Source organism: Paenarthrobacter sp. NCHU4564 (assembly GCF_052156435.1).
In the GTDB taxonomy this organism is placed as follows: Bacteria; Actinomycetota; Actinomycetes; order Actinomycetales; family Micrococcaceae; genus Arthrobacter.
In genome coordinates, this window is record NZ_JBQLIS010000022.1 from 1 (window position 1) to 54,838 (window position 54,838).

Sequence of the window (54,838 nt, forward strand, 5' to 3'; positions counted from 1 at the left end):
GAACCCGGAAGCTAAGACCCACAGCGCCGATGGTACTGCACCCGGGAGGGTGTGGGAGAGTAGGACACCGCCGGACACACTTCAACGGAGGAGCCCCGACCACGACGGTCGGGGCTCCACCCATTTAAGCCCGGCAAACATCACCACAGGTAGAGTTGTTGCTCATGGACAGTCTTTTCAGCCATCCCGAGCCGGACCCGGCCGCACCTTCCCCGGAGGCCTTCGACCTGGAGCCGCTTGTGGTCACGGTGGTGGTTCCCGCCGATGTACCCCACGCTTTCATGGGCTTCACAGACCACCCGCATCTGTGGTGGCCGCTTGAAGACGAGAGTGTCTTTGGCGCCGGCTCCCACGTCGAGTTCGAAGAGAACATGATCCTGGAAACAGCCGAAGACGGCCGCACATCTTTGTGGGGGACCATTGATGACTGGCAGCCTCCGCTGTCTTTCCACGCCAGTTGGCATCCCGCAAGCACGCCCCTGTGGTCCACCGAGCTGCGGGTGTCTTTCCGTGCCGTCGACGGCGGAACCGAGGTGCGCCTGGTCCACGACGGCTGGGAAGGTGCCGAGGACCCGGCCGCCAGCCGGGAGTCATATGCCGAAGGGTGGCCCCGCGTCCTGGATCGATACGTGAGGTTCATGGGTGGGGCGGTTGCTTAGGGTCCGCAGGCTCAGGGCTGAAGACTGGCCCCTGCTGAAAAAGGTCCGCCTCGAGATGCTTGCCGATACTCCCATGGCCTATGTGGAGAGCCTGGAATCGGCGCGGCGACAAACCGATACCCAATGGCAGGAACGCGCGGCCGCGATGGCAGGAGACAGCAGTGTCACCCTGGTGGCGGATACCGGCTCGGACGGCGGGCCGCTGTCCGGGTTGATGAGGGTGGTGGTCAAAGACCCTCAACAACCGGACAGGCCGCTTCAGGCTGTCCTGATCAGCGTGTACGTAGCGCCGCAACACCGTGGCCTTGGTCTTGCCGACGAGCTCCTTGACCAGGCTTGCGCGGCGGCCCGCGAGGAATTGGATGCCGCCATCCTGGAGCTTGGAGTGCACCAAGACAACGCACGGGCACTGGCTTTCTATGCGCGGCACGGGTTTACTCCGACAGGGGCGAGCAAACCCTACCCACAGGACACCAGCAAAAGGGAGCTCATCATGGAGCGGCAGTTGCGCTAGCTGCGTCCGTGGAAAGGCTTTCTCCCTTGTGAGGTCGCGGTGGCTAGACTGTGATGACTGAAAACACTGCGAAGACTGCCGGTTTGGCGTGTCCGCGGTGCTCATGTGGAGGAACCACCTTGTCAGACGAAACGGTCATGGCCGGAACAACAGAGGAAAACATCAAGGAGCGGACGCTCGTCAACGTGGACGGCGGCAGCCCCACTGCTGCGGAGCGTGCCTTCCTGGACGAACTTGTCCAGGGACTGGGGCGGGGTCAGGTGGACGAAGGTCATGCCACCCGCACCACCTACTCGGCAGACCAAGGGCCGTTGCCCGAGCGGCACCTGCCCCTCGCCGTCGTATGGGCGGAATCGGTAGGCGACGTACAGCTGATCGTCCGCACGTGCGCTGCCCATGATGTGCCGATTGTCCCCCGCGGGGCGGGTACCGGTGTATCCGGAGGTGCGCACGCAACCGCCGGCTGTATCGTGCTCAGCCTGGAACGGATGACCCGCATCCTGGACCTCAACCCTGATGACGAAACTGCCGTGGTCGAACCTGGCGTCATTAATGCCGACCTTAATGCTGCCGCCGCTGTCCATGGCCTGATGTACGCGCCGGATCCTGCGAGCTACAAGATGTCGACGATCGGCGGCAACGTGGCAACCAATGCCGGCGGATTGCGGTGTGCCAAGTACGGCGTCACCAGGGATTCCGTGCTCGCATTGGATGTGGTCATGGCCGATGGATCGCTTCTGCACACGGGGCACCAGACGTTCAAGGGGGTGGCCGGCTACGACCTGACGGCGCTTTTGGTGGGTTCGGAAGGAACGCTCGGGATTGTGGTGGGAATCACCGTCCGGTTGAAGTACCTGCCCCGGGAGATCCACACCATCGCCGCGTTCTACCAGGACTTCCGCAGTGCCGCCGCAGGGGTGTTGGCCGTAGGCAAGGCACGGGTTCAACCCGCCATCATGGAGCTCCTGGACAACGGGACGCTGGAGCAGCTGGACGATATCAACGGCTCGGATCTCCAGAAGCGCGGCAGATCGTTGCTGCTGGTGCAGACGGACGGTTTTGGTGCCGCGGCCGAAGCTGACGTCGTCAGGCGGGTGCTTGCGGACACCGGCGCCACCGTGACCATGGAGCCCAGCGCCGAAGCGGAAATGCTGGTGGAACTACGCCGGAACAGCCGCGGCGTGGAAGTGGACGACGAGTTCCGGGTGGGTGAGGACATCGCCGTGCCCAGGTCCCGCCTGGTGGACTTCGTTGCCGAACTCGAGGCCATGGCGATCCGCTTCAACGTCAAACTCAAGGTGGTGGCGCACGCCGGGGACGGCAACCTGCACCCCACGTTCTGGCTGGACCGGGTGGACCCTGCAACGGACGCTGATGCCCTGATCCGGCTCAATGCTGCCTTGGATGAATCCATCCGCGTTGGCCTGGCAATGGGCGGGACCATCACTGGCGAACACGGCGTTGGGCAGTACAAGCTCAGGTGGCTGGGGCTTGAGCAGCCCGAGGCCGTGCGGGAGCTGCAGCGCCGCATCAAGGAGCTGTTCGATCCTGCAGGCATTTTGAACCCTGGCAAAGCCATCTAGGACAGTTCGCGTGGCCCCTCGCCAGTCAGGCACGGTCCGTGCCCTGTCGGGGCAGGGGCCACGCGGCGTATCCTCAGCGGTATGAACTCATCGGGCACCCATGAACAAGACACCCCTGCTACGGAGATCCTGCCGGCCAACGAGTGCTGGGAGCTTCTGCGCAGCGTTTCCGTAGGACGCCTGGCAGTCCTGGTGGATGACCACCCCGACATCTTTCCCGTGAACTACAAAGTGGACCACGGCAGCATGGTTTTCCGTACGGGCGAACGGACCAAGCTCCACGCAGCGTTGAGCGATGCCCCTGTGGCCATCGAGGCTGACGGCGTTAACGCTGAAACGGGCGTTGCCTGGAGCGTTGTGGCGAAGGGTCAGGCGTCGGCAGTGACGCTGACACAGGAGGTGCTGGATACCATTGGCCTCCTTTTGTTTCCCTGGGAAGCGGGGCAGAAGGACCAATTCATCCGCATCACCCCTGACACCGTGACGGGCAGGCGCTTCAAGGTCACCCCGCCGGTGACGTGGTGGACACCCCTGGATGATGCTCCGACAGCCCGGGGCGAATAGTCCCTAGACCAGTTCCAGCCGGTCGGCCACCACCTTGCCGGCATGAATCACCGTGCGATCCTGGCCGCGGTCCATCACGGTGGAAGCCACCGTCTCACCGTCCACCAGCAGGAGCTCGGCCGGGTCGCCGACCTCGACGCCGGGACGGTGCCTTACGCCCTGAAGCCGCCTTGCGTCCGGATCCAGGATGCTGGCCCCGCCGATGGTGGCGATAGCCAGGCAGTGCTCAATGAGTTCGTCCTGACGGAAGCCGTGGGTGAAGGCCAACTGCCACGTCCGGTCCAGCATGTCGGTGTTGCCGTAGGGGGACCAGTAATCCCGCTGGCCGTCCTCGCCCAGGCCCAGACGGACGCCGGCTTCCGTGAGCAGGGGGATGGGCAGCTGGCCGGACGCAGCCGGGGCAACCGAGGCAAGGGACACATCGAGGTCGGCGAAGGCCTCGATGAGCCGCCGTGTGGTGGCCTCACTGACGCTGCCCAGTTGGTAGGCGTGGGACATGGTCACCTTACCCTGCATGCCCAGGGCGCGTGTCCGTTCCAGCACCAGGTCCGTGCTGAAGACCCCGAGCTCACCGGGTTCGTGCAGATGGATGTCGATCGGTACCTGGTACTTCTCAGCCAGCCCGAAGACGATGTCCAGATGCCGTGCAGGATCACGGTCCAATGAGCACGGATCGATGCCGCCCACGACGTCGGCGCCCGCTTTCAGGGCCTCTTCCATGAGTTCCACGGTGCCTTCTTCCCTCAACAAACCTGCCTGTGGAAACGCGATGATGTCCACCCCGGCCTTGTCGGAGAACTTCTCCTTGGCCCCGGCCACGGCTTCGAAGCGCTGAAGCCTGCAGTCGACGTCCACTTGCGCGTACGAGCGCACGCGTGTGGTGCCGCGGGCAATCATGCGGCCCAGGGTGGTGTTGACCCGTTCCTGCAGCGGGACCTCGGCGTTGCGCCAGTTCATGCGGTCGTTCATCATCATGTTCCACACCCCCGGCCCTCCGGTGTGCTCCCTGAATGGCAGTCCGATCCGCGTGGAGTCCAGATGAACGTGGACGTCCGAGAAGGATGGAACCAATATCCGGTTGCGGCCTTGGACGATGTCGGTGCCTTCCGGGACTGCGCGTTGAGGATCGTGGGGCTCGATGGCAGTGATCTTCCCGCCTGCGTGGTCGGCAACAATACTGACGTCGCTGAGGGCCTGTCCCCAAGGGCGGACGGCGCGGATCAGGGTATTCAAACGTTGCTCCTTGTGTCCGTTGGGCTCTGCGGACCCGAAGCTGGGAGGGCGCCGCATTGAATACCAAAATAGCTTAATTCCCACAAATGGAAGGCAAGAGACCAAGAAGGATCCCCACTTGGAATACCAGCCGTATGCTACCGAGGCCTGCCCTGCAAGATCTCCCAGCACGTGTAAGCTCGGGAAGAAGCTGGCGTGTTGAGCCGGCTTCAGATCATGATGCCGGATTGAAGGGAAGTTGTGCTGTGGCCCAGGCGACGCCGGAACCTGCCAATGGCCGCGACGATGAGGCCCGCGCGGAACAGGTCTACCAACTGGTGCTCGAAGGCATCGTCACGGGTACTTTCGCCCGGGGTTCGCGTCTGCGCGAGAGGGAACTGTCCGATCTGTACAGTGTGTCCAGGATCCCGGTGCGTGAGGCCATCCAGCGCCTGGAACAAGACGGGTTCGTTGCAACGTTCCCGCGCCGTGGCGCCGTGGTGCGCCAGCTGACCCTGACCGACGTCAACGAGCTCTTTGATGTCCGCCTCTGCCTGGAAACCTTTGCCGCAAGGATGGCTGCCACCCGGGTTGCTCAAGGCGCATCGGGCGCCCGCCTGGAGGAGCTGATGGAGGCTTCCAACGCGGCGATCGACGACGGCCGCATGGACGACGTCACGCTGATCAGCGCACAACTGCATACGGAGATAGTGCGCCTCTCCGGCAACAGGCTCTTGATGGAGTCCGTGAAACCCCTGTTCGGACGCATGCGCTGGATTTTCGGCCTGGCCCACAACCGCAGCCATGAGCTTCAACGGGACGAGCACACCCAGCTCTGCAGCGCCATCCTCCAGGGACGCCCCGAACTGGCGTATTCGCTGGCCTACTCACACATTGAACTGGGCCGCGAACCCGTGCTCGCCGGACTTGCCGAGACCCTGGAACCCTGAGTCAGTCGTCGGCGTCCGGGTATTCGTCGACCTCGTCGTAGCGGCTCGATTCCTCCACTTCCACCTCGAGGATCTTCAGCAGTTCCGTATCAGGATTCAGCATGATGGCGGCTTCGTCACGGCGGTGCTGCAACACGGAGTCCAGGTAGGACTGCACGGTCTCGGCAAGGGGAACATACCTGTCCTGCTTCTGGCTCATGTACCACCGGTGTTCCAAAACTTCGTGGACAACCTCGGCCGGTTCCAGTTTCCCGGCGAGGTGGCGGGGGATGGAGCGGACGATGGGTTCGAAGATCTGGCTCACCCAGGCGTGGGCACTGATTTCCTCATCCAGTTCGGGATTGTTGTCGGCCCGGAACTGGTCCATGTCGTTCAGCAGCCTGCGGGCCTGGTTCTCCTGGGCATCCAGGCCGGTAAGGCGAAGCAAACGCCTCTGGTGGTGGCCGGCGTCGACGACTTTGGGCTGCAGTTGGATGGTGGATCCGTCCGCGGTGGTCTTGATGGCGTATTCCTCGACGTCGAAGCCGAGCTCATTCAAGCGGCGGATACGGGCACCTACGCGCCAACGCTCGCCGAGCTCAAAGGACTCTTTCCCGGTCAGCTCGGCCCACAGCCGCCGGTAGCTGTCCATGATCAGCTCACTGGTGGCCACCGGATCCACCTTCTCTTCGATGAGGCCTCCGTCCAGGAGGTCCATCAGCTCACCGGCGATGTTGACCCGGGCGATTTCAAGGTCGTACTCCCGCTGGCCCATGGAAAGGTCCGGGTACAGCTCGCCCGTTTCAGCGTCCACCAGGTAGGCGGCAAAGGCTCCGGCGTCACGGCGGAAAAGGGTGTTGGACAGGGAAACGTCGCCCCAATAGAAGCCGATGAGGTGCAGTCTGACCAGCAACAGGGCCTGGGCGTCGATGAGGCGGGTCAGGGTGTCCTTGCGCAGCATCTGCGAGAACAGTGCGCGGTACGGCATGGAGAACTTCAGGTGCCGGGTGACGAGGACCGGGTTCAGCGGCTTGCCATCGGCCGTGGTCCGGCCCGTGATGACCGCGACGGGCTCAACACAGGGGACGTCCAGCCGGGCGAGCTTCCGCAGCATGTGGTACTCATGGCGGGCTACGTGTTCGGAGGTTTCTTTGATGGCGATGACAGAGCCACCAAGGTGGGCGAAACGGACAATATGGCGTGAGATACCCCGGGGGAGCGCGGCCAGGTATTCCGCCGGCCAGTCCTCCAGGGCAATGTGCCACGGCAGGTCCAGCAGTTCCGGGTCAGCCGCGGCAGCGGTGATGTTGAGCGAACCGATGACACCGGCCGGGGGCGTGGAGTCCTGGGCGCTCGCTGCCTCGGTGCGCGGGAGCTTGCCGATCTGCCCGTAGTCCGTCGGTTCGTCGTGCCACTGGGCTTCGTTCGTCTCGCTCATGCCTCAATTGTTCCGTACTCGTCGCTGTTGGTTCCCATCGTGTCCGCGAAGGGGTCGGACGGCCGTGCCGACCACTGGACCCCGGGCGCCTCCTGGAACGGGACACCCTGCCTGCTGAGCCTTTCACCCAAGGTGCCCAACCGGCGTCGGAAACCATCAAGGTCCCGGGCCGGCCGGCTGGACCATGCGACTTCGGCGAGGGAAACCGCACGCGGGTACTGAAGCCAGTACGCCTGTCGGTTGCCACGTACCGTTTCCGTCCACAGCGGACCCTCGACGCCAAGCACCTGGTGCTCCGCCAGTCCGCCCTGCACCGGGTCCCAGTCGTAGTACTCGGCCCATGTAAACGGTCCGCCTTCCACCCAGGACAGACCGATGGGCGAGCCGGGATCGTACTTTTGGTCGAGGTAGGTGGTGGCTGCAGGTGACATGAGCACCGGTGAGCCGGCGCCGGCCTTCTCCACCACGGGGTCGAAGCCGCCGTGCCAGTACTGCACTACAGCGCCATCCGGCAGGTCAACCTCGGCGTATTCGTTCCAGCCCACCACCGTCTTGCCGGTTTCGGCCCCGATACGGGCGAATTCGCGGACCATGGTGACGTAGTTGTCGTGGCCGGTCACCAGGGCTTCGTCGCCTCCGATGTGGAGGTAAGGACCCGTGGTGATGGAAGCCAGTTGGCCGAGGACTTCACGGACAAACTCATAGGTAACGGGAAGACCGGCGTCCAAGGTCGAGTAGCCGACGTCGCCCGTGGTGTTCATGGGTTGGGGCCGGCCGTCAGGGTTCAGCTGCGGGATAGCGGCCAGGGCTGCATTGACGTGGCCGGGAAGATCGATCTCCGGAACCACCAGGACGTTCCTCGCCGCCGCATAGCGTTGGATGTCCTTGAAGTCTTCCTGCGTATAGAAACCGGTGCGGCCCGGTCCCAATCCGGTTCCGGGGTGGTTGACGGCGCCGCCCACGGCTGTGAGGTTCCCGTAGTCCAGGCCGGAAGGGTTGTCCGCCGGCGGCTGGATTTCGATGCGCCAGGCTTGGTCGTCCGTGAGGTGAAGGTGCAGGGCGTTGAGCTTGAACTGGCCCATGACATCAATCTGCTCCTTCACTTCTTCAACCGTGAAGAAGCTTCTGGCGACGTCCAGCATGAGCCCGCGGTACTGGAAGCGGGGGGCGTCATGAATAACGACGCCGGGAATCACCCACGTGCCCGCGTCCGGCGTGGCGTGTGGGGCACCGTGGGGCGTAAGGGGCTGCTCCACGGAGGCCGGGAAGAGTTGGCGCAGGGTCTGGACTGCGTTGAAGAACCCGGCCGGTGCTTGCGCTGTCAGCCTGATGGCGTCATCGGTGACGGTGAGCCCGTAAGCCTCGGGGCCGCCGTCGAGCGTTTCCACCAACTCCAGCGAAATGTCACCCGACGAGGAATGGGTGGCAATCGGCAGTTCGAAGCCGGTGCCGCGCTGCAGCAGGAGCTGCAGCTGCCCGGCAGCGGTCCGGGCAGCGCCCTCAGCGATGATCCGTGCCGTGGGCTGAAGCGTGAAAACCTGGCCGTCCAGGGGCGTGACGTGCCGGGGCAAGGGGATCAGGTTGTCCGTCGTGTTCATGCCGTTCTTTCGCCGGAGATGGGTTAACGAGAGAGCGGCCCGACCGTTGAGGGTCGGGCCGCTGTCAGCACTGCATAATGCGACTAGTCGCCCAGGCGGAGACCGGTCTTGGTGTCGAACAGGTGCACGTGGCCCTGCTGCGGACGGACAAAGATGGACTCGCCCTTCATCGGAGGACGGCGGCCGTCGACGCGGGCCACGATGTCGTGGCTCTTGCCGTCAAGGATGGTGTGGCCGTAGACGTAGGCGTCGGCGCCGAGTTCTTCAACGACATCGACCTCAACCTGGAGGCCTTCGCCGTTGCCGACGGTCTCCAGGTCTTCCGGACGGGTACCAACGGTGACGGTCTTGCCGGATGCGTCGTCCAGGACGTCGTGCTTGACCGGGTAAACGGTGCCGCCGAACTGGACGCCGCCGTCAACAACCGGCAGTTCCAGCAGGTTCATGGCGGGGGAGCCGATGAAGCCTGCCACGAACACGTTCTGCGGGCGGTCGTAGAGGTTGCGCGGGGTGTCGACCTGCTGGAGGAGGCCGTCCTTGAGGACTGCAACGCGGTCACCCATGGTCATGGCCTCAACCTGGTCGTGCGTCACGTAAACCGTGGTGACGCCCAGGCGGCGGGTCAGGGATGCGATCTGCGTACGGGTCTGGACACGGAGCTTGGCGTCGAGGTTGGACAGCGGCTCATCCATGAGGAAGACCTGCGGGTTACGAACGATTGCACGGCCCATGGCAACACGCTGGCGCTGACCACCGGAGAGCGCCTTCGGCTTGCGGTCCAGGTACTGCTCGAGGTCCAGGAGCTTGGCGGCTTCGCGGACACGCTCGGCGCGCTCTTCCTTGGAAACGCCGGCGATCTTCAGGGCGAAGCCCATGTTGTCGGCAACAGTCATGTGCGGGTAGAGAGCGTAGTTCTGGAAGACCATTGCGATGTCGCGGTCCTTCGGCGGAACATCCGTGACGTCACGGTCACCGATCAGGATGCGGCCGGCGTTCACGTCCTCAAGACCTGCGAGCATGCGCAGGGAGGTGGACTTACCGCAACCGGAGGGTCCAACGAGGACCAGGAATTCGCCATCGGCGATGTCGATGTTGAGCTTGTCGACAGCGGGCTTATCAGTGCCCGGGTACAGACGCGTAGCGTTGTCAAAAGTAACTGTTGCCACAGTTATCAATCCCTTCACCGGCAGGTACGTGCCGGACGATCCGTAGTGAATGGTTCTTGTTGTTCAGTTGAACTCCCCGGCCGAAGACCGGGGAGGAGCAGTGCGACGCCGCACGGTACTGTGCGTCACGTCACATCCAAGAGTATGTCAGACTTTTTGACTTCCTGTCGAAATGTTACGAACGTCACATGTTGCTTTGGTCACTGCCCGGTCTGGCCTGCTGCTTGCTGGACGGCGCGGCGGCGCTCCTTCAGCAGCGCTTCGAGGAGCTCGGCGACGTGGACCGGGGCCTCCACGCGGTACTGGGCCTGCGTGAAATCCAGGCCCACTTTGATCCCCACGTCATCTCCCATGAGCCTGCCCAGGGCGTCTTCATCCGTGACGTCGTCGCCGGCGAACAGGATCGCCGTGGCACCGGTGGCTTGGCGCAGGAACTCCACGGCTTCGCCTTTGGAGGCCTTGACCACGGAGGTTTCCAGCACCCGCTTGCCGGTTTTCAGGTACACGCCCGGCTGGTCCCGCAACTCGCGGAGGGCAGCCTCGACGGCGTCTTCCGCGACGTCGTCGTCAGCAAGCCTGGTGTGGAGGACAACTCCAGCCGGCTTGTCCTCCAACAAAGTGCCCGGCGCGACGTTGACGATTCCCGCGAGGACATCGCGGACTCCGGCCAGCCGGGCCCGTTGGGCTTCGTCCAGCTCAAGCCCCAGTGAACCTTCGCCGAGCCATACTTCGGCGCCGTGGCTGCCGATCAGGAGGGAGCCGGCAGGTGGCGAGGCGACCAGCCGCAAACTGTCCAGTGCGCGGCCCGAGATGAGTGCCGTCGTCGTGCGGGGGAGGGTGGCGAGGCTCTCCAAAGCCGCGGCCGAACGCGGCAGGGGGCGGGCGTCCTCGGCGTGGTCCACGATCGGGGCGAGCGTGCCGTCGAAGTCCAGGGCCACCAGGAGGTGCTCGGTTCCCGCGATCCGGCGCACCGCATCCAGAAGCTCGGGCGACAGGGTCAGGGCTGGCCGCTCAGCTGTCATCGCGGACCACTTTCTCGTCGAGGGCGGCGAGGAACTCCGCGGACCAGTGGTCGACGTCGTGGTCCAGGATCTGCTTGCGCATGAGTTTCATGCGCCGGCGGGCTTCCTTGGGCGACAGATTGACCGCGCCCAGGATCGCCGACTTCAGGCCGTCGATGTCGTGCGGGTTGATCAGGAAGGCCTGCTTCAGCTGGTCGGCTGCCCCGGCGAACTCGCTCAGGACCAACGCGCCGTCGTCATTTGAACGAGCCGTGACGTACTCCTTGGCCACCAGGTTCATGCCGTCCCGCAGGGCGGTCACCAGCATGACGTCCGCTGCAAGGTACAGGGCCACCATCTCCTCCACGGGATAGCTGTGGTGGAGGTAGCGGACCGCGGTGTTCTGGATGGTGTCGTAGGTGCCGTTGATGCGGCCCACGGTGCCCTCGATCTCCTCGCGGAGGAGGCGGTACTGCTCCACACGCTCGCGGCTGGGACTGGCGACCTGGATCAGCGTGGCGTCCTCGACCTTGATGTGGCCGTCGGCCAGGAGTTCTTCGAAAGCCTTGAGCCGGTGGCCGATGCCCTTGGTGTAATCCAGCCGGTCGACGCCCAGGAGGATGGTCTTGGGGTCGCCCAGGTCCTTGCGGATCTGCCGGGCGCGCTCGATGATGTCAGGCCGGGCTGCCAGTTCCCTGATCTGGTCCACATCAATCGAAATCGGGAAGGACTGCGCGCGGGCAATGTGGGTGATGCTGCCGTCCGGTCCCTTGACGTGGACCTGTTGCTGCTTGACGCTGGCGCCCAGGAACCGGCGGGCCGAGCGCATGAAGTTGCCGGCGTCGCTGGGCCGCTGGAAGCCCAGCAGGTCGGCGCCCAACAGGCCGTCGATAATCTCCCGGCGCCACGGAAGCTGCGCAAAGATTTCCGGTGGCGGGAAGGGAATGTGGTTGAAGAAGCCGATTTTCAGGTCCGGGCGTGCCTCCCGCAGCATGCGGGGGACCAGCTGGAGCTGGTAATCCTGCACCCACACGGTGGCCCCGTCCGACGCGTGGCGGATGACGGCGTCGGCGAACTTCTTGTTGACCTGGCGGTAGGAATCCCACCACGTACGGTGGAACTCCGGCGGCGCGATCACGTCATGGTAAAGCGGCCAGATGGTCGCGTTGGAGAAGCCCTCGTAGTACAGCTCCACGTCGTGGCTGCTGAGCTGGACAGGCACAAGGTCCATGCCCTCATGGCTGAACGGACGCACGGTTTCATCCGGTGCCCCGTGCCAGCCCACCCAGGCGCCGTCTGTCTTGGTCATCATCGGGGCGAGGGCGGTCACGAGGCCGCCCGGCGAGCGGCGCCAGCCGTTGTCTTCGCACCGGTCCACGGGCAGGCGGTTGGACACCACCATGAAGTCGAAGGTGCTCGCCGTCGGCTTCCCCGTGGGAGATGCCCTGACGCCCTCTTCCGTAGTGAGTTTTTCGCTTGCCAAATCCTGCATTACTGCTCCCTGGGGTTGCTGTGACTCACCTCCCAGCCTACCGGCGGAATCATGTACCACCGTTGATCGTTCAACAACCGGGTCACTGCACACGCGGCGAATCTTCAGGTTTGCTCCCGTAAACTGACCCCGTTGCCACTACGACCCCGAGTAACCACGAGGATTTGATGAGCCCCGCAAACGAACCGCGCCTGTCCAAGGCCGAGAAGACCGCCCAGGCCCGGGAACAAGCGCGCAGGATCCGCGAAGAACAGCTGAAGAAGGACAAGCGCAACAAGATGCTGGTCCTGTGGGGCATCGTGGTTGCCGTCGTAGCGATCCTCGTGATCATCGCCCTGGTGGTGGTGCAGAACATGCAGAACAGCGCGCCCGTCGCGGACAGCGGTCCCACGCCCGCCAACGGCAACGTGCACGGCGGCGTGACGCTGCTTGCCAACACCGAGGTCGCCAAATCGGAGCCGGCGACCGTCAACGTGGCGGACGTCCCGTCGCCTCCGGCCACCAAGCCCGCCAGCGTGACCGTACCCGGCGGCGAAGCCGAGGCCGGCAAGCCGGTCAAGGTCATCGCGTACATCGACTTCATCTGCCCCGTCTGCAAGCGCTTCGAGACCACCTACGGGGAGTCGCTGACCAACCTGCGCAACGAGGGCAAAATTTCCCTGGAGTACCGCCCGCTCGGGTTCCTGGACCGCCAGTCCACCACCAACTACTCCTCCCGTGCGGCCAATGCCGCTGCCTGCGTGGTGAACTCCTCGCCGGAGAAGTACGCGGAATTCTTCAACCTGCTCTTCGAGCGCCAGCCGGCCGAAGGCGGCGCGGGCATCTCCGATAACGACCTCAAGGCCATGGCCACTGAGGTGGGCGCAGCCAACATCGACTCCTGCATCGAGAACAAGCAGTTCCGCCCCTACGTCAAGGTCGCCACCCAGGAAGCCGCCGCAATCGGCGTCACCGGCACGCCTACGGTCTTCATCGACGGCAAGCAGTGGGACGGCACCACGGACCTGAGCGCTGAGATCCAGACCGCGATCGACGCAAAGGGCTAGGTTAGCGACACGGACGACGGCGGCAGGTCGCCGTCTGGGGCATGTTCCCCGGCGCGGCCGGCCGCCGTTGTCCTGTGCCGGCCGCCGTTGTCCTGCCCGGCTGATTTCCGTGCGGGGGATCGTCTGGGCTACCCTTATCTAGCGCTGAATTACGCTTGCTCCGGTTCGCCGGGGCTGGTCCCGGAACGCCGGGTCCGCCTCCTTAGCTCAGTTGGCCAGAGCACCTGTCTTGTAAACAGGGGGTCGCCGGTTCGAATCCGGCAGGGGGCTCCATCAAAATTATCCCGCTGCAGGCTTATTGCCGTGACTCTGCGTCGAGGTCTTCCAAGGCCCACGTGAGAACTTCAAGGTCGAAGGGCGAGGGTTCCCTGGCTTGGTAGAGGTAAGCCTCCAGCTCCAGCGGTTTGGCGCTGCCGCCGTTGGCCCAGTACCTGGCCCACAAGCTGTCCAGTGTGATGACGTGCTGTTCCAAGTACTTCCGGGCTGTCTGCCGTGGATCATCCATGACTGCTTTCCGTAACTGTCGACTGTCGTCGTGCACCTCGATACTCAGCCTCCTTAGTATTGGAATCTACACCTCGGCTTTCGTTGAGCCAAGACCATCAGGAGGGTGTCCCGCATACTGGGAGGATGCAGCCCACAACAGTGTTGGTCGAGGGTGAAAGTGACCGTGCCGCGGTCCGGGCGCTCGCCCTGCGCAGGGGCCACGATCTTGCTGCCCTGGGGGTGTCGATCGTTCCCATGGGCGGTGCCACCAGCATCATCCATTTCCTTGACCGTTATGGGCCCCGGGGAGAAGGCCGCCGGCTCCTGGGTTTGTGCGATGCACGGGAATCGCCGGGCATAGCCCGCGCGCTGGCCCGGGCGGGGATCGGTCCGGGTGACCTGGAGGAGCTTGGTTTCCACGTCTGCCACGTGGACCTGGAAGACGAGCTGATCCGCGCCCTGGGTGTGGATGGCGTCCTTGACGTCATTGACGAGCAAGGTGAGCTGGCCTCGTTCCGGTTGCTGCAGAACCAGCCCTCCTTGCGCGAAAAGACGGTCCCGGCGCAGCTGCGGCGGTTCTTCGGCGGACGCAGTGGAAACAAGATCCGGTACGCTCCGCTGCTGGTCAATGCCCTGCCGGAAGGCCAGGCGCCACCGCCGCTGGAACTGCTGGTAGCGTCCTTCGCGGCGGCCACCCAGGCCACCCGCGACGGCGGCGCGGGCCTTTGTGGCGAGTGCCGCCGTCGTGGATCAACCGCTAAGGCGTGGGGCTGCCGCCGTTGACGTTCAGCGTCTCACCCACTACGTAGCTGGACTCGGGGGAGGCCAGGAAGACGTAGGCCGGCGCCAGTTCCGCTGGCTGGCCGGCGCGGCCCAGGGGAGTGGACTGTCCGAATTCGGGCAATTCTTCCTTCGGCTGTCCGCTGCTGACCTGCAGCGGGGTCCAAATGGGGCCTGGCGCCACGGCGTTGACCCGGATCCCCTTGGGGGCCAGCTGCTGGGCGAGTCCCTTGGTGAAGTTGTTGATGCTGGCCTTGGTGGTGGCGTAATCCACCAGTGTTGGCGAGGGGTTGTAGGCCTGGATTGACGTGGTGTTGATGATCGTGGAGCCTGCCGGCATGTGCGGCAGGGCGGCCTTGGTCAACCAGAACATGGCGTAGACGTTGGTCTTCTGGGTGTGGTCGAACTGCTCGTCGCTGATCTGCCCCAGCTCTTCCTGGGCCACCTGCTTGCCGGCGTTGTTGACCAGGATGTCGATGCCGCCGAGCGTTTCCACCGCGGTATCGACCAGTTCGCGGCATACGGCAGAATCCTTGAGGTCGCCCGGTACTTTGACGGCCTTGCGGCCGGCGGCCTCAATGATCCCCGCTATCCGCGCAGCATCTTCTTCCTCTTCGGGCAGGTAGGAAAGGACGACGTCGGCGCCTTCCCGGGCGAAGGCGATGGCTGTGGCCGCCCCGATACCTGAATCCGCGCCCGTGACAATCGCCTTCCGGCCTTCCAGCCGGCCTGTACCCCGGTAGGTGTCCTCCCCGAGGTCGGCCTTGGGTGTCAGCTCGGAATCGAGGCCGGGCTCGGGCTGGTGCTGCTCAGGGGGAGAGATGTGCTCGTAAGCGGTGACGGGGTTTCGGAAGGTGTACTGGTCAGTCATGGAAGTCCTCCATCTGTTGCAGGCGGGCGGTTGCTTGCGCCGTCCCACCGTGGACATGCCGCACAGTTACTAAGCAGCCTTACCATTCCAGCCTAAGCATGGGGAGGGTGGGTTGCCAACCCGGCGGCCGGATCCACCGGCGTTGCCTTGCGCCCGTGCAGGGCCAAAAGCGGGAAGAGCAGCACCGACAGCATTCCCGCACCAATCATGGCAGCAGCGGTACCACTGGAAATCAGCCCTTCGTCCTTGCCGATACCGGTGACGGCGACGATGATGGGCAAGCCTGTGGCAGCAAAGAGCGCCACCGCGCGCTTATCCGCAAACGACGACCTGCGCGGTGCAGCCAGCAGCGACGGCACGCCCCTGGCGAGCAGCAGCAGGAGCAGGAACAGCGGAACCGTCGCCAGGGTCAGGGGGCTGGCAACAAGGGCCTTAAGGTCGAAATCAATGCCCGTATCGATGAAGAAGACCGGGACTAGGAAACCGAACGCCACGGCATCGATCTTGGTCTCAATCACTTGGCGGTCGGCCTCCGGGGCGCGGGCCATCACCACCTGCCACAGGACGCCCGCCGCAAAAGCGCCCAGCAGCATGTCGAGGCCCAGCACCATGCTGAGCACCACCAGGGCAGTCAGGATGAACATGATCGAACGCACGGCAAACTGGCCACTCGTGTGCAGCGTGCTGGTCACCTGGAAGTGAAGGAAGGTGTGCTGCGACCGTGAAGCCAGGAAGATTGCCAGCCCCGTCAGAAGCACGAAGCCCAGCAGCACCAGGGTCGCAGGGCCCACCTCCCGGCCGCTGAAAAACAGCGAGACCGCGATCAAGGGGCCGAATTCTCCCACCGCACCCAGGGCGGTGACCGCGGTGCCCAGCGGAGTCCTCGCTTCACCGGCGTCACGAAGAATCGGCATCAACGTCCCCAGGGCAGTTGAGGACAGTGCCACACCAATGATCACGGCGGCCTCGAAACCAGGCGCGAGCAGGAATCCGGCGCCAACTCCAAGGGCCAACGAGATCAGCCACCCAGCTGTTGCGCGGTAGGCGGGACGCCCGCGGATGGCCGCGAAGTCGATCTCGTTCCCGGCCACGAAAAACAGCATTGCCAGGCCGAAATCCGCCAGCGTATCCGTGAACGACGAGGACTGAATCCACCCCAGGAGGCTTGGGCCAAGCAGCATGCCCATCAGGATCTCGAACACAATGATGGGAATCCGTAGCCAGCGGTCCAGCGAGCGGGCAGCCAAGGGGGCGGCGATGGCCAGCGCGGCGATCAGGAGCAATGACGTAGACAGATCATTCATCAGCGGTGCCTCACCTGCCGGGAACGAGGAGTAGTCCAAAGCTACCGCCACCCTTCGGGCGGCGCCATGGACTGTGGCCCGCGACGGGAAAGAACAGTTGTCCACAGATGTTTCGGGCGATGGCGACGGCGGACGGCGCCGCGCGCTAGGCTGGTTACCTCGGCTGAAGCAAGCGGCCGCAACACCCACCGTGTGGAGCCGCATACCAATGTCCCTCGATCAAGAGCTGCGTGCCCTCGCGGCGTCGACCTTCGCTTTGCCTGATTTGCGCGACGGCCAGCTTGCCGCCATGAATGCGCTCGCCTCCGGTCGTGATGTCCTCGCAGTCATGCCCACCGGCTACGGGAAATCTGCCACTTACCAGGTGGCAGCCCGGTACCTCCACCTCCAAACGGGGCGGCCCGCCGTCGTTGTTTCACCGCTCATTGCCCTGCAGGAGGACCAGTTGGACGGGCTGGCCGGGCAGCTGGGTGAGTCGGCCGCCGTCGCCGTCAACTCTTCCCGCAGCGACGCCGAAGTGGAGGCTGCCTGGCATGCCGTGGAATCGGGCAAGGCGGCCTTCCTGTTCCTGGCACCTGAACAACTGGCCAAACAGGAAACCGTGGAACGGATCGCCCGGCTGGACATCACCATGTTGGTCGTGGATGAGGCCCACTGCGTTTCATCATGGGGCCACGACTTCCGGCCGGACTACCTGGAACTTGGAAACGTACGCCGTAACCTGGGCAACCCGCCGGTGGCCGCCCTCACAGCCACGGCTTCCCCGCCTGTCCGGGATGAAATCGTGGAGCGTTTGGGCATGGAAGACCCGCTGCTGCTGGTGCGTGGCTTCGACCGGCCCAACATCGGCCTGGACGTGATGCGGCACCAGACGGACAAGGACAAGCGCAAGGCCGTCCACCGGCAGGTGGCCGAACTGGCGCAGTCAGGCCATGGACTGCTGTACGCCGCAACGCGCAAGGACACGGAGAAATACGCGGCGGAACTCGTCGAGGACGGACTCAGGGCCGAGGCCTATCACGCCGGTCGCTCCGCCTCTGACAGGGAGCGCATCCATGAAGAGTTCCTGGACGACACTTTGGACGTCGTGGTTGCCACCACGGCATTCGGCATGGGCATTGATAAGCCCAACGTGCGGTTCGTGGTCCACGCGGACATCCCCGAGTCGCTGGATGCCTACTACCAGGAGATTGGCAGGGCCGGCCGTGACGGCGCCGATGCTGTGGCGGTACTCCACTACCGCGAGGAAGACCTGGGTCTCAGGAAGTTCTTTGGGACACATACCCCCGACCCCGATGCCCTGCATGCTGTCCTCAAGGTCCTGAAGTCTTCGGACTCAGCGGTTCCCAAAGGTGCCGTCTCGGAACTCACCGACTATCCCGCCCGCCGTGTGACGGCACTGGTCAATCAGCTGGAGGACGCAGGTGCTGTTGCTACCGTAAAGCGGGGCGTCCGGCTGGCATCGCAGGCCAAGCTTCCCACCCTTGTCTCGCGGGCCGTGGAGAAGGCCGAGGCCAGGCAGCGCATCGACCAGTCCCGCCTGACCATGATGCGCGCCTACGCCGAAACGGACGCGTGCAGGCGGCAATTCCTCCTGGGCTACTTCGGCGAGGACCTGCCGGAGCCATGTGGCAACTGTGACATCTGCGCCGAGGCTCCTGCCGAAGCCGCCGCAGTGTCCGACGACTCGGGAGTCCAGGAGCCTTTCCCGCTGCAGTCCACGGTTATCCACAAGGAATGGGGCCCCGGGCTGGTCATGCGGCACGAAGACGACGTCATCACGGTGCTGTTCGAGCAAGAGGGTTACAAGACGCTGTCCCGTAGCGCTGTGGAGGAACACGGCCTCCTGAAACCGGCATAAAGCGACACCCGGTTACAGCTGCGGCGAGCAGTGCCGCGGCACGTCAATTGGCGCCGAGCAGTGCCCGCAGCGTGTCCGCATTCCGCACGGCGTTCCCGCCGCCGTCGTTATTGAAGTACGCGTACACATCCCTGCCTGAGCCGCTCCACTCGCGGATCCGGTCCGCCCACCACTGCAGGTCCTCGTCCGGATAGGAGCCGCCGTAGAGGTGCTGCCGGTCCGGGCCGTGCAGCCTGACGTACACGAACGGAGCCGTTGCCCGCAGGATGCAGGGCAGGTTTGCTCCGCTCATGACGCAGTAGGCAGTCTGATGGCGCTCCAGGATCGAGTAGACATCGGGGTGGTCCCAGCTGTCATGCCTGAACTCCACCGAGACCCTGATCCACTGGGGAATGGCTCCCAGGAAGTAGTCGAGCCGGGCGTCGTCACGGGCAAAGTCCGGCGGGAGCTGGACCAGAAGGACCGCCCGCTTGTCGCCCAGTTCGTGCCAGCAGCGGCTGATCCGCTCCAACCAGACCTCCGGAGCGTAAAGCTTCTTGCCGTGCGACAGGCCGCGAGGCGCTTTGACGGACATGGCGAAGCCGGCGGGCAGGCGGTTGCGCCAGCCGGCGAAGGTGGTATCCCGTGGCCATCGGTAGAAGCTCGCGTTCAGCTCAACGGTGCTGAACCTGGCGACGTAGGCATCCAACCGCTTGGCCGTGGGGAGGCCCGGCGGGTAGAGCACGCCGTTCCAGTGGTCGTAACTCCAACCCGACGTGCCGATGTGGATGCCCATGGTGGGATGCTAGTGGCTGTTCGCGGTCCGTGCCATGAGCGCCTGGAGGTCTTCGGCGACCTTGCGCTGGCGGGCGCTGCGCGTCGGAACGGGCGTTCTGTGCTCCGTGCGCGGGGCCCTTGTGGTGGTGGGGCGTGGTTGCGTGCTGCGGGACTGCGCGTTCCGGCTGAACGCGGCGTCGCGTCCGATCCTGGGATCACGTACGGGGGCGTCGACGGTGACGGTGCCCTGCAGGGGGTCGTGGAAAAGCGGGAGATTCATTGGTCCATTCCGGTTAGTACGGATTGCCTCAGCAGACCCGTAAACGCTCGACAGGAGATGAACTTTGATCCTTGCATAACTCAAAAGCCTCTGATATGGACAGATGCATATCGATCGCGGGTTTGGTTGTGCAGATGTCCACGGCACCGAGGAGCTAACCCCAGAGCGCCTTTCGGAGGAGAACTTTGAGTTGCTCAGTCTCTTCGTCGCTCAGGTGGGCGAGCTGCTGCTGCTCGCAGGCCTGCAGCTCTGCCCGCAGTTTGGTGTGGATACGGCGCCCCTCGGCCGTGGAGACGATGGCCCGGGACCGTCTGTTCCGTTGCCCCGGAACGCGCTCCACCAGGCCGCGGTGTTCCAGGTCATCGATCAGCCCGGCCACCTGGTTCATATCAAGGCTCAGGAATTCGGCAAGCTCACGTTGCGTCGCTTCAAGTCCGCTGCAGGCGAGGGTCAGCACAGCGAAAGAGCGTTCCCTCAGCCTGAAATCGCTCAGGACACGCTTGTTGAGGGACAAAACGCCTGCATGGACCTTGCCGAGCAGGAGGCTCGCATCATTCCCGATCTCCGCAGCGGCCAGGCGTGGAATCTGTACTTCGGCGCTCAGCGGACCCATGACAACCCCAGATAGTAAGTAACGACCAACCTTTGCATTCTTTCAGAGATATCCCGCCGAACCGGCCACGATAAGGTTCCCATGACGCCGCTGAACGTCATCGCCCAGCCACGGGAAGACCGTGGGCTATGGTGCAGGGAAGACTCATTCCCACAAACCTGACAAGGGGCATCATCTGCATATGGGCGCGCCCGGATACCTCGCAGCTTCCGTTCCGCCACGAATGGCAAGCGCGGGAGCCGCAGTAGCCCTGCCCCTCGCGGCCGTCGAGCAGGTGGGGGATGTCGCCGTCGGGGGTCTCCTGGTAGCAGCATCGCTGGGACCAAGCGTTCTGGCGGCCCCTTTGGCGGGTACGGCGCTGGACCGCGCGGCCCGGCCGGGGGCGCTGATCGCTGGCGCCGGGCTGCTGACGGCTGGCTCGTTCGTTGCCGCGGCGTTCCTGGGACAGGTGCCCTTGCCGCTGGTCTTTGTGCTGCTGGTAGTGGCAGGCGCTGTGTCGCCGTTCTACCTGGGTGGCTTGTCCAGTTTTGTGGCAGGTGCCATCGCCGATGGGAGGCGGGCTTTCGCCTACGACGCCCTGTCCTACAACGTTTCGGCCGTAGCGGGGCCGGCCCTGGTTGCGGCGATCGCTGCTTTCCTTCCCGCCCGGGCGGCGCTGGCGGTGTTGGCGCTGGCCGCTGTGGCTGGAGCCCTGGCCGTGGGGATCTTGAAGCTGCGTCCGCACGGTCGCAGTGCCGGCTCACCCTGGCAGGCCATCACCTCGGGATTGCGCAGGATCTTCGGGCATCGCCCTTTGGCGGTGGTGACAGCATCGTCAACGTTCACCCAGTTGGGGCAGGGCGGACTGGCGGTGGCCGCGATCGCCTTGTCGATCGAACGGATCGGCTCCCCGGCCGAGGGCGCGGCGGTCGTGACGTCATTTGCTGTCGGCAGCCTTGCCGGCGCACTCTACGAGACGGCGCGCCCGACCCGCCGGCAGCCCCACTGGGTCATGCTGGCAGGATTCCTGGCCACTGGTGGACTGACGGTCATGGCTGCCATTGACCTGGGCATGGTGTGGGCGGTCATCCTGATCGGACTGTCAGGCGTCTTCACGGCGCCGACCGCCGCGGCCATGCTGTTCCTGCGCAACCAGCACAGCCCGGCGCCGTTGAAGTCGCAGATCTTCACGGTCAGCGCCGGGTTCCGGGCAAGTGCTTCGGCAGCCGGTGCAGCTCTGGCTGCCTCGGCGGCCGGACTGGGCGGTGCCGGGCTGGTCATCGCCATGGGAAGCATCTGGATCGTCTCCGGACTGATGATGGCCGCCTATCCCAAAAACGCAGGTTCGTGACCTTTTTCACGGCAGGAAACATTCCGTCAATCGGCTAAATCGCGGTTAATTTTGTCCATCGAACTGCCTAAATTGCCGCCGGGGCACTACGATGATCAACGACTCGTCACCGAGTACGCATCATTCACACTTTAAGTTCGGGGGATCTACCAATGAGCTATCCGCAGCAACCGCAGCAGACCCAGCCTTACGCAGCACAGGGCGGCGAGCCGCCGCTTTGGGCTCCTTACTACGGCGCGCCGATCGGTGCAGCCATCCAGCGTTTCTTCAAGAAGTACGCCACCTTTACCGGCCGTGCGAGCCGCAGCGAGTACTGGTGGGTTGCCCTTGCCCTGGGCGTCATCGGCTTCGTTCTCCAGCTCCTGACCGGCCTGCTTGGCAGCGCCGGCGCTACTGTTTCCGCCAACGGCACCGCGACTCCCGGCCCCGGTGCAACCGTTGGCCTCATCCTCCTGCTGGTGTTCTACTTGGCGGTGCTGGTTCCCTCCATCGCCCTGTTGGTCCGCCGCCTCCACGACGGCAACTTCAGCGGCTGGCTTGCGCTGCTGGGCCTCATCCCGTTCGTCGGCGGTCTTGCCATCCTCGTCTTCGCGCTCCTGCCGTCCAACCCGGCCGGCCAGCGCTTTGACGTTCCCACCGCCTAGGGAATCCGGTTCCTGACGCCATCAAGGGGCGGCACCTGGTGTGCCGCCCCTTTTGCGTACCCGCCAGGCCCGGGTTGCGTCCTGCACGGACGGAGCCATGGCATGCTGAAAGCTTCGGACACCTTCCCCGACCAGGAGTGACATGACCAGCACCATCAAGCGCTGCGCAGTTATTGGCGGGGGCATCATCGGGGTGGCCGTAGCGCGGGAACTGACCAGGAAGCTCCCTGAAGTCCAAGTGACGGTGTATGAAAAGGAAGACCGCCTTGCGGCCCACCAGACCGGCCACAACTCGGGAGTGGTGCACGCAGGCCTCTACTATGAGCCCGGCGGGCTGAAGGCAACACTGTGCCGCAGGGGTGTCCACTTGCTCCAGGAGTTCTGCGCCGACCGGGGCCTGCCCTATGAGGCGTGCGGCAAGCTCGTCATCGCCCAGACCCCGGAAGAATCAGCCCGGCTGGACAAGATCTTCATCCGGGCGCAGGCCAACGGGGTCCCCGGTGCACGGATGCTGACCGGCGGGCAGATACGCGAGGTGGAGCCGAACGCCGTCGGGCTGTCCGCACTGCACTCACCGGAAACCGCCATTGTGGACTACGCGGCCATCACCGCCGCGCTCGCCGATGATGTCCGCGCCGCCGGCGGGGATATCCGCTTGGGGCAGGAAGTGACCTCGCTGGAGCAGCACGCGCAGGGTGTGGTGGTGGGCACCCGCGACGGACGTGACCACTACGACCTGGTGGTGGCGTGCGCGGGCCTGCAGTCCGACCGCCTCGCCGCGGCCACAGGGGAACCTGCTGCACCACGCATCGTTCCGTTCTTCGGGCAATACTTCCTGCTGGGCCAGGAAGCACGCGAATCGGTCAAAGGGCTGATCTACCCTGTGCCGGACCCCAGGCACCCTTTCCTTGGCGTGCACCTGACCAAAAGGATCGATGGCGAAATGATGCTTGGTCCCAACGCATTCATCTCCTTTGGCCGTGAATCCTATTCATGGCAGGACATTAACCCGCGCGACGTCATGAATTACGCCGCCTTCCCTGGTTTCTGGAATTTCGCCCGCCAGAACATTCCCTCTGCGGTCCGCGAGTTCAGCACGGTGGTGAGCCGCAGGAAATTCGTCAGGGAAGCCGTGCGCTTTGTGCCGGCCCTGGAAGGGGCTACAGTGCGGCCCGGAACCCGGGGCGTCCGCGCCCAGGCAATGAATGCTGACGGCACGCTGGTGGATGATTTTGTCATTGCCCGACGCCGGAACATGGTTCTGGTTCGGAATGCGCCGTCTCCGGGGGCTACTTCGTCGATGGCGATCGCGGAGTACATCGTCCAGCAGGCATTGCAGGAGTAATTTACAAGACGGTGACGCACTGGAAATCCCCGGCGAATCACGGCCCGGTAGTTTCCCGTCATGACTACTTCATTAGCTGCCGGATGCAGAAGAATCGGCTCGGCCATCGCCCGATGGATCGAGGCCGCCTACGTACTGGAATGCGCTGGGCAGGATGGGCGCGGGGCGGGATCGGGGTGCAGTGATTTGGCGTGGTTGCCGGCACTGAGCGGGGTGACCGTAGCTGCCGCTCATTCCATTCAGTCGCACGCGGAAAACACGCGTCCTTCCTTGTAGGCACAAGGTAAAAGGTGGCCGGGTGTCGCGTTGGGCACACTATTAGTTGATAGCGGGAACTATGCCCTAAACTGCTGCACTGAGGTGCCGGATCGGCACTGTGCAGCAACGAAAGCGAACCCTCAATGGCTACTGATTACGACGCTCCGCGCAAGACAGAAGAAGAGTCTCCCGCTGAATCGCTTGAGGCCCTTCAGGCGTCGCGTGGTGCCGCTGCCCAGACCGCGGTCATCGACGTCGACGACAACGACACTGCCGAAGGCATTGACCTTCCGGGAGCCGATCTTTCCAATGAAGAACTGACCGTTGTTGTGGTCCCGGAGCAGTCCGACGAATTTACGTGTTCTTCCTGTTTCCTGGTCCGCCACCGCTCACAGGTTGCGCTGGAAAAGAATGGCCTGAAGTACTGCAAGGACTGCGAAGGCTGAACCGCCTGCAGCACAAACCTCGTGGACCCCGACAAGCGAAGAAACAGCTTGGCGGGGTTTTCGCATATCTGCGCCGGTTTTATAACGCCGCGGTGTCGTTATCTTCGGTTACGGCAGTATGCACGCAGCCCCGCTGAAAGTGTCCTGAAAGCCAGAAAATGGCGCCTTGCATAACCTGCCCGTGACCGGCGATAAGCCCCCCCTAACGGTTATGCGCCGAAGAGGACACGGACGGAACAAAGCGGCGGATCCGCTCCTAATCTGGAGGTATCCATCCCGCCTTGAAGGGGGCAAAAAATGAGGAAGTTAGGTGCGGGTCTGGCGGCACTGGCAGTGGCTGCCGTACCCGGACTGATGGGAGCGGGGCCGGCGGCTGCGTCACCCTATTGCGGAATTACGTGGGGTTCGCTGGCCAAGGCCGATCCCGACATGAGTTCCGCGCACGTCACCAATGTCCGTACGGGCCAGCAGCCCTGCTACGACCGCATGGTGGTCGATCTTGCCGGCAAAGTGGCCGGTTATTCAGTGCACTACGTTCCCGTAGTGACCCAGGACGGCTCCGGGTTCCAAATTCCCGTGGCGGGGGACGCGGACCTGCAGGTGGTGGTGACGGCTCCGTCCTACGACCAGTACGGAAACCTTAGCTATGCACCTGCGGCCAAGGCTGAGCTGTCCAACGTTTCCGGATACCAAACGTTCCGGCAAGTGGTCTACGCGGGAAGCTTCGAGGGACAGACCAGCATCGGGCTGGGGGTCCGTGCCCGCCTTCCGTTCCGGGTCTTCATCCTGGACGGACCCGGCGGCGGTTCGCGCCTGGTGGTGGACGTGGCACACCGCTGGTAGGCCTCCCTTATCGGTGACACCGCCAAACAACGGGAAAGCTGCCGGTTCGTACGGAATCTTCCGTACGAACCGGCAGCTTTCCAGCGAAACCGTGGTTCCAGGGGCTACTCCGGGACCACCAGCGCGGGGGTGTCCTTGCGGATGGTTTCGCCCCGGAAGAATCCGGGCCTGAGGCGTGACATGACCAGCATGACCACCACACCCAGTGCAAGGATGCCCACGCCGAGTACGAACACCAGACCCACGCCGAAGATCTCCGAACCGCTGCCGAACTCCGGCGCCCAACTGTCCACGGCGGTCTGGATGAACACCACGAAGAGGCCAACACCGCCCAGCAACGGGCACAGGAACCGCAGGACCACGTTGCGTACGCTGGAGAACAGGCTGTTGCGGAAATACCATACGCAGGCAATCGCGGTGAGTCCGTAGTAGAAGCAGATCATTAGGCCCAGGGCCAGGATGGTGTCGTTCAGGACGTTTTCGCTGATCACGTGCATCACCGCGTAGAAGCCCGCGGACAGGACGCCTGCCGCGATGGTGGCGTAGCCCGGCGTCGAGAATTTCCTGCTCATCCGGCTGTAGCGCTCCGGCAGGGCGCCGTAGTGCGACATCGCCAGGAGGCTCCGCGACGGTGACGTGAAAGTGGACTGCAGCGAAGCAGCCGAGCTGGACAGCACGGCAAGCGACATCAGGATGGCGAACGGGCCCATCACCGGCGAAGCGAGCGCAGTGAAGATGTTGGCATGGTTTTCCTCGTTGTTCAGGCCCACCCCGGAATCGCCGACGCCGGCAAACATCATCGTGGCGATGGTGACCAGCAGGTAGATGCCCAGGACGGCCACGGCAGTCAGTGTGCCGGCGAGGCCTGCGGTTTTCTTGCCGTTGGCAGTTTCCTCATTGACGGTGAGGCACACGTCCCAGCCCCAGTAGACGAAGATCGACAAGGAGATTCCCGCCGCGATCTGGCCGAATGTTTCCACCTTGGTGACATCGAACCAGTCCCAGCTGAAGGGAATGGCGGTGGGGGAGGAAGACCAGTTGGCGAAGGCCATGACCACGAACAGGCCAAGGGCCACCAGCTGGAAGCCAACCAGTCCGTACTGGACGATCTTGGTGGTGTGCAGGCCCCGGTAGCTGACCCACACGGCCAAGGCAACGAACACCAGGCACGTCACCACGTTGAGGAGTTTGTTGGAGGCGAGGTCGGCGATCTCCGGATTGCCCGCGAGCTGGGACAGGAACAGGTAGAAGAAGTCCACTGCCACGCCTGCCAGGTTGGACAGGACGATGATGTTGGCAGCGAGCAGGCCCCAGCCACCCATCCAGCCCACCCAGGGACCGAACGCTTTGGTGACCCAGGTGAACGTGGTGCCGCTGTCCGGGGAATCGGAGTTGAGTTCCCGGTAAGCCAAGGACACCAGGATCATCGGAATGAACCCGATGAGGAAGATTGCCGGAAGCTGTAGACCGACAGTGCTGATGGTGGGACCCAGGGCCCCGGTCAGCGTGTAGGCGGGTGCAATGGTGGAGATGCCAAGAACGACGACGGCGAGGAGCCCCAACTGCCCCGTCTTCAGTCCCTTGCCGCTGATGTCATGCGACGATGCGGCTTCACTGCCGCCGCGGTGGATTGTCTGGCTCATGAGGGCCCTTTCTAGATGGCCGTAGGCTGCTGCTGCGTGATGCAGTGGATGCCGCCGCCCCGCGCGAAGAGTTCGCGCGCGTCAACACTGACCACGCGTCGGCCGGGGTAGGCATCGGCGAGAATGCGGAGTGCTTTCTCGTCCATGGGGTCATTGAAGCTGCAGGCGATGACCCCGCCGTTGACCACGAGGTGGTTGATGTAGCTGTAATCCACATACCCCTCGTCGTCGGTCAGTGTTTCCGGGGCCGGAACTTCGATGATGTTCCATTCCCGGCCTGCTGCGTCGTGGGTGGTACGCAGGAAGTCGATGATTTCGCGGGAGACCTTGTGGTCCGGATGCTCGGGGTTCTGCTGGGAGTGGACCAACAGGGTGCCCGGGCTGGGGATCGCCGCAACAATGTCCACGTGGCCGCGCGTGCCGTACTTTTCCGAGTCACGGGTCAAACCGCGGGGGAGCCACACAACGTGGGTTGCTCCGATGGTGCGGGCCAGCTCCTGCTCAATGTCGGCCTTGGTCAGGCCCGGGTTGCGGCCCTGGTCCAGCTGCACTGTTTCCGTGACCAGGACGGTGCCTTCGCCGTCCACCTGGATGCCGCCGCCCTCGTTGACGATCCCCGAGGGGACGTGCTGTGCCTTGGCCTTGCCGCTCACGAACTCCGCGATGAGGGAGTCCTTGTCCCAAGCGGCCCAGTCCTGTCCTCCCCAGCCGTTGAAGATCCAGTCCACGGCGCCGAGCTGGTTGGTGGCGTCAAGCACGAACGACGGGCCGATGTCGCGCATCCAGGCGTCGTTGAGCTCCGCCGTCAGTACCTCGACGCGGGGGTCAAGGTAGCGCGCGGCTGTATCGACGTCGTCGGGGGATACCACCATGGTGACCGGCTCGAACTCGAGGATGGCGTTCGCGACGGCGGCCCAGGTGGTGCGGGCAGCGTGCGCTTCTTCCTCCGTGTCGCCCAAGGTGTAGCCGCCCGTGGGGAAGGCCATCCAGACGCGGTCCTGGGGCGCCGTCTCGGACGGCATGCGCCAGGCGCTCACGCCGAAACCGCCTGTGGCTGCTGGCTTGATGCGGGGCTGGCGCCCAATGGAGCGTCCGGGTTCACGGGCTCGGTGAGGCGGGCGTAGGTTTCCGGGCGGCGGGTGGCGAGGAACGGGAACAGGGTCAGCCAGTCCTTGCGCTGGTCGAGATCCAGGTCTGCCACCAGCACGGCGGACTCGTCGCGCGGAGCCTGGACCAGGACACGGCCGTAGGGGTCGGAGATGAACGAGGAGCCGTAGAAGTTCAGTGTTCCCTCACTGCCGTGGCGGTTGGGGGCGATCATGAAGAGACCGTTGGCGATGCCGTTGCCCACGATGACCTGCTGCCACAGCGGCTGCGTATCGAAGTCCGGGTGGTCCGGTTCGGAACCGATGGCCGTGGGGTAGACCAGGATTTCGGCGCCGCCCAGGGAGTACATGCGGGCGAGCTCGGGGAACCATTCATCCCAACAAGTGGGCATGCCCAGGCGTGCGCCACCGAGTTCGGCCGGCGCGTGGACGGCGTAAGCGTCGTCGGCGTCCGGGCCCTGGCGGAAGAACTTGTCCTCGTAGTAGCCGGCAGTGACGGGGATATGGAGCTTGTGCGTGCGGGCGACGAGTTCGCCGGCAGGGGAGACCAGGATGGCGGTGTTGAGGCCCAGGCCGTCATCGGTGCCGTCCGGGTTCTCTGCACGCTGGTACAGGGAAGCGTGGACTGAGACGCCGAACTTGCGGGCGGCCTCGGAGGCGAAGGTGAACGTGGGACCTGTGAGCAGGTCCTCGGCGATGTCCGAGGGGCGGACACCGGCGTCGGGCTTGTTCTCGGGCCGCGTGTCTGCGGGGTAGCGGGAGAGCGTCAATTCCGGCAGGAAGACAACCGTTGCGCCGAGCTTGGCCGCACGCTCGATGCCCTCGTTCAGTTCCGCGCGCAGGACGGCTTCGTCAGCGTGCCACTGGTGCTGGACGACGCCGACCCGCAAGGGGGTGCGGGTGGACGGTTCGGTGCGTGCCAGGGAAGTGGGGGCTTCGAGGCGGGTAATTTCAATCATGATGGCATGTACTCCGGTGAGACGACTGTCACTAAATGAATAGCGTTCATTTAGTATGGCGGCAGTCACGCCGGAGCGCAAGGGGTGAAATGAATGCCGTTCGTTTATGACCCGTCGCGAAGTGGCATTTGATGACAATGTGGGGCGGCGGGACTGTCATCAAATGCCATCTCGCGGGGGTGGGGGTGTGGGATCAGCGTTTGGGTCTGGCCCTTACGTGCATGCGCTCGCCCTGCTGGCCGAACAGGGTCAGGAGTTCCACCGGCTCCTTGCCGGCGCTGGCGAACCAGTGCGGGGTGCGGGTGTCGAACTCGGCGGCTTCGCCTGCTTTGAGGATGAAGTCGTTGTCCCCGAGGATCAGCCGCAGCTTGCCGTTGAGGATGTACATCCAGTCGTACCCCTCGTGGGATTGGGGATTGGGGATTTCTTTGCCGGTGGAGCCTGGAAGGACCATCTTGAAGGCCTGGATGCCGCCCGGCCGCTTGGTCAGGGGCAGTGCCGTTCCCCATTCGTGGACGTGCGGCTTCAAATGGATCCGTGGATCGCCTGTTTCCGGCGCGTCGATGAGTTCTTCGAGCGGCACCTGGTGGAGCCGGGCAATGGGCAGCAGCAGTTCAAGGGTGGGCTTCCGCTGGCCGGACTCAAGCCTGGAGAGCGTACTGACGGAGATGCCGGTGGCTTCCGAGGCTTCAGCGAGGGTCAGGTTCTTTTGGGTGCGGAGGGTTCGCAGGCGCGGGCCGACGGAATGGAGGAGCTTGTTGACATCGGAATCCATGCTCACATTTTGCCATAGCAGCAAACTATCTTGCCGGTATGCATGCTGCCGCGGAAGCATTGGATACGAAGGGAAGGAAGGGAAACATGGAAAAGCAGTACGACGTCGTAATAGTGGGTGGTGGCGCAGCTGGGTTAAGTGCAGCCGTCACGCTGGCCAGGGCCTTGCGCTCGGTGCTCGTTATTGATGCCGGTGAGCCGCGGAATGCGCCGGCGGAAGGGGTGCACGGATTCCTCTCGAGGGACGGCATGAGCCCCCGGGAACTGCTGGCTGTGGGACGGGACGAGGTCCGCAAGTATGGCGGCGAAGTGCTGGCCGGCACGGCCGTGGCGGCACGTTCGACGGCGGAGCCTGGCCTGGGCACGGACCCCGCCTTTGAGGTGGATCTCGACGGTGGGCAGGTGGTTGGAGCGCGGCGATTGTTGGTGGCCACCGGGCTGAGCGACGTCCTCCCCGGGATCGAAGGAATCCAGGAACGCTGGGGCAAAGACGTGATTCATTGCCCGTACTGCCACGGCTGGGAGGTAAGGAACGCCTCCATCGGGATCCTTGGAACAGGACCCCTTTCCATGCACCAGGCATTGCTCTTCCGGCAGTGGAGCCCCAGCATCACACTGTTCCTGAATGACCTGGTGGAGCCGACGGAAGAGGAATGGGAACAACTCGCGGCCCGTTCCATCGCCGTGGTGGAAGGAAAGGTGAAGTCCCTGGAGGTAACAGGTGACGCCTTGGCCGGTGTAGCCCTGGAATCCGGGACGGTCATTCCCGTGGAAGCTGCGGTAGTCGGTCCACGCATGGAGGCCCGTTCGCAGGTGCTCGAGTCGCTTGGCATCGAACCTGCGGAACATCCGATGGGCGTTGGCCATCATGTGGAAAGTACGGCCCTTGGCGGTGCAACTTCCGTTCCCGGGGTGTGGGTGGCCGGCAACGTCACGGATCTGACCGGTCAGGTGGTGGCCGCGGCCGCCGCAGGAAACATGGCCGGTGCGGTGATCAACGCGGACCTCATGATGGCAGAAACCCGGCGTGCCGTGGAGCAGGCCAGGATGGCGGTTCCCAGCAAATAACGGTCGACTTGTGACGCCGGGGCGAGGACGATTAAAGGGCAGCCAGTTAAGGAGGTTGGGTATGTGCTACTCGTACTATGAGGACTTCGAGAGGCGCACGAAGAAGGACTCCGCGCGCAAACCCGAAACGCACACCACAGAGGAAACTCCGGTTCAGCCCGCCGGGAAGCGTCCACCCACGGAAGGCACGCTGTGGACGTTCCTGGCCCGCCGGCGTCGGGAATTTGACGTCACCGAACCGACAACCGAACGCATCCGCGAGAAGGTCTGATCGGTATCCATCTGACTGGCATTAGCGGTTGTTCTGAAGCCTCAGAACAACCGCTAATGCCAGTCAGTTGCGAAAATCAGCTGGCGAGTTCCGCACGCAAGGGGTACAGGCCGCCGTCGAGAATGACCTGGAGGCACACCCCCGTGGCAGGGTTCAGCAGGAGCGGAGCCATCAGGTTCACCGTGGTCTTCTCCGGCGAGGGGTTCACCACCACCAAAAGGGTTCCTTCCCCGGTTGCAGGGAGTCCCACGGACTCCAGAGCGAATGCCGGGATGGTGGGAGCGTAATCCGGAACATACACGGAGGCATCGGCAAGGAACATGCGCACCTGCGGCTCCTCCGCTTCCAGGGCAAACAGGCCCACGGCCCCCGGGATACCGCGCAAGGAGAACCCGCCGGCAGCCTCCAGTCCGGGCATGGGCGCGGCAAAAGTCAACGACTCGAAGGCCAGTGCCGTGCTCATCGCAGGAAGTCCATGAGCGTCGGCTGCAGGACCTTGGCGGTCACTGCGAGGGCCACTTGGTAGTTGGTCTCCTGCACCTTCAAATCCATGACTGCCTTTCCCAAATCCAGGTCTTCCACCCGCGACCTCTGGGTTTCCAGCGTAGCCTTCATCCCTTCCAGGGAATCCTGTGCCTGCCCCAGGCGTGTCTGCCGCATCCCGACGCCGGCCCGCCCGTCGATGACCGACTGGATGCGCTCACCGATCGCGGCCAACCGCCCGTTGGGGTTGATGCCGGCCCGGATGTCCGCGACGACGTCGCCCACCACAGTGAAGACCGAGCTCGCGCCGCTGCCGAAGATCGCGCCGCCGTCGGAATCCACCCGCACGGTCCGCGAGGCGTCAACGCGGCGTTCCACCGAACTGTTGGCGGTGCCGTTGAATACCGGGGGAGAGCCGTTGGTGAAGGCGCCGTCCGTGTCCGCGCTGCCGGCGAAGACGTTCCGGCCCAGGTACCTGGTGTTGGCTTGGGTCAGGAGGTCCTTGCCCAGGCCTTCGATTTCGACGGCGATCGCCTCCTTCGCGGAATCGTTCAGGGTGCCGTTGGCCACCTGGACCACCAAGTCCCGCACCCGGTTGAGGATGTTGGTGGACTGTCCCAAGGCCGTGTCGGCAGCCGCAAGCCAGCCGTTTCCGTCGCTGATGTTGCTGCCGTATTGGTTGGCCGCATTCAGCTGGCCCCGCAGGGCGATGGCCTGCGCGGCGCCTGCCGGATCGTCGGAAGGGCGGTTGATGTTCTTGAGCGTGAGCGCACGGTCCTGCAGTTCGGCCAGCCGGGTTTGCGCCGACTGCAGGCTCCGCTGCGATGAAGCGGCCATCATGTGGGTGGTGACGCGGTTGAGCACGGCTTACCTTCCTACCAGTCCGGTGCGGTTGATCAGGACATCCAGGGCCTCATCGATGGCCGTCATCACCCTGGCAGCGGCCTGGAATGCGTGCTGGCCGGCGAGGAGGCTGATGTTTTCCTCGTCCAGGCTGACCCCGGCACCGGAGTTGCGCTGCCCGACGGCGGCAACTCCCGCCGCATCCGCAAGGTGCGCATGCTGTTGTGCTGAGCGCGAGGCCATGCCGATTCCGGACACTACTCCGCTCCAGAAAACGTCCGGCGATGCGGCCAAGGAGCCGATTTGGGACAGTCTGTCGGCCAGGCTTCCATCGAGTGCGCCCGCACCTGCCGCGCCCGTGGCAATCCCGGTCGGGCTGCTTGGGACCACCCTGAGTGACAGGGCCACGGGAACGCCGGGCGTGCTGGCGAAGAAGTCGAGGTTGCCCGCGCCGGTACTGGACTGGCCGGTCCTGTGGATGGCATTGACCTCGTTCAGGAGCTGGGTTGCGAAGGCGTTGTACGACGCCGCTGCCTGGGCGATCGCGCCTCCGGTTCCATCGCCTGCGGCCGGTGCCAGCAGCGAGAGAGCTCCGGCGAGCTTGCCGCCGTCGAGGTTTACTGCGGCACCCGGGCGGTCTGCCCACTCCAACTGGACCGGCGTGGTGGCCGCGTCCATGCCCGTGGGACCGGCCAAGCGGAGCTGGCGTACCGAGGTGCCGGACACCAAGGCGTTGCCGCCGATGAAAACGTCCGCGGTGCCGTCGGGGTTCTCGCGGACCGTGCCACCGGCCAAGGAGGCAATGGATTCGGTCAACTGGTTCCGGGCATCGATAAGCTCGTTCGCCGAACCTCCGGCAGCCACGGTCGAGCGGATCTGCGAGTTGAGGCTCGCCACCCGTCCTGCTGCTGCGTTGAGTTCCACCACCGTTGCAGCGGCTTCGCCCCGGATACGGCTCCACTGGGCGTCCAAAGCCTTGTAGCCTGCGGCGACGGTTTCCGTCACGGTAGCGGCGGCTTCAAGCAGGACCGACGCCGGCGCGGACTCGCCCGGGTGGTTCGCTACTCCCTGCCAGGATGCCCAGAAGGTGTGCAACGCCGTCGAGATGCCGTGCGCACCAGGCTCCTGCAGCGAGTCCTCAAGCCGCTGGAGTTCCGTTGACCGCAGGCCGGCGTATCCCGAGGCCGCAGCACTGTTGCGAACGCCGGCGTCGAGGAAGCTGTTGCCCAGGCGCGCGATGCCGTCCACCCGGACGCCCTGGCCCGCCTGGCCCACGCTGGAATGCAGGCCCACGGGCAGCGGAGTTCCGATCGCTGACTGTTCGATCCGCTGGCGGGTGTAGCCGGGGGTGGCGGAATTGGCGATGTTCTGGCCGGCCAGGTTGATGGCCTGTTGGGCCGCGGTGAGGCCCCGGTAGGCAGTGTTGAGTCCGCCGAATGTGCTCACTGTGCGTAGCCTCTCAGAGTTTCCGGTCGACGAGGTGGGCCGATGCGGAATCGCCCGTGCGGCCGTGGGAGTCATAGGTGCCGGCTGCGGGTTTCAGATCGGCGAGCGTTTCCTGGGTGGAACGGACCGCTGCGCGCAGGAACTGCTCGTTGGCGTCCCGGAGCTCCTTGATGGAGGCAGTTTGCTGCCGCATGGCGCCCAGGTGGGACATCAGCACCTCCGCCCAGGCAGGGTCGGGGGCAGCAGCGGCCAGTTCAGCCAATGAGCAGTCCGGGGACAGGCCCCATTGTTCCGCCACGGCTGCAATCTCCACGGCCCGGGCAAGACCGGCCTTTGAAACCCGGTCCAGGACCTGCTCCACTTCCCGGGTGCCATGCGGCAACCAACGGGATTTGCCGGCCGTCAGCAGCAGTTGCTCTTCTTCGAGCTTGAATGTCAGGAGATCCAGGAGCTCACGTTCGCGCCACAGGAGGGCTGACAGTTCATGGATGGCCACTGCGGTCGACTCCAGTTCTGAGTGGGGGACGGTTTGGGGGACGGGGTGCGTCCCCGGTAGCTCCCCCTTAGCTATCGGCCGCGGATGGCCAGGCGTTAGGCGGCCCCGTGGGCCAAAAGCTCTTGCGGATTTTGCTAACGGCGTTCTGCTGCCCGCCGACTGTGGTCTGTGACGGCCCACGGATGGGCCGCCACACAGTAAGTCCAGATCACGGAGGAAAAATCATGGGCATGCAGATCAACAACAACCTGATGGCAAACAATGCTTACCGCAGCTTGAACGCCACGCAGGACACCCTGTCCAAGTCGATGGAGAAGCTCTCCAGCGGCCTGCGCATCAACCGTGCGGCTGACGACGCGGCCGGCCTTGCCATCTCGGAGGGCCTCAAGTCCCAGGTGAGCGGTTCGGCAGTTGCCGCCCGCAACGCCCAGGACGGCATCAGCATCATCCAGACCACGGAAGGTGCCCTCACCGAAGTCCACTCCGTTCTGCAGCGCATGCGCGACCTCGCAGTCCAGGGTGCTTCCGACACGAACAACGCCGACGCACGTGCGGCCATCAAGAAGGAAGCCGACTCCCTCGGCAAGGAACTGAACCGCATCACCGAATCCACCAACTTCAACGGCATCGACCTCCTCAAGGGCGGCGCCAAGAACATCCAGGTGGGTACCGCAGGTTCGGCCAACGACGTCATCTCCGTCAACCTCGGTGATGTCGCCACCGCCGTTGGCGCACTGGCTTCGGCAACCGGCTCAACGGACTTCGTGGTGACGGACAACGCCACCGCCCAGACCACGATCACGGCGATCGACACAGCCATCAAGGCAGTGTCCACCCAACGCTCGGACCTCGGTGCAAGCCAGAACCGCCTGGACCACGCCATCAAGTCGCTGAACGTCGCCGGCGAAAACCTGCAGGCTGCCCAGTCCCGGATCGCCGACACGGACATGGCCGCGGAAATGGTCAAGTACACCAAGGCGAACATCCTGTCCCAGGCAGGTACCGCCATGCTGGCACAGGCCAACCAGTCCGGCCAGGGCGTCCTTTCGCTCCTGCGCTAAGGCTCGTCATGGACAGACGGCCGGCCAGGCCCCATCCTGGCCGGCCGTCGCTGGCAAGGGATTGACCGGACCGGGAAGGAGAACCTGTGACAACCGCTATCGACGGGCTCGCCAGTGGCCTGAACACCACCGCGATCATCAACTCGCTGATGTCGGTCGAGGCACTGCCGCAGACCCAGCTCAAGACCAAGCTGGCCTCCAACCAGACCGTCATTTCCACCCTGCAGTCCCTCAACACCAAGCTCACCGCGCTCAAGGACCTTGCCGTCGCAGGGTCCACCACCGGCGCGCTGAACCTGTTCACTGCCACCAGCAGTCAACCCTCCGTCACGGCAAAAACCACGACGGCGGCCACTGCGGGATCGATCGACCTGACCGTAACGCAGCTGGCCCGGACGCAGGTAAACGTCACTGCGGCCATGGCCTCCTGGCCCACCGATGGCGGCGCCCCGGCACGACTGACGATCGTTGATTCCACGGGCAAGACGACCGAGATAGCTCCCACGGGTACTTCTTTGGATGACGTGGTTTCGGCCATCAACGCGGCGTCCGGTGGCGCCCACGCGGTGAAGGTTCCGGCGGGCAACGGCACATACCGCCTGCAGCTGACGGCTACCACGTCCGGTGCCGCCGGAGCCTTTACCGCCTACCAGGGCACGGCCGCCCAAGTGGCGGGCGGCACTGCGGTGGACCTCATGGCTGACCCGGCTGCCGCCGTCGTGAAGTCCGCGCAGGATGCCAATGCGACGCTGTACGCGGGCACGGCCGCCGAACAGGTGCTGACCTCCGGGACGAACACCTTTGCCGATATCCTGCCCGGTGTTTCCGTGACGGCGTCGGCAGTGAGCACCGGTCCGGTGACCGTGACCGTCTCCAGTGACGTTCCCGGCATCACCAAGAAGGCCGGAGACCTGGTGACCTCCGTCAACGATGTCCTCAGCTTCGTTGCCATGTACAGCGCGGTGTCCAAGACCACCAACTCCAGCGGCGCGACCGTCCCCAAGGCAGGGATCCTGACCGGCAACAGCAGCGTGCGCGCCGTCAACGACCAGGTCCTCGCGGCACTGTCGCGGCCGGTTGACGGGAAGTCACCGGCCGAATACGGCATCAACATCACCAAGGACGGAAACTTCACGTTCGATTCCGCCAAGTTCTCCGCGGCGCTGGCCGCGGACCCGGCCGCCACGCAAGCCGCGGTGCAGGCTTTGGCCGGGCGCGTGGCTGAAGCCGCGACGGCCGCTGCCGACCCCTACAGCGGTTCCATCTCCAGCCTCATCAAAGGCCGGGAATCCGAAGCCCGGGACCTCGGCACCCGGATCGCCGACTGGGACCAGCGCCTGGCAACCCGCCGCGCCACGCTCCAGGCTGTCTATACCAACATGGAGGTCCTGCTCGGCGGCCTCCAGTCGCAGTCCACCTGGTTGTCCGGGCAGATTTCCAGCCTCCCGAAGCAGTCCACAGGAGAATAGCCATGACCTACAGTGCACTCCGAGCGCAGCAGCTCTCGCGCTACAACGACGACGCCGTCCTCTCCGCGCCGCCCGCCCGCCTGCTCACCATGCTCTACGACCGGTTGCTGCTGGACTTGAAGCGTGCCAGGTTGGCGCAGGAAAACACCAACTGGGACGTTGCCCGTGAGAACCTGCTGCACGCCCAGGCGATTGTGGCCGAGCTGCAGTCCAGCCTGCGGGTGGAGCTGTGGGACGGGGCGGCTTCGCTTGCCGGCATCTACGAGTACGCCATGCAGGCCCTCATCGGTGCCAACATCTACCGTGACGTGGAACGGACCAAGGAATGCATCGAGCTCCTGGAGCCGCTGCGGCAGGGCTGGCATGAGGCGTCGGCGCAGCTGACGGCGGGACCGGTTGCTTCCGGATCGGCGCTCGGTGTCGCCTGATTCCTGGCCTGACATCCTGGACAGGCTGGAAGCGGACATCGCCTTGGCAGTTTCCGGCGGTTTCCCTCCTCCATGGGAGCCGCCCGTTGATGCCGGACCGCTGCCTGCCGGGTTGCTGCCGCGCGCCCTGCAGGTCCTGGAGGCGCAGGCCGACGCCCTTGACATGGTGGCGGCGATGAAGCACGACGCCGGGACGCACCTCGCGGCCCTCGCTGCAGTATCGCCCGCCCCGGGTTCCTCCCGGCCGCTGCTGCTCGACGTGCGCGGCTAACCTCCCCCCGCGCCCACCCAACTGGGTCGCATTTGTGCGCGTTTTGAGCGCTCAAAACGCGCACAAAAGCGACCCAGTTGGGTGCTAGGCGGGGGTGGCGAGTAAGCCTGATGGCAGACTGGGTTGCATGGCTGTTTCCGAAGAGATCACCACGCAACGCTCCTCTGTGGAGGCTTGGACCAGGGCCCTGGCAGAGTCCAGCGGCTCACCCGGCGGTGGAGCCGGGACCGGCGTGATGCTCGGCATCGCAGCCTCCTTGACGTCCATGGTTGCGGGGTACTCCGATAATGCCGGGGAAGACCTGCTGGAACGGGCACGCACCTTGCGGGAGACTGCCCTTCGTTTGGCGGACGAGGACGCGGTGGCGTCCAAGGCTTTCGGGGCGGCGTTCCGCCTGGATCCAGGACCGGAGCGTGAGGAGGCCATCCGCCAGGCGTCCGTGGAAGCGGCCAAGGCTTCTGCAGTGCTGGGTGACCACGCCATCGCAGCTATTGGGGACCTGGGCTGGCTGGCAGAGCACGGGAATCCCGCGTTGATCGCCGATGTCGTCGTAGCCTTTGGTGCCCTTAGGGCCGCGATTGCCGGAGCCCGGACCAATGTCAGCTTCGACCTTGCTGCCCTGGCGAAGGGTGGGACCTCGCTGGAGGAAGTACGTGCGGAGCACCCTGGGCTGTGGGAGACGGTGGGCCGGTTGAGTGGGGCGATGGAACAGATCGACGAATTGACCGCCCACGTGGACACCAGAGCAGCCCCGACCGACGCGTTGTGAAGCCTGCGCCGGGTTTACAAAATTTATTGGGGATTCTCCTAACGTCCGATAGTGCGGTGTCGATAACTGTTGCTGAGCAGGGATCGCTCGATGCTTGGCCACGGATTGGCCTTACGAACACCACCAGGTGAGGACTTTGTGCTTGAATCCGTGACTTCCGTCGCCTTGGCCAGCGCCATGGATGCGCTGTCGTTGCGCCAGCGGACCATCGCGAACAACATCGCGAACATCAACACCCCCAATTACACGGCCAAGAGGGTCTCTTTCGAGGACCAGCTCGCGGCCTCCGTGCAGTCCGGGGACGGCAGCGTCAACGCCACGATTTCCCCGTCGGATGAGCCGACCCGCACTGATGGCAACAACGTCAACCTGGACACCGAGACCATGTCCAACATCGATACCGTGCTGCGCTACCAGTTCGCTGCGCGGGCAGTTGCCGGTGAGTTCACGTCCCTTCGCACGGCGTTGAGGACAAACTGATGACTTTTGACGCAATTGGCATTGCGGGCTCGGCGCTGACTGTCCACCGAAAGTGGCTCGATGCTGTGTCCGACAACCTGGCCAACATGAACAACGCTGCCAGTACGGACGGCGAGGTCTTCCGCGCCCGCTACATCGAGGCCGCCGAGGGCAACGACGGCCAGGGCGTTTATGTGAAGAGCACGCCGCTGGGTGACGCCACGGGAAGGATCGTCTACCAGCCGGACCACCCCCTGGCAGATGCGAACGGGAATGTGAAGTACCCGGAGATCGACCTCTCCGAACAAATGGGAACCCTGATCATCGCCCAGCGCGGCTACCAAGCCAACGCCCAGGTGGTTGATCGCGCCCGCGAAACGTACCTGGCAGCGCTCGAGATCGGAAAATCCTGATGTCCTTAGGGCCCATTGAGAGCGTCCAGGGTGTCAGCGGCACAGGGTACGCCGGGACCGCCAAGCCGACCAGCGCCGGGGGTGACTTCGGCACCGCCCTGACTGGCGCCGTCGACGATTTGCAGTCCCTGCAGTCGGCCTCGAAGGAACTGGCCGTGTCTGCTGTGACAGGCAACCTTGACGATATTCACAAAGCAACCCTCGCTGCCACGCGAGCCCAGGTGACGTTCGAACTGGTGGCGGCCGTACGGAACAAGGGTGTTGACGCATTCAACGAGATCATGAGGATGCAGGCCTGATGCCACCGGCCATTTCCCGGTTTTTCCGTAAACTCGGCAGCGGTGTGCAGGCGTTCAGCCCTGCCCAACGAACGCTGGCCATCCTGGGTGTTGCCGTGCTGGCCCTCGGCGGGGTGGCATTGGCTGCGTGGCTGGGGAAGCCCGCCTATTCTCCGCTGTTCTCCGGTTTGAAGGACACGGACGCCAACAGCATCGTGGAGCAGCTCCGCAAGGACAACGTCCCCTACGAGTTGAGCAACGGCGGTTCCACCATCCTCGTCCCCGAGGACAAGGTGTACGACGAGCGCTTGAAGGCCGCAGCTGCCGGCCTGCCGACCGCCGCGGCCACGGGTTATTCGTTGCTGGACAAACTGGGCGTGACGTCGTCGGAGTTCCAGCAGTCAGTGACGTACAAACGGGCCCTTGAAGGGGAGCTCAGCACCACGATCCAGGCCATGGACGGCGTGAAGTCCGCAGCCGTGCAGCTCGCTGTTCCGGAAAAGTCGGTGTTTGTTTCCACCACTCCGGAGGCCACGGCCTCGGTGTTCGTCGAGACCCAGCCGGGTACCACGCTGTCCTCGGACAAGGTCCAGGCGATTGTGCACCTGACCTCCGCCGCCATTGAAAACCTGAAGCCCACCAATGTGTCGGTGGTGGATTCACAGGGCAATGTCCTCTCCACGGTTGGCGGGGGAGCCACGGGGTCCTCGTCCAAGCAGGCAACGGACTATCAGCAGCGCACGTCGGAGGCGGTCCGCACGGTGCTCGACAGCGTGGTTGGCCCGGGCAACTCGACCGTGGCGGTGGCTGCCGATGTCACCGCCGAGTCGGCCCAGCAGCGCAGTGAAACTTTCACTCCTGCTGCCAATACGCCGGCACTGAGTGAGTCCACCAAGACCGAGAACTACACGGGCACAGGCGGCGGTGCTGCCGGTGTCCTGGGGCCGGACAACATCGCGGTCCCGGGAGGAACGGCTGCCAATGGTTCCTACGAATCCAGCGACACCACCAGGAACAACGCGGTCAACAAGGTCACCGAAGACCGGACCATCCCGCAGGGCGCAGTCAAGCGCCAGACCATTTCCGTGGCCATCAACCAGTCCGCCGCCGGGGGAGTCAACGTAGACTCGGTGCGCGCCCTGGTGACATCGGCCGCCGGAATCGACGCCGCACGCGGGGACGTGGTGACCGTGGAAGTCCTTCCGTTCAGCACCGCGGCGGCTGACAAAGCTGCCGAAGCGCTCGGAGCTGCCCAGGCGGACGCCGAAGCGGCCAAGGACGCAGCGCTCATGAACACGCTCATCACGGCCGGAAGCATCATGCTCGCAGCCATTGCCCTGATCGTGACCGTGTTGATCATGCTCAAGCGCCGCCAACGCCGGGAACCCGTGGACCTTGGTGAACGCCCCGACTTCGACGCCCTGCCCGAGGCCATCCCCGCTCCGGCGATCGCAGGTCCGCCCACGACGGCGATCGAACTCACCTCCATCCAACCCGTGGCTCCACTGGAACCCACCCCGGCCCTCCCGCCCCCGGCGGCCGAGGCCCTGGACGGCGACCTCAAGCGTGCCCAAATCGAGGCCATGGTGGCGGACAACCCGGCCCGGACGGCTGAGTACCTCCGAGGACTTATGGATGAAAGGCAGTCGGTGTGAGCCTCCCGGAAGCCTCAGCACTGAGCGGCGTGCAGAAGGTGGCCGTGGTGTTGATGCAGATGAGTCCGGCCAGTGCCGCTGCGGTCATGGCCCAGTTCTCCGAATCCGAGGCGGAGGACATTGCCGCCGAGATCGTCCGTCTTCGCCGCGTTTCCTCCGTGGTTGCGGACCATGTGATCAACGAGTTCCACGGACTGGCCGTCAGCGGCCGCCGCACGGCCCGCGGTGGCCAGGAATTCGCCGTCGGACTCCTGGAAGCGTCCTTCGGCGCCGACAAAGCCGCAGGTTTCATGGACCGCCTCGCCTCCACCATGGCCGGGAAATCCTTCGAGTTCCTGGAAATGATGGACCCCGGGCAAATCCTGGCCTTGATCGACGGCGAGCTGCCGCAGACCATTGCGCTGATCCTCGCCCACCTGCGTCCGGGCAAGGCCTCCGCGGTCATGTCGGGGCTGGGGGACGCCCAACGCATCGAGGTTGCCCGGAGCATCGCGACCATGGGTTCGGCCTCGCCGGAAGCCGTGGGAATCGTGGCCGAAACACTCAAGCTCCGTGCCGGCGCAGTGATGTCCCAGCGGAAGACCAACGAGGTTGTCGGCGGAATCCAGCCCCTGGTGGACATCATCAACCGCTCCGACGTCAACACCGAGCGGTCCGTGCTCGATGGCCTGGGCACGCTCGATCCGGACCTTGCCAGCGAAGTCCGGGCACGGATGCTCACGTTCGTGGACATCGTGAAACTGGAGCCGCGCGATATCCAGCAGATCCTCCGTGGCGTCAGTGCCAACATTCTTGCCGTCGCCATGAAGGGCGCCCCGCCGGTTGTCCTGGACACGATTCGCGCCAACATGTCCGGCCGGAACCTGGAAATCCTGGAATCGGAGATGAACGCTTCCGGTCCCGTCCGTGCCTCGCAGGTTGAGGAAGCCCGGGCTGACATCGTGCGGTCCATCCGCGAACTCGAGGCCGAGGGCGCAATCGTAGTCCGGCGCGGGGATGAGGACGACTTTGTCTACTGAGCCCTACACACGCGTCACGTTTCCGGTCCTGAGCGCCGGGCAACCCGCCGCGGACCGCGGCTTCACCCAGGGCCACGCGGCCGGATACGCCGCCGGAATGCAGGCCGCCGCGGCAGAACAGCGCCGGATGCGGGAACAGCTGCTGGCTGAGCATCGGGACATGCTCGACGCCGGCCGCTCGGCTGTGGCGCATGCCGTCGCCGTTTTGGGGGCCGCAGCTGAGGCGGCGCAGCGTCGGCAGGAGGTTTCCGTGGCCGCGGCAGAGGACGTGCTGGCCGCCGGTGCGCTGGATCTCGCGGAAGCAATCCTCGGCTACGAGCTTGCCGACGGCCACCGGACAGCCCGCGCCGCACTCAACCGTGCCCTCGGGCAGCCTGACGCAACCGTGACCGTGGTTCGCCTGCACCCGGGCGACGTGGCCGCGTTGGAGGCTGCCGGCGTCGTGCTTCCTCCCGGCGTCGAACTCAAAGCCGACGCCGCGCTGAACCCGGGCGACGCGATCGGCGACTATCAACAGGGGTGGATCGACGCACGGCTCGGCGCGGCGCTGGACCGTGCACGCCAGGCGCTGTTGGGAGACCGGGCATGAGGGGCCTGCCTGCGGCATTGGCTGCTGCCGCGCCGCAGAGGGTTGGCACCGTGACTTCTGTGCTGGGCCTGGGCCTGGAGGTTGCCGGGCTGGACTGCGCCGTGGGCGAGCTGGTCACGGTTGGCTCGGGAGCCGGAACGCTCGACGCCGAGGTGGTCGCCTCCGTGCGCGGGGGAGTGCGGTGCATGCCCCTGGGCCGGCTGAGAGGCGTCGCCGCGGGGGCTCCTGCACGGGCTGCCGGGAGCCCTGTGCTGGTTCCCACCGGCGAAGGGTTGTTGGGGCGGGTCCTTGATGCGCTGGGCCGGCCGATCGACGGGAAAGGGCCGCTGTCCGTTGCCAACCGGGTGCCGTCGGACCAGGAGGCACCCAATGCCATGCTCCGTGCCCGCATCGATACGCCCCTGCAGACCGGGGTCCGTGTGCTGGACACGCTCTGTACCCTGGGGCGCGGGCAGCGCATGGGCCTGTTCGCCGGCTCGGGCGTCGGCAAGTCCTCGTTGCTGTCCATGGTGGCCCGTGGAACCGATGCCCAAGTGTCCGTGATTGCGCTGGTGGGCGAGCGCGGACGCGAAGTGCGCGAGTTCCTGGAAGACGATCTGGGTGCGGAAGGGCTCGCCCGGTCCGTGGTGGTGGTTGCGACCTCCGACGAGCCTGCCCTCATGCGCCTTCGCGCCGCGGTCACCGCAACCCGGATCGCGGAGTCGTTCCGTGAAGCCGGGCAGGACGTGGTGCTCATGATGGATTCCCTGACCCGCGTGGCCATGGCCCAGCGGGAGATCGGACTCTCAGCAGGTGAGCCGCCCGCGACACGCGGCTACCCGCCGTCGACCTTTTCCGTCCTGGCGAGGCTCCTGGAACGGGCCGGAACCGCGGAAACCGGCTCCATCACCGGGATCTACACGGTGCTGGTGGACGGCGACGACCACAACGAGCCCATTGCCGACGCCGCCCGCTCGATCCTGGACGGACATGTGGTCCTGGACCGGAAACTCGCGGTCACAGGGCACTTCCCGTCCATCGACGTCCTGGGATCGGTGTCCCGCGTGGCGTCCAAAGTCAACGATCCCGCGCACACCGCGCTCGCCGTCGCGTTGCGCCGGGTCCTCGCCGCACGGCGTTCCGCCCAGGACCTGATCGACGTCGGAGCGTACCGGCACGGCAGCAACCCGCTGGTGGACGCGGCCCTGGACAACGAGGCTGCCATCAACCAGTTCCTGCGCCAGGGCATGGACACGTCCTCCCTGTTCGGCGAGTCGTGGGCCTGGCTTTCCCGACTCTCCACCCACTTTGCTTTGGAAGGAGCAGCGTGAACCGACAGTTCTCCCTGGCAGGGTTGTTGAGGCTTCGGCAGGCCGAGCAGAAGGCCGCGGAATCAGGGTTGGCTGCGGCGAACTCGCGGTCTTCCTCACTGCGCGAGCGCCGGGCGGAGGCGCGGTCAGCGATTGCAGATTCGGCCGGGACCGTGGTTGATTCCACCTCCCTTATAGGGGTTGCTGCAGCACGTGCCTCCGCGCAGAGCATGCTCGCGGAGCTTGACGCCCTGGCTGCTGCCGCGGAGCTCGAGGCTGCCGCTGCGCAGGCTGACTACACTGAGGCGCGCCGCCGGGCTGTTGGGCTCGAGAAACTGGAAACCCGGCACGACACGGCCCTGGTTGCCTCAGAGCTCCGGGCAGAACAGGGTGCCCTGGACGAGATCGCCTCCACAGCGTGGCACAGGAAGGCCGGCTCATGAGCATGGTTGAAGCACTGGGCCGGATCCAGAGCATCGAGGCCTCGCTGCAGCAGTTGGCGGAGCGGTCTTCGGCTGCTGCCTCATCAGCTGCGGCGGCTTCGGCGTCTTCAGCGTCCTCGTCGTCCCTGGCGGCATCGGCAGGCGCTGCTCCGTTCGCTGCGGCGCTCAGTTCGGCGATGGGGACGTCCGGCGCCGCCTCCGTCCTGTCCGCCGTGGGAAGTACGACGCCGGTTCAGGGCTCCGCTGCCACCGCCACCGGAGGCGGGGGAGCCACGGGCGACGCCGTGGTTGCTGCGGCCAGGAAGTACATCGGGGTGCCCTACGTGTGGGGTGGGACCAACCCGTCCGTGGGCATGGATTGCTCCGGCTTTGTACAGCGCGTGTTCAAGGACCTCGGCGTGGAGCTGCCCCGCGTGGTGAGCGACCAGATGCAGAAAGGCACACCGGTTGCGTCCCTTGCCGAGGCCAAGCCCGGGGATCTCCTGGTCAGCTACGGGGGCGAGCACATCTCCATCTACCTGGGCAACGGCAAGGCCATCGATGCTCCCGTGCCCGGGCAGACCATCCAGATCCGGGATGCCTGGGAGAAGTACTCCAACCTCACGTCCATTCGCAGGATCGTCCCGGCCGGGGGTGCTTGATGCAGGTGGCTTCCTTCTTTGCCGGTGGCGTTCAAGCCGGTTCCGGCGCTCCCGCGGGTCCCGGAGCGGCTGGAGCTTCCGGACCTTTGGATGCTGCGGCGTTCGATGCGATCCTCGGGGCCTTGCTCAGACCGCTACCTTCGGCGGGTGCACTACAGGCCGAGGCTGCACCTGTGTCCGCCGCGGCGACTCCGGCTGCACCCGTGTCCGCCGCCGCGCCTCCGGCTGCACCTGTGTTCGCCGCGGCCCCAGCGGACGCACCGGGCACAGGCTCACCTGCCACTGAAGCATCCGCCAAGGAAAACCCTGCCGCGGCTGGCTCAGCCGAGGCCATGGCCTATCTCGTGGCTTCGCTGCCAGGCATGCCATACGCGCTGCAGGATCTGCAGCGCGGCATTAAACCGGGGCAGGCCCTTGCGGCAGGGGAGGCCTTGGCAGGAGATGCCGGTGCCGGAGTTCTTAGCCGTTCAGATGAGTCCCCGCAGGTTGGACGACTCCTGGCGTCCAGCCCGCAGCAAGGCATCGAACCGGCGGGAGTCTCCGCAGACCTACCCTTGGCTTCAGTCGGGGCAACGCCCGGGGGAACGACCGGCGGAACGCCCGCTCGCACCGGCTCAGCCGAGGCTACGCAGGACCAATTCGTGGGGTCACTGCCGGGTGTGCCGCTCGCGCGGCATGACCTGCAGCCGGGCATCGAGTCGGGCCAGGGTATTGCGGCACGAGATCCCGGCGCCGCAGCAACGCCGGACGTGGACGACTCCCTTCCCGCACGACGTCTCCTGCCCGCCGGTGCGCAAGTGTCCGTCGAAGGGGGCAAGGCCGGTGCCACCGGAATGCCGGGGCCCGGAACAGCCAGTGCCATGCTTGACGGGGCCCAAGGGAGTGCCTTCCCGCAGGAAAGCACGCCTGCCGGCAGGGGAGCCGGATCGCCGCTCTCCGACTACGCACCCGCAGCCACGGACGGAATAGCCGCCGAAGCAACCGAACCGGAAAGCAAAACCCACAACGGGGTCCCGGTGTTCGGCGGGCAGCTCACCCGGAAGCCCGGCATTGAGCCGGCCGATGCTGCTTCAATCCAGCCAGCCCCCGGCGTCCCCCAGCCAGCCACACCGGGAGTCCCGGCACCCACGCAGGCAGCTCCCGCCGTCGTACTTCATGCCCAACCGCACCCAGGCATGCAGCCGCAACCACCGACCCCGCACCAGCCCCTGACCCACCAGCTCGCCCAACCCCTGTTTACGCTGGCATCGGGCAATCCGGGGGAGCACGTCATGACGGTGCAGGTTTCGCCGGAGGACCTGGGTCCGTTGACCGTGCGGGCCCATATTGACGGTGCGGGCGTGCGGATCGAGTTATTCGCTTCGGGGGAGGCCGGGCGGGAAGCCGTTCGCCACGTGCTGCTCGAGCTCAGGCGAGGGCTCGAGGACGCCGGAGCGAGCCTGAGCCTGTCATCGCACAACAATCCGCAGGATACCCCCAAGGACACCGGGGCCGGGAACAGGCACAACGGGCAAACCGGATACCAAAGCCACGTGCGTTCCGGGCCAACAGAGGCGCCGGAAACAGCACCAAGTCCGCAACATGCACAGAGCCCCAACCAACTGGACATCCTCGTCTGAGGTGAAGGAGAGAACAGCGTGACCATCGAAGCCATCCCGAGTGCCGTCCAGGCCAACAGCGGCCAAAGCGTGCGCACGCCCGTCCAGACGATGGACTCCGAGGTCTTCATGAAGCTCCTCGTGACGCAGTTGAGGTACCAGGATCCCAGCGCCCCCATGGACACCAACCAGATGATGAGCCAATCGGTACAGCTGTCCATGATGGAGAAAATGACCGAACTCACCGCAGGCTCGAAGGAGAGCTTCTCGCTGCAGATGCGCACGGCCGCCGCGCAAATTATCGGCACCACCGTGGACTACGCGCTCGCCGACGGAACCAAAGGATCGGGAAAAGCAACCTCCGTGTCCTTCGCCGACGGGGTTCCGTTGGTCAGCGTCGGCGACAAGAAGGTGCCCTTGGACAGCATTACCGGCATCACCGCCGCCTAAGCACAGACAACACCCAGACCCCCCGAAGAAAGGCAACACCATGCTTCGTTCGCTGTACTCCGGAATTTCCGGCCTCCGCGCCCACCAGACCATGCTCGACGTCACCGGCAACAACATTGCCAACGTCAACACCACGGGCTTCAAGTCCTCCTCAGCGCAGTTCCAGGACACCTTGTCCCAGCTGACCCAGGGTGCTGCAGCGCCGCAGCCCGAGGCCGGTGGCTCCAACCCCGCACAGGTGGGCCTGGGAGTCAGGGTGGCCGGTATCAGCACAAATTTTGGCCAGGGCTCATCGCAGAGCACGGGCCGTGGGACCGACCTGATGATTTCCGGTGAGGGCTTCTTCGTCACCGCGAAGGGAACCCAGCAGTTCTACACGCGTGCGGGCAACTTCCAGCTGGATGCCGCGGGCCGTCTGACCGCGCCCGACGGCGGCATCCTCCAGGGCTGGTCCGCCGCCAACGGCGCGTTGAACGTTGGCGGACTCACGGGGCCGATCACGTTGTCCCCGAACACGACGGCTCCGGCGGTGGCAACCACAACGGCAGCCCTGGGCGGGAACCTGCCGTCCGACGCAGCCGTGGGCACGTCGTTGGAGCGGCAGGTCAAGGTATTTGACGGCAACGGTGCAGAACGTGCCCTCACCCTCACCTTCAGCCGCACGAACACCGGATGGAGCGTGGCGGGCGCCGACGCCAACGGTGCGACGGGTTCGGGCAACCTCACTTTCGCCAACGGTGCACTGACCTCCGGTGGATCCTTGACCGTTGGCGGGATCACCGTGGATCTCGGCGCTGTCACCGGCTTCGCGCAGATGAGCACCCTCACGGTCACAGGCCACAACGGGGCGGAGGCCGGCAAACTTGAGTCGTTCACCCTTGCTGCCGACGGATCCTTGGTGGGTGCCTTCAGCAACGGCAGCACGCAGGTCCTGGCCCGCGTTGCCTTGGCCCGCTTCACCAACGCCGAGGGCCTGGAGAAGGCCGGCGGGTCGTCCTACGTTGCCACGGCCAATTCGGGTGCAGCCCAGCTTGGTGTTCCCGGCGACGCAGGCCTGGGTTCCCTCAGTTCGGGTTCCCTGGAGATGTCCAACGTGGACCTGTCCCAGGAGTTCACCAACCTGATCGTGGCCCAGCGTGGCTTCCAGGCCAACGCCCGCATCATCACCACCTCGGATGAAGTTCTCCAGGAACTGAGCAACCTCAAGCGCTAGGTCCTTGGATTCCTGCCCTTGTCCTCTCCGTCAGGGAGGGCAGGGGCAGGTTTCGTTAACAGGCCCTAACGCTGCGCCGCGACCGGCCGATGGTAGGAAGTACAGCCACCCCAAGCCAAAGCAGAACAGCACATGATCGTTGTCACCCGCCTCAACGGCACACGTTTCGCCGTCAATCCGGACATCCTGGAGCGCATCCATGAAAGCCCGGACACCCATTTGGTGACGCTCGACGGCGCCGCTTACGTGGTGCGCGAATCGCTGGTTGAGGTGGTGGAACTGATCGCGCAATACCGTGCGGGTGTGCTGCGGCGGGCGCAGGACCTGCCGCGGACCACCGGCTACCCGCTCAGCCTGGTGCCACCGGCGTCCACGGAACCGGAAAACCCGACCACTCCCCGAAACGGAAGGTAGCCCTGTGACAATCATCGGCCTGCTGCTCGCCTTTGCCTCCGTGGTGGTCATGGTCACCCTGGAACATGCCAACCTGATGTCCCTGCTCCTCCCTGCGCCCATGGTGTTGGTGTTCGGCGCAACCATTGCCGTGGGGCTGGCCGGGAACACCCTCCCCGATGTCATCCAGTCGTTCAAGCAGGTCCCCAAGGTCTTCGTGGGCAAGCCCGCCAAGGCCGGTGCGAGCATCGATGAGCTGGTCCGCCTCGCGGAAAAGGCCCGCAGCGATGGACTCCTGTCCCTGGAGGAGGAAGCCAACAGTGCCAAGGATCCGTTCCTGGCGCGCTCGCTCCAGAACATTGCGGACGGAACCGACGCCGAGGAACTCCGGCTCCTCATGGAGGACGAGATCGACACCCGCATGCGCGCGGACCATGTGGCCTCCAAGTTCTTCGCGGCCTTGGGCGGGTATGCACCAACCATCGGCATTATCGGAACCGTGGTCTCGCTGACGCATGTGCTCGAAAACCTCTCCTCGCCGGACCATCTTGGACCGATGATCGCGGCAGCCTTCGTTGCCACCCTGTGGGGCCTCCTGTCTGCCAACTTCATCTGGCTCCCGATCAGTTCCAAGCTCAAGCGCCTGTCCGAGCTTGAGGTGGAGCGGATGAACCTCCTCGTGGAAGGCCTCCTCGCGGTACAAAACGGCACCCAGCCGCTGCTGCTCGCCGAGCGCCTGCGCGCCATGGTTCCGGCCGACCCCAAGGGCAAGGCCAATGACGCGAACAACAAAACCAACGACAGCGGCAAGACCGGCAAGCTGACAGCGTCCAGGGCCGCATGAGGTCGCGCAGGAAACGTGGGGCGCAACCCGAAGAGCACCACGTCGACGAACGCTGGATGGCCTCCTACATGGACATGGTCACGGTGCTCATGTGCATGTTCATCGTGCTCTTTGCCATGTCGTCGGTGGACCAGATCAAGTTCGAGAAGCTCCGTAATTCCCTGGCCACGGGTTTCGGTACGGAGATCAGCCAGAAAGTGGATACCGCCAGTGGCGTGGTGGTTCCCGGCGAACTGACTACCGCCAACGGAGAGGGTTTCTCGCCGCTGGACCTTGCGACCCAGGAAGTCACCAAGCTCACGGCCCTCCAAGGGACCATGCAGGCCCAGCTTCAGTCGCAGGGGCTGGATAAGAACGTGGAGTTCGTAGTGGGGGAGCGCGGACTCACGGTCAAGCTCGTTGGCTCGCAGACGTTCTTCCAACCGGACATGCCGGACCTGACACCCAAAGCCCTCCAGATCCTGAAGGCCATTGCACCTACCGTGGTGGGTTCCGGCTTGGAAGTGATGATTGAGGGCCACGCAGCCAAGGGCTATACCGCCTATGCCTCCACCTGGGAACTTTCAGCGGCGAGGTCGGTGAATGTTCTGCGATATTTCGTGGACCAGTCCGGCATGCCACCGGGCAGGATAGGGGCGGTGGCTTTCGGTGCAGCCAGGCAGGTCACGGACGACTCCACGGAAGAGCTCATGGAGCTCAATCGTCGCGTTGACATTGTGCTCGTCTCCGACCGTCCGGAGGACATCCGTGCATTGATTCCCAACGCACTGGAAGAACAGACCAAGGATTCAGCCGCGGCGGCAAAGGCCAAGTAGCCGCCCGTCTAAAACCGGCAGAAAAATCGCCTTACGTCCGCAACTTAAGGGCCGATAGTGCCGTCCGTGGGAGAACAGGAAGATCGCGCGGCGGACCGGCAGCGCACTGTGGACGTCTATGACTTCCGCAGGCCCACCACCTTGCCACGCCAGCACAGCCGTGTCCTGGAAGTCGCGTTCGAGACGTTCGCCCGCCAGTGGGGAACCCAGCTCACGGCCAAGGTCCGGCTCAAGTCCACGGCGACCCTGGAACACCTCAGCATGCAGAGCTACGACGAGTACTCTGCTTCGTTGCCCTCGGTCACGTCCATGGTGTTGTGCCGGATCGAGGACACCGATTCCCGGCTCGTCATCCAGTTCCCGGCAACCGCGGCGTTGACCTGGCTCAGCCGGATGCTGGGTGGTTCCACGGACTCGGCCGTCCCGGAACGCAAGTTCACGCAGATCGAGTACGCCCTTCTCAGCCGCATGGTGGAGGAAGTCCTTGAGGACCTGAAGTACTCCCTCGGCAACCTCTTGACGCAGTCCGTGACCATGGATGGCATCCAGTACAACTCCCAGTTCGCCCAGGCTGCCGCGCCGTCCGAGCTGATGATCGTTGCCGGATTCAGCGTGAACGTGGGCGGGACCCAGTGCACGTCCACGCTGGCTGTTCCGGCAGATGTCCTCCTCTCCAGGCTGGGCGATGTCAATCCCACGGTCCACAGCCTCGACAACGAGGCCCTCGTCCGGGCCCAACTCGCCCAGGTGCCGGTGGATGTCGCCATCCAGTTGACCCCAGCGCAGGTGACTCCCGCGCAGATCCTGACCCTCGCCGTCGGCGATGTCCTGCCGCTGCCGCACCTGGAGAACCGGCCGTTCGACGTCGCCATCAACGGCACCCGCCTGGCCACCGCGGCCGCTGCCCGCCACGGGTCGCGGGCCGCCGCTGTCATTGTCACTACCGAGGAGCACCAGCGATGAGCATTACCTTGACCCTGCAGGAAGCGGCAGCGGAACGACTGGCGCAGCACTTGCCGGCTTCCTCGCTGCTGTCCGTGGCGGGCATCGTTCCTGCCGACGTTGCCTCTCCGTATGCGTCACCGGCGGTGATTGCAACATTCGTGGGAGCTTCCACGGCCGATTTTGCGCTCCTGCTCGTGGACAACTCCTTCCTCGCCGCTGCCGGGGGCGCCGTTGCGGGCGCGCAGATTTCTGCCGGCGACGTCCTGCGTCCCGCTCTGGAACAGGCCGCATCAGCGTTCGACGCCGGTGTGCTGGGGGAGTTGCGGGAGGAAGATGCCGCCGGGCTGCTGCAGGACCCGGCCACGGTGGTGTTTGAGCTCAGTGACGGGGGAACGGCATTCGGCTGGTTCGCTGTCCGCGTGCGGGATAACGACGGCGGTTCCTCCCGGGGCGGGCAGGATGACCTGGGTGCCCGCCTGGGCCTCATCAGCAACGTGGAAATGGCGCTGACCGTGGAGATCGGCCGGACCCGGATGTCGGTGCGGGACGCCCTTGCGCTGGAACCGGGCAAGGTGATCGAACTTGACCGATCCGCGGGGGCACCTGCCGATGTCCTGCTCAACGGACGCCTGATTGCCCATGGGGAAGTAGTTGTGGTGGACCAGGACTACGCTGTCCGGATCACCCGCATCCTGGACGGGGCAGAGGGAACGCTGTAGATGGATTCATTCATCCTCGGGCTGCGGGTGGTGGTGGCCCTCGGTGCCGTGCTGGCAGTGATCTGGCTCCTGCAGCGCAGGCTCGGTAAAGGCAAGGGACGGCGTCGTGCCGATTCCACGCTGTTCGTGGTGAGCCGCCAGGCTGTGGGCCAGAAGGCTTCCGTGGTGGTGGTCGATGCCGGGGACAAACGATTCCTGTTGGGCGTGACCGAGCACAATGTCACGGTGCTGCACAGTAGCGATGCTCCGGCAACGCCCGCGGACGACATCGAGCCCGTCCAGCCCAAGGTCATCGGGGAACAAAGCTTCGCCCAGCTCTTCCGGCAGGCGTCCGGGGACCAGGTGCCCCGGACTGAACTGGTGACCGGACAGATTCCCGTGGTCCGCCGGCGGGCCGAACTGCATCGCGGGGCGCCTGCACAGAGCCACCCGCTGCACGGCTCCATCCTTTCCGCCTCCACGTGGCGCCAGGCCTCAGATGCTTTCAGGGGACGCCGCAATTGAGCCTTTCCGCTTGCTCCGGTGCCTTGGTCGCAGCCCTGACAACAGCACCGCCGGAAGCAACAGCACGGCCACGCTCCAGGAACCGGGCGTGGCTTCCGGCGCTGTGGGCCCTCCTGCTCACGGCTGTGTTGTTGTGGCTCGGAACCGCAGCGCACGCAGCACCGATCGACCCCACGCAGCCCACGCCGCCCACCCCGCCAGCGGATCCGGGAACCGGTGGCAACGTCAGCATCGACATCAATGGCCTGGACGGAACGCCGTCGTCGGCGGTCGTCACGCTCATTGGCATCACGCTGTTGTCCGTGGCGCCGGCGCTGCTTTTGATGATGACGTCCTTCACCAAGATCTTCGTGGTCCTGGCCATGACCCGGAACGCTCTGTCCCTTCCTGCGATCCCGCCCAACCAGGTCCTTGCCGGCCTGGCCCTGTTCCTGTCCTTGTTTGTCATGTGGCCGGTTGTCGCCGACATCAACACGGTGGCGGTGCAGCCTTACTTGAATGGCGGCCTGGACTTCAACGGAGCCATGTCCGCGGGCTGGACGCCGCTGCAGCACTTCATGCTGGCCCATACCCGGGAAGAGGACATCGCCCTCATGACCCGCGCGGCGAACATGGAAAACCCGGACAACCCTGAGGCCGTCCCGCTGCAGACCCTGGTTCCGGCCTTCATGATCTCCGAGCTCCGGGCCGCATTCATTATCGGCTTCGTGATCTTCATTCCCTTCTTGGTCATTGACCTCGTGGTCTCGGCAGCCCTGATGTCCATGGGCATGATGATGCTTCCGCCGGTCATGATTTCCTTGCCGTTCAAGATCCTGTTGTTCGTCCTGGTGGACGGTTGGGGCCTGGTGATCACGTCCCTGATCCAGAGCTATTCGAGCAGCTGATGGATACCAACGCAGTCCTGGATATCTGCCTCCAGGCCATGATCGTCGCCGCCAAGCTGGCCGCTCCCACACTGGTCACCGCATTGGTGGTGGGTTTGGCGATTTCCCTCCTGCAGTCCATCACGCAGTTGCAGGAGGCAACGCTGTCCTTTGTGCCCAAGGCTGTCGCCGTGGCCATCGCCCTGGTGGTCTGCGGGCATTGGATGATCTCGGAAATGGTCACCTTCACCAACGAGCTCTTCACCCGCATCCCCGGCCTGATCGGCGGCGCGTGAGGTGGACATCCCCATCAACCAGTCGTGGATCCAGGTCCTGCTGCTGGCCTCGGTCCGCATGACGGCCTTCCTGGTGGTAGCGCCCCCTTTCGCCCATCACGCCATCCCTGCGCGCATCAAAGCCATGCTCGGCATCGGTCTCGGCCTGGCCGTCTCGCAGCGTCTTTCCGCCGATGCCATCCCCAAGGACACCGCGGGCTTCATCACAGCAGTCGTCCTGGAACTGGTCACTGGCCTGGTCCTTGGTTTCCTGGTGATGGCCGTGTTCGCCGCCATCCAGTCCGCTGGAAGCTTGATCGACCTTTTCAGCGGATTCCAGATGGCCCAGGCCTTCGATCCGCAAATGATGGTCAACGGGGCCCAGTTCACCCGTTTGCTGCAGATGGCTGCCCTTGCGCTGCTCTTCGCCTCCGACGGTTACCAGCTGGTCATAGGCGGCCTCACCGGCAGCTTCAACGCTTTGCCGCTCGCCGGCGGCATCGACCTCAGCAAACCCGTGGACGCCATGGTTGGGGCCGTCACCGGCATGTTCATCTCCGCAGTCCAGATCGCCGGTCCCTTGCTGGTGGTCCTGGTGCTGGCCGACGTCGGACTCGGTCTCCTCACGCGCGTGGCTCCGGCACTGAATGCCTTCGCTCTCGGCTTCCCGTTGAAGATCTTCATCACGCTGGCGCTGGCAGGGTTCCTCTTCCTGGCACTGCCGCGCCTGGTCGCATCGCTGGCTGAATTGGCCGCACGAACTGTCCTGGGGGTGGGCTAGTGACGGATTCGCAGGAGAAAACCGAGCAAGCCACGGACAAACGCATGCGCGAGGTCCGGGAGAAGGGCCAGCTCTCCAGGTCGCAGGACCTGCTGGCCTGGCTCGCCGTGGGTGGCGCCGCGGCAATGCTGCCGGCCACCATCGACCACGCGTCCAACGCCGCAGTGGACCAGCTCTTCACGGTCAAGAGCGTCATGAACGATCCCGAGCCCGGCAAGGCCGTGGCTGCCCTGGAAACGGGACTGGGCTCCCTCGCCGGGATCCTTGGCCCCTTGCTGCTGGCGGTCACTGTGGTGGTCCTGGCCGGTTCGGCACTGCAGGGCGGTATCCGCTTCAAGAAGTTCCGTGCGGAGTTCGAGCACTTCAACCTGCTGGCCGGCTTCAAGCGGATGTTCGGTGCCGAGGCGCTGTGGGGCGGGGTAAAGGCGTTGCTGAAGACCGCCGTCGTGGGTCTTGTCCTGTACACCGTGATCCAGGGCTTGATGCCCGTGCTCCTGACGGCCGGCGGCTTGCCGGTGGCGGGCGTGCTCGCCGCTGCCGCGG

At 64.9% G+C, this 54,838-nt stretch carries 62 protein-coding genes, 1 tRNA gene and 1 rRNA gene (1 of these 64 cut by a window edge); 44 read left to right on the forward strand and 20 right to left on the reverse strand.

Annotated features, from left to right (window positions below; all coding sequences use genetic code 11):
* From rrf to ACSVIE_RS17935, 5 genes are all read left to right on the forward strand, one after another.
* Positions 1-76: ribosomal RNA gene (rrf, locus tag ACSVIE_RS17915) — 5S ribosomal RNA — on the forward strand; the annotation flags it as partial.
* Between the two features lie 88 nt (positions 77-164).
* Positions 165-659 (forward strand): SRPBCC domain-containing protein, encoded by a 495-nt coding sequence (locus ACSVIE_RS17920; RefSeq protein WP_426006081.1) that lies wholly within the window; start codon positions 165-167, stop codon positions 657-659.
* Positions 643-1,173 carry a GNAT family N-acetyltransferase gene (locus tag ACSVIE_RS17925; protein ID WP_442424714.1) on the forward strand — a complete coding sequence of 177 codons (531 nt, stop codon included), beginning with the start codon at positions 643-645 and terminating at the stop codon, positions 1,171-1,173. The genes ACSVIE_RS17920 and ACSVIE_RS17925 overlap by 17 nt, the downstream gene beginning before the upstream one ends.
* 137 nt (positions 1,174-1,310) lie before the next feature.
* Complete coding sequence (locus tag ACSVIE_RS17930; RefSeq protein WP_442424763.1) at positions 1,311-2,756, forward strand: FAD-binding oxidoreductase; 1,446 nt, start codon at positions 1,311-1,313, stop codon at positions 2,754-2,756.
* 81 nt (positions 2,757-2,837) lie between these two features.
* Positions 2,838-3,320 (forward strand): pyridoxamine 5'-phosphate oxidase family protein, encoded by a 483-nt coding sequence (locus tag ACSVIE_RS17935; RefSeq protein ID WP_442424715.1) that lies wholly within the window; start codon positions 2,838-2,840, stop codon positions 3,318-3,320.
* Positions 3,321-3,323: 3 nt separating this feature from the next.
* Here ACSVIE_RS17935 and ACSVIE_RS17940 read toward each other — a convergent pair whose 3' ends face one another.
* Complete coding sequence (locus tag ACSVIE_RS17940) at positions 3,324-4,553, reverse strand: amidohydrolase family protein (RefSeq protein ID WP_442424716.1); 1,230 nt, start codon at positions 4,551-4,553, stop codon at positions 3,324-3,326.
* Positions 4,554-4,780: 227 nt separating this feature from the next.
* Here ACSVIE_RS17940 and ACSVIE_RS17945 point away from each other — a divergent pair, with 227 nt between their 5' ends.
* Positions 4,781-5,482 carry a GntR family transcriptional regulator gene (locus tag ACSVIE_RS17945; RefSeq protein WP_442424717.1) on the forward strand — a complete coding sequence of 234 codons (702 nt, stop codon included), beginning with the start codon at positions 4,781-4,783 and terminating at the stop codon, positions 5,480-5,482.
* Position 5,483: 1 nt separating this feature from the next.
* Here ACSVIE_RS17945 and ACSVIE_RS17950 read toward each other — a convergent pair whose 3' ends face one another.
* The 5 genes from ACSVIE_RS17950 to ACSVIE_RS17970 form a co-directional block, all read right to left on the reverse strand.
* Entirely contained in the window at positions 5,484-6,899 is a 1,416-nt protein-coding gene (locus ACSVIE_RS17950) for a DUF4032 domain-containing protein (RefSeq protein WP_426006086.1), read from the reverse strand.
* A complete protein-coding gene (locus ACSVIE_RS17955) occupies positions 6,896-8,497 on the reverse strand; it encodes a beta-N-acetylhexosaminidase (protein ID WP_442424718.1) in 1,602 nt (533 codons plus the stop codon). Before ACSVIE_RS17955 ends, ACSVIE_RS17950 begins: the two co-directional genes overlap by 4 nt.
* Before the next feature lie 83 nt (positions 8,498-8,580).
* Positions 8,581-9,663 (reverse strand): ABC transporter ATP-binding protein, encoded by a 1,083-nt coding sequence (locus tag ACSVIE_RS17960; RefSeq protein ID WP_426006088.1) that lies wholly within the window; start codon positions 9,661-9,663, stop codon positions 8,581-8,583.
* A 200-nt stretch (positions 9,664-9,863) separates the two neighbouring features.
* The gene (gene otsB, locus ACSVIE_RS17965) at positions 9,864-10,685 is read right to left on the reverse strand and encodes a trehalose-phosphatase (RefSeq protein ID WP_442424719.1); all 822 of its coding nucleotides are present in this window, start codon (positions 10,683-10,685) and stop codon (positions 9,864-9,866) included.
* Positions 10,675-12,156: an alpha,alpha-trehalose-phosphate synthase (UDP-forming) gene (locus ACSVIE_RS17970; protein ID WP_426006090.1), complete on the reverse strand. Its 1,482-nt coding sequence runs from the start codon at positions 12,154-12,156 to the stop codon at positions 10,675-10,677. Before ACSVIE_RS17970 ends, otsB begins: the two co-directional genes overlap by 11 nt.
* Positions 12,157-12,323: 167 nt before the next feature.
* On the opposite strand from ACSVIE_RS17970, the gene ACSVIE_RS17975 reads away from it, so the two are divergent.
* Together ACSVIE_RS17975 and ACSVIE_RS17980 are read left to right on the forward strand one after the other, a co-directional pair.
* Complete coding sequence (locus ACSVIE_RS17975) at positions 12,324-13,202, forward strand: DsbA family protein (RefSeq protein ID WP_442424720.1); 879 nt, start codon at positions 12,324-12,326, stop codon at positions 13,200-13,202.
* Positions 13,203-13,398: 196 nt separating this feature from the next.
* Positions 13,399-13,475 (forward strand) — tRNA-Thr (locus tag ACSVIE_RS17980).
* Between the two features lie 22 nt (positions 13,476-13,497).
* Here ACSVIE_RS17980 and ACSVIE_RS17985 read toward each other — a convergent pair.
* Positions 13,498-13,707 carry a hypothetical protein gene (locus ACSVIE_RS17985; RefSeq protein ID WP_426006092.1) on the reverse strand — a complete coding sequence of 70 codons (210 nt, stop codon included), beginning with the start codon at positions 13,705-13,707 and terminating at the stop codon, positions 13,498-13,500.
* 125 nt (positions 13,708-13,832) lie between these two features.
* Between ACSVIE_RS17985 and ACSVIE_RS17990 the strand changes: the two genes are divergently transcribed.
* Entirely contained in the window at positions 13,833-14,471 is a 639-nt protein-coding gene (locus ACSVIE_RS17990; protein WP_442424721.1) for a TOPRIM nucleotidyl transferase/hydrolase domain-containing protein, read from the forward strand.
* On the opposite strand, the gene ACSVIE_RS17995 is transcribed toward ACSVIE_RS17990, so the two are convergent.
* On the reverse strand, positions 14,446-15,339 hold the full coding sequence (locus tag ACSVIE_RS17995; protein ID WP_442424722.1) for a glucose 1-dehydrogenase: 894 nt from the start codon (positions 15,337-15,339) through the stop codon (positions 14,446-14,448). The genes ACSVIE_RS17990 and ACSVIE_RS17995 overlap by 26 nt on opposite strands.
* 92 nt (positions 15,340-15,431) lie before the next feature.
* Positions 15,432-16,643 carry a cation:proton antiporter gene (locus ACSVIE_RS18000; protein WP_442424723.1) on the reverse strand — a complete coding sequence of 404 codons (1,212 nt, stop codon included), beginning with the start codon at positions 16,641-16,643 and terminating at the stop codon, positions 15,432-15,434.
* Positions 16,644-16,851: 208 nt separating this feature from the next.
* On the opposite strand from ACSVIE_RS18000, the gene ACSVIE_RS18005 reads away from it, so the two are divergent.
* Positions 16,852-18,504 (forward strand): RecQ family ATP-dependent DNA helicase, encoded by a 1,653-nt coding sequence (locus ACSVIE_RS18005; protein ID WP_426006096.1) that lies wholly within the window; start codon positions 16,852-16,854, stop codon positions 18,502-18,504.
* A gap of 43 nt (positions 18,505-18,547) precedes the next feature.
* Here ACSVIE_RS18005 and ACSVIE_RS18010 read toward each other — a convergent pair whose 3' ends face one another.
* From ACSVIE_RS18010 to ACSVIE_RS18020, 3 genes are all read right to left on the reverse strand, one after another.
* Positions 18,548-19,279, reverse strand: a complete 732-nt coding sequence (locus ACSVIE_RS18010; RefSeq protein ID WP_426006097.1) for a DUF72 domain-containing protein — start codon at positions 19,277-19,279, stop codon at positions 18,548-18,550.
* A gap of 9 nt (positions 19,280-19,288) precedes the next feature.
* Positions 19,289-19,540 (reverse strand): hypothetical protein, encoded by a 252-nt coding sequence (locus tag ACSVIE_RS18015; protein ID WP_426006098.1) that lies wholly within the window; start codon positions 19,538-19,540, stop codon positions 19,289-19,291.
* 154 nt (positions 19,541-19,694) lie between these two features.
* Entirely contained in the window at positions 19,695-20,153 is a 459-nt protein-coding gene (locus ACSVIE_RS18020; protein WP_426006099.1) for a MarR family winged helix-turn-helix transcriptional regulator, read from the reverse strand.
* A gap of 181 nt (positions 20,154-20,334) precedes the next feature.
* On the opposite strand from ACSVIE_RS18020, the gene ACSVIE_RS18025 reads away from it, so the two are divergent.
* The 5 genes from ACSVIE_RS18025 to ACSVIE_RS18045 all read left to right on the forward strand — a co-directional run bounded on the left by ACSVIE_RS18025 (position 20,335) and on the right by ACSVIE_RS18045 (position 25,019).
* The gene (locus tag ACSVIE_RS18025; protein ID WP_442424724.1) at positions 20,335-21,483 is read left to right on the forward strand and encodes an MFS transporter; all 1,149 of its coding nucleotides are present in this window, start codon (positions 20,335-20,337) and stop codon (positions 21,481-21,483) included.
* Positions 21,484-21,635: 152 nt separating this feature from the next.
* Positions 21,636-22,127: a DUF805 domain-containing protein gene (locus ACSVIE_RS18030; RefSeq protein ID WP_426006101.1), complete on the forward strand. Its 492-nt coding sequence runs from the start codon at positions 21,636-21,638 to the stop codon at positions 22,125-22,127.
* A gap of 142 nt (positions 22,128-22,269) precedes the next feature.
* Positions 22,270-23,472, forward strand: coding sequence for an L-2-hydroxyglutarate oxidase (gene lhgO / locus ACSVIE_RS18035; protein ID WP_442424725.1), 1,203 nt, complete (start codon positions 22,270-22,272; stop codon positions 23,470-23,472).
* A 401-nt stretch (positions 23,473-23,873) separates the two neighbouring features.
* The gene (locus ACSVIE_RS18040) at positions 23,874-24,176 is read left to right on the forward strand and encodes a DUF4193 domain-containing protein (RefSeq protein WP_426006103.1); all 303 of its coding nucleotides are present in this window, start codon (positions 23,874-23,876) and stop codon (positions 24,174-24,176) included.
* A 297-nt stretch (positions 24,177-24,473) separates the two neighbouring features.
* Positions 24,474-25,019 carry an AMIN-like domain-containing (lipo)protein gene (locus ACSVIE_RS18045; protein WP_426006104.1) on the forward strand — a complete coding sequence of 182 codons (546 nt, stop codon included), beginning with the start codon at positions 24,474-24,476 and terminating at the stop codon, positions 25,017-25,019.
* A gap of 104 nt (positions 25,020-25,123) precedes the next feature.
* Here the strand turns inward: ACSVIE_RS18045 and ACSVIE_RS18050 are convergent, their stop codons facing one another.
* The 4 genes from ACSVIE_RS18050 to ACSVIE_RS18065 all read right to left on the reverse strand — a co-directional run bounded on the left by ACSVIE_RS18050 (position 25,124) and on the right by ACSVIE_RS18065 (position 29,502).
* Positions 25,124-26,662 carry an APC family permease gene (locus ACSVIE_RS18050; protein ID WP_442424726.1) on the reverse strand — a complete coding sequence of 513 codons (1,539 nt, stop codon included), beginning with the start codon at positions 26,660-26,662 and terminating at the stop codon, positions 25,124-25,126.
* An 11-nt stretch (positions 26,663-26,673) separates the two neighbouring features.
* On the reverse strand, positions 26,674-27,699 hold the full coding sequence (locus ACSVIE_RS18055; protein ID WP_442424727.1) for an agmatine deiminase family protein: 1,026 nt from the start codon (positions 27,697-27,699) through the stop codon (positions 26,674-26,676).
* Positions 27,696-28,727, reverse strand: coding sequence for a nitrilase-related carbon-nitrogen hydrolase (locus tag ACSVIE_RS18060; protein ID WP_442424728.1), 1,032 nt, complete (start codon positions 28,725-28,727; stop codon positions 27,696-27,698). The genes ACSVIE_RS18055 and ACSVIE_RS18060 overlap by 4 nt, the downstream gene beginning before the upstream one ends.
* Positions 28,728-28,920: 193 nt before the next feature.
* Entirely contained in the window at positions 28,921-29,502 is a 582-nt protein-coding gene (locus ACSVIE_RS18065) for a helix-turn-helix domain-containing protein (RefSeq protein WP_442424729.1), read from the reverse strand.
* 86 nt (positions 29,503-29,588) lie between these two features.
* Between ACSVIE_RS18065 and ACSVIE_RS18070 the strand changes: the two genes are divergently transcribed.
* The gene (locus tag ACSVIE_RS18070) at positions 29,589-30,569 is read left to right on the forward strand and encodes an NAD(P)/FAD-dependent oxidoreductase (RefSeq protein WP_442424730.1); all 981 of its coding nucleotides are present in this window, start codon (positions 29,589-29,591) and stop codon (positions 30,567-30,569) included.
* A 61-nt stretch (positions 30,570-30,630) separates the two neighbouring features.
* A complete protein-coding gene (locus tag ACSVIE_RS18075; protein ID WP_426006110.1) occupies positions 30,631-30,840 on the forward strand; it encodes a hypothetical protein in 210 nt (69 codons plus the stop codon).
* A 76-nt stretch (positions 30,841-30,916) separates the two neighbouring features.
* Here ACSVIE_RS18075 and ACSVIE_RS18080 read toward each other — a convergent pair whose 3' ends face one another.
* From ACSVIE_RS18080 to ACSVIE_RS18095, 4 genes are read right to left on the reverse strand one after another with little or no spacing between them, the layout of a single operon-like run.
* Positions 30,917-31,303, reverse strand: coding sequence for a flagellar assembly protein FliW (locus ACSVIE_RS18080; protein WP_442424731.1), 387 nt, complete (start codon positions 31,301-31,303; stop codon positions 30,917-30,919).
* On the reverse strand, positions 31,300-32,187 hold the full coding sequence (gene flgL, locus ACSVIE_RS18085) for a flagellar hook-associated protein FlgL (RefSeq protein ID WP_442424732.1): 888 nt from the start codon (positions 32,185-32,187) through the stop codon (positions 31,300-31,302). The genes ACSVIE_RS18080 and flgL overlap by 4 nt, the downstream gene beginning before the upstream one ends.
* 3 nt (positions 32,188-32,190) lie before the next feature.
* Entirely contained in the window at positions 32,191-33,612 is a 1,422-nt protein-coding gene (gene flgK, locus ACSVIE_RS18090; RefSeq protein ID WP_442424733.1) for a flagellar hook-associated protein FlgK, read from the reverse strand.
* A gap of 13 nt (positions 33,613-33,625) precedes the next feature.
* The gene (locus ACSVIE_RS18095) at positions 33,626-34,108 is read right to left on the reverse strand and encodes a flagellar protein FlgN (RefSeq protein ID WP_426006114.1); all 483 of its coding nucleotides are present in this window, start codon (positions 34,106-34,108) and stop codon (positions 33,626-33,628) included.
* Between the two features lie 224 nt (positions 34,109-34,332).
* Between ACSVIE_RS18095 and ACSVIE_RS18100 the strand changes: the two genes are divergently transcribed.
* The 27 genes from ACSVIE_RS18100 to ACSVIE_RS18230 form a co-directional block, all read left to right on the forward strand.
* Positions 34,333-35,169 (forward strand): flagellin N-terminal helical domain-containing protein, encoded by an 837-nt coding sequence (locus tag ACSVIE_RS18100; protein ID WP_426006115.1) that lies wholly within the window; start codon positions 34,333-34,335, stop codon positions 35,167-35,169.
* An 86-nt stretch (positions 35,170-35,255) separates the two neighbouring features.
* Positions 35,256-36,638, forward strand: coding sequence for a flagellar filament capping protein FliD (gene fliD / locus ACSVIE_RS18105; protein WP_442424734.1), 1,383 nt, complete (start codon positions 35,256-35,258; stop codon positions 36,636-36,638).
* Between the two features lie 2 nt (positions 36,639-36,640).
* Positions 36,641-37,066, forward strand: coding sequence for a flagellar export chaperone FliS (gene fliS / locus ACSVIE_RS18110; RefSeq protein ID WP_442424735.1), 426 nt, complete (start codon positions 36,641-36,643; stop codon positions 37,064-37,066).
* Positions 37,056-37,337 carry a hypothetical protein gene (locus ACSVIE_RS18115; protein ID WP_442424736.1) on the forward strand — a complete coding sequence of 94 codons (282 nt, stop codon included), beginning with the start codon at positions 37,056-37,058 and terminating at the stop codon, positions 37,335-37,337. The genes fliS and ACSVIE_RS18115 overlap by 11 nt, the downstream gene beginning before the upstream one ends.
* A gap of 127 nt (positions 37,338-37,464) precedes the next feature.
* Positions 37,465-38,106, forward strand: coding sequence for a cyclodeaminase/cyclohydrolase family protein (locus tag ACSVIE_RS18120; protein ID WP_442424737.1), 642 nt, complete (start codon positions 37,465-37,467; stop codon positions 38,104-38,106).
* 138 nt (positions 38,107-38,244) lie between these two features.
* Positions 38,245-38,586, forward strand: coding sequence for a flagellar basal body rod protein FlgB (locus tag ACSVIE_RS18125; RefSeq protein WP_426006121.1), 342 nt, complete (start codon positions 38,245-38,247; stop codon positions 38,584-38,586).
* Positions 38,586-38,978, forward strand: coding sequence for a flagellar basal body rod protein FlgC (locus tag ACSVIE_RS18130; RefSeq protein WP_426006122.1), 393 nt, complete (start codon positions 38,586-38,588; stop codon positions 38,976-38,978). Before ACSVIE_RS18125 ends, ACSVIE_RS18130 begins: the two co-directional genes overlap by 1 nt.
* Positions 38,978-39,277 (forward strand): flagellar hook-basal body complex protein FliE, encoded by a 300-nt coding sequence (gene fliE / locus ACSVIE_RS18135; RefSeq protein ID WP_426006123.1) that lies wholly within the window; start codon positions 38,978-38,980, stop codon positions 39,275-39,277. The genes ACSVIE_RS18130 and fliE overlap by 1 nt, the downstream gene beginning before the upstream one ends.
* Positions 39,277-40,911 carry a flagellar basal-body MS-ring/collar protein FliF gene (gene fliF / locus ACSVIE_RS18140; protein ID WP_426006124.1) on the forward strand — a complete coding sequence of 545 codons (1,635 nt, stop codon included), beginning with the start codon at positions 39,277-39,279 and terminating at the stop codon, positions 40,909-40,911. Before fliE ends, fliF begins: the two co-directional genes overlap by 1 nt.
* Entirely contained in the window at positions 40,908-41,930 is a 1,023-nt protein-coding gene (gene fliG, locus ACSVIE_RS18145) for a flagellar motor switch protein FliG (protein WP_442424738.1), read from the forward strand. Before fliF ends, fliG begins: the two co-directional genes overlap by 4 nt.
* Positions 41,920-42,519 (forward strand): FliH/SctL family protein, encoded by a 600-nt coding sequence (locus ACSVIE_RS18150; protein WP_426006125.1) that lies wholly within the window; start codon positions 41,920-41,922, stop codon positions 42,517-42,519. Before fliG ends, ACSVIE_RS18150 begins: the two co-directional genes overlap by 11 nt.
* On the forward strand, positions 42,516-43,829 hold the full coding sequence (locus tag ACSVIE_RS18155; protein ID WP_442424739.1) for a FliI/YscN family ATPase: 1,314 nt from the start codon (positions 42,516-42,518) through the stop codon (positions 43,827-43,829). Before ACSVIE_RS18150 ends, ACSVIE_RS18155 begins: the two co-directional genes overlap by 4 nt.
* A complete protein-coding gene (locus ACSVIE_RS18160) occupies positions 43,826-44,251 on the forward strand; it encodes a flagellar FliJ family protein (protein WP_442424740.1) in 426 nt (141 codons plus the stop codon). The genes ACSVIE_RS18155 and ACSVIE_RS18160 overlap by 4 nt, the downstream gene beginning before the upstream one ends.
* Positions 44,248-44,892, forward strand: a complete 645-nt coding sequence (locus tag ACSVIE_RS18165; protein WP_442424741.1) for a C40 family peptidase — start codon at positions 44,248-44,250, stop codon at positions 44,890-44,892. Before ACSVIE_RS18160 ends, ACSVIE_RS18165 begins: the two co-directional genes overlap by 4 nt.
* Positions 44,892-46,511, forward strand: coding sequence for a flagellar hook-length control protein FliK (locus ACSVIE_RS18170; protein ID WP_442424742.1), 1,620 nt, complete (start codon positions 44,892-44,894; stop codon positions 46,509-46,511). The genes ACSVIE_RS18165 and ACSVIE_RS18170 overlap by 1 nt, the downstream gene beginning before the upstream one ends.
* 18 nt (positions 46,512-46,529) lie before the next feature.
* Positions 46,530-46,940 (forward strand): flagellar hook assembly protein FlgD, encoded by a 411-nt coding sequence (locus tag ACSVIE_RS18175; RefSeq protein WP_442424743.1) that lies wholly within the window; start codon positions 46,530-46,532, stop codon positions 46,938-46,940.
* Positions 46,941-46,980: 40 nt separating this feature from the next.
* The gene (locus tag ACSVIE_RS18180; RefSeq protein ID WP_442424744.1) at positions 46,981-48,153 is read left to right on the forward strand and encodes a flagellar hook protein FlgE; all 1,173 of its coding nucleotides are present in this window, start codon (positions 46,981-46,983) and stop codon (positions 48,151-48,153) included.
* 132 nt (positions 48,154-48,285) lie between these two features.
* Positions 48,286-48,567, forward strand: coding sequence for a flagellar FlbD family protein (locus tag ACSVIE_RS18185; RefSeq protein ID WP_442424745.1), 282 nt, complete (start codon positions 48,286-48,288; stop codon positions 48,565-48,567).
* A gap of 49 nt (positions 48,568-48,616) precedes the next feature.
* Positions 48,617-49,390 (forward strand): motility protein A, encoded by a 774-nt coding sequence (locus ACSVIE_RS18190; protein WP_442424764.1) that lies wholly within the window; start codon positions 48,617-48,619, stop codon positions 49,388-49,390.
* Positions 49,387-50,205, forward strand: a complete 819-nt coding sequence (locus tag ACSVIE_RS18195) for an OmpA/MotB family protein (protein WP_426006133.1) — start codon at positions 49,387-49,389, stop codon at positions 50,203-50,205. Before ACSVIE_RS18190 ends, ACSVIE_RS18195 begins: the two co-directional genes overlap by 4 nt.
* A gap of 66 nt (positions 50,206-50,271) precedes the next feature.
* Complete coding sequence (locus ACSVIE_RS18200; protein WP_442424746.1) at positions 50,272-51,168, forward strand: flagellar motor switch protein FliM; 897 nt, start codon at positions 50,272-50,274, stop codon at positions 51,166-51,168.
* Positions 51,165-51,869 (forward strand): flagellar motor switch protein FliN, encoded by a 705-nt coding sequence (gene fliN / locus ACSVIE_RS18205; RefSeq protein ID WP_442424747.1) that lies wholly within the window; start codon positions 51,165-51,167, stop codon positions 51,867-51,869. Before ACSVIE_RS18200 ends, fliN begins: the two co-directional genes overlap by 4 nt.
* A complete protein-coding gene (gene fliO, locus ACSVIE_RS18210) occupies positions 51,870-52,373 on the forward strand; it encodes a flagellar biosynthetic protein FliO (protein ID WP_442424748.1) in 504 nt (167 codons plus the stop codon).
* A gap of 101 nt (positions 52,374-52,474) precedes the next feature.
* Positions 52,475-53,260 carry a flagellar type III secretion system pore protein FliP gene (gene fliP / locus ACSVIE_RS18215; RefSeq protein WP_442424765.1) on the forward strand — a complete coding sequence of 262 codons (786 nt, stop codon included), beginning with the start codon at positions 52,475-52,477 and terminating at the stop codon, positions 53,258-53,260.
* The gene (gene fliQ / locus ACSVIE_RS18220) at positions 53,260-53,535 is read left to right on the forward strand and encodes a flagellar biosynthesis protein FliQ (protein WP_387438055.1); all 276 of its coding nucleotides are present in this window, start codon (positions 53,260-53,262) and stop codon (positions 53,533-53,535) included. Before fliP ends, fliQ begins: the two co-directional genes overlap by 1 nt.
* 1 nt (position 53,536) lies before the next feature.
* The gene (locus ACSVIE_RS18225) at positions 53,537-54,295 is read left to right on the forward strand and encodes a flagellar biosynthetic protein FliR (RefSeq protein WP_442424749.1); all 759 of its coding nucleotides are present in this window, start codon (positions 53,537-53,539) and stop codon (positions 54,293-54,295) included.
* Positions 54,295-54,838, forward strand: the 5' portion of a protein-coding gene (locus ACSVIE_RS18230; RefSeq protein ID WP_442424750.1) for an EscU/YscU/HrcU family type III secretion system export apparatus switch protein. It continues 542 nt past the right edge of the window; 544 of the gene's 1,086 nt are visible here — the first part of the coding sequence; it begins with the start codon at positions 54,295-54,297; the stop codon falls past the right edge of the window. Before ACSVIE_RS18225 ends, ACSVIE_RS18230 begins: the two co-directional genes overlap by 1 nt.

Coding starts and splice junctions, on each gene's coding strand:
- ACSVIE_RS17920 (WP_426006081.1), top strand. CDS start 165: ATGGACAGTCTTTTCAGCCATCCCGAGCCGGACCCGGCCGCACCTTCC.
- ACSVIE_RS17930 (WP_442424763.1), top strand. CDS start 1,311: ATGGCCGGAACAACAGAGGAAAACATCAAGGAGCGGACGCTCGTCAAC.
- ACSVIE_RS17935 (WP_442424715.1), top strand. CDS start 2,838: ATGAACTCATCGGGCACCCATGAACAAGACACCCCTGCTACGGAGATC.
- ACSVIE_RS17950 (WP_426006086.1), bottom strand. CDS start 6,899: ATGAGCGAGACGAACGAAGCCCAGTGGCACGACGAACCGACGGACTAC.
- ACSVIE_RS17955 (WP_442424718.1), bottom strand. CDS start 8,497: ATGAACACGACGGACAACCTGATCCCCTTGCCCCGGCACGTCACGCCC.
- otsB (WP_442424719.1), bottom strand. CDS start 10,685: ATGACAGCTGAGCGGCCAGCCCTGACCCTGTCGCCCGAGCTTCTGGAT.
- ACSVIE_RS17970 (WP_426006090.1), bottom strand. CDS start 12,156: ATGCAGGATTTGGCAAGCGAAAAACTCACTACGGAAGAGGGCGTCAGG.
- ACSVIE_RS17975 (WP_442424720.1), top strand. CDS start 12,324: ATGAGCCCCGCAAACGAACCGCGCCTGTCCAAGGCCGAGAAGACCGCC.
- ACSVIE_RS17985 (WP_426006092.1), bottom strand. CDS start 13,707: ATGGATGATCCACGGCAGACAGCCCGGAAGTACTTGGAACAGCACGTC.
- ACSVIE_RS17990 (WP_442424721.1), top strand. CDS start 13,833: ATGCAGCCCACAACAGTGTTGGTCGAGGGTGAAAGTGACCGTGCCGCG.
- ACSVIE_RS17995 (WP_442424722.1), bottom strand. CDS start 15,339: ATGACTGACCAGTACACCTTCCGAAACCCCGTCACCGCTTACGAGCAC.
- ACSVIE_RS18000 (WP_442424723.1), bottom strand. CDS start 16,643: ATGAATGATCTGTCTACGTCATTGCTCCTGATCGCCGCGCTGGCCATC.
- ACSVIE_RS18005 (WP_426006096.1), top strand. CDS start 16,852: ATGTCCCTCGATCAAGAGCTGCGTGCCCTCGCGGCGTCGACCTTCGCT.
- ACSVIE_RS18010 (WP_426006097.1), bottom strand. CDS start 19,279: ATGGGCATCCACATCGGCACGTCGGGTTGGAGTTACGACCACTGGAAC.
- ACSVIE_RS18015 (WP_426006098.1), bottom strand. CDS start 19,540: ATGAATCTCCCGCTTTTCCACGACCCCCTGCAGGGCACCGTCACCGTC.
- ACSVIE_RS18020 (WP_426006099.1), bottom strand. CDS start 20,153: ATGGGTCCGCTGAGCGCCGAAGTACAGATTCCACGCCTGGCCGCTGCG.
- ACSVIE_RS18025 (WP_442424724.1), top strand. CDS start 20,335: ATGGGCGCGCCCGGATACCTCGCAGCTTCCGTTCCGCCACGAATGGCA.
- ACSVIE_RS18030 (WP_426006101.1), top strand. CDS start 21,636: ATGAGCTATCCGCAGCAACCGCAGCAGACCCAGCCTTACGCAGCACAG.
- lhgO (WP_442424725.1), top strand. CDS start 22,270: ATGACCAGCACCATCAAGCGCTGCGCAGTTATTGGCGGGGGCATCATC.
- ACSVIE_RS18040 (WP_426006103.1), top strand. CDS start 23,874: ATGGCTACTGATTACGACGCTCCGCGCAAGACAGAAGAAGAGTCTCCC.
- ACSVIE_RS18045 (WP_426006104.1), top strand. CDS start 24,474: ATGAGGAAGTTAGGTGCGGGTCTGGCGGCACTGGCAGTGGCTGCCGTA.
- ACSVIE_RS18050 (WP_442424726.1), bottom strand. CDS start 26,662: ATGAGCCAGACAATCCACCGCGGCGGCAGTGAAGCCGCATCGTCGCAT.
- ACSVIE_RS18060 (WP_442424728.1), bottom strand. CDS start 28,727: ATGATTGAAATTACCCGCCTCGAAGCCCCCACTTCCCTGGCACGCACC.
- ACSVIE_RS18065 (WP_442424729.1), bottom strand. CDS start 29,502: ATGGATTCCGATGTCAACAAGCTCCTCCATTCCGTCGGCCCGCGCCTG.
- ACSVIE_RS18070 (WP_442424730.1), top strand. CDS start 29,589: ATGGAAAAGCAGTACGACGTCGTAATAGTGGGTGGTGGCGCAGCTGGG.
- ACSVIE_RS18075 (WP_426006110.1), top strand. CDS start 30,631: ATGTGCTACTCGTACTATGAGGACTTCGAGAGGCGCACGAAGAAGGAC.
- ACSVIE_RS18080 (WP_442424731.1), bottom strand. CDS start 31,303: ATGAGCACGGCACTGGCCTTCGAGTCGTTGACTTTTGCCGCGCCCATG.
- ACSVIE_RS18100 (WP_426006115.1), top strand. CDS start 34,333: ATGGGCATGCAGATCAACAACAACCTGATGGCAAACAATGCTTACCGC.
- fliS (WP_442424735.1), top strand. CDS start 36,641: ATGACCTACAGTGCACTCCGAGCGCAGCAGCTCTCGCGCTACAACGAC.
- ACSVIE_RS18120 (WP_442424737.1), top strand. CDS start 37,465: ATGGCTGTTTCCGAAGAGATCACCACGCAACGCTCCTCTGTGGAGGCT.
- ACSVIE_RS18130 (WP_426006122.1), top strand. CDS start 38,586: ATGACTTTTGACGCAATTGGCATTGCGGGCTCGGCGCTGACTGTCCAC.
- fliE (WP_426006123.1), top strand. CDS start 38,978: ATGTCCTTAGGGCCCATTGAGAGCGTCCAGGGTGTCAGCGGCACAGGG.
- fliF (WP_426006124.1), top strand. CDS start 39,277: ATGCCACCGGCCATTTCCCGGTTTTTCCGTAAACTCGGCAGCGGTGTG.
- ACSVIE_RS18155 (WP_442424739.1), top strand. CDS start 42,516: ATGAGGGGCCTGCCTGCGGCATTGGCTGCTGCCGCGCCGCAGAGGGTT.
- ACSVIE_RS18165 (WP_442424741.1), top strand. CDS start 44,248: ATGAGCATGGTTGAAGCACTGGGCCGGATCCAGAGCATCGAGGCCTCG.
- ACSVIE_RS18170 (WP_442424742.1), top strand. CDS start 44,892: ATGCAGGTGGCTTCCTTCTTTGCCGGTGGCGTTCAAGCCGGTTCCGGC.
- ACSVIE_RS18180 (WP_442424744.1), top strand. CDS start 46,981: ATGCTTCGTTCGCTGTACTCCGGAATTTCCGGCCTCCGCGCCCACCAG.
- ACSVIE_RS18185 (WP_442424745.1), top strand. CDS start 48,286: ATGATCGTTGTCACCCGCCTCAACGGCACACGTTTCGCCGTCAATCCG.
- ACSVIE_RS18190 (WP_442424764.1), top strand. CDS start 48,617: ATGGTCACCCTGGAACATGCCAACCTGATGTCCCTGCTCCTCCCTGCG.
- ACSVIE_RS18195 (WP_426006133.1), top strand. CDS start 49,387: ATGAGGTCGCGCAGGAAACGTGGGGCGCAACCCGAAGAGCACCACGTC.
- fliN (WP_442424747.1), top strand. CDS start 51,165: ATGAGCATTACCTTGACCCTGCAGGAAGCGGCAGCGGAACGACTGGCG.
- fliO (WP_442424748.1), top strand. CDS start 51,870: ATGGATTCATTCATCCTCGGGCTGCGGGTGGTGGTGGCCCTCGGTGCC.
- fliQ (WP_387438055.1), top strand. CDS start 53,260: ATGGATACCAACGCAGTCCTGGATATCTGCCTCCAGGCCATGATCGTC.